This is a genomic window from Burkholderia sp. MSMB1078WGS (genome assembly GCF_001528895.1).
Classification (GTDB): domain Bacteria; phylum Pseudomonadota; class Gammaproteobacteria; order Burkholderiales; family Burkholderiaceae; genus Burkholderia.
Genome location: NZ_LPDI01000100.1, coordinates 112,598 through 166,287, shown reverse-complemented (window position 1 = coordinate 166,287; position 53,690 = coordinate 112,598). Strand labels below are relative to the sequence as shown.

The 53,690-nt window shown below is 68.3% G+C and carries 58 protein-coding genes, 1 tRNA gene, 1 other RNA gene, 1 pseudogene and 1 riboswitch (2 of these 62 running past the window's edge); of the genes and pseudogenes, 29 read left to right on the top strand and 32 right to left on the bottom strand.

The features are described 5' to 3' along the window. Window positions 1-970: the 5' portion of an autotransporter assembly complex family protein gene (locus WT24_RS26430; protein ID WP_060036290.1), read on the bottom strand. The gene continues 845 nt to the left of window position 1, outside the view; 970 of the gene's 1,815 nt are visible here — the first part of the coding sequence; its start codon is at window positions 968-970; the stop codon falls past the left edge of the window. 247 nt (window positions 971-1,217) lie between these two features. Here WT24_RS26430 and WT24_RS26425 point away from each other — a divergent pair, with 247 nt between their 5' ends. From WT24_RS26425 to panD, 4 genes are all read left to right on the top strand, one after another. Further along, window positions 1,218-1,406, top strand: coding sequence for a DUF3460 family protein (locus tag WT24_RS26425; RefSeq protein ID WP_009692996.1), 189 nt, complete (start codon window positions 1,218-1,220; stop codon window positions 1,404-1,406). A gap of 4 nt (window positions 1,407-1,410) precedes the next feature. After that, window positions 1,411-2,283, top strand: coding sequence for a ScpA family protein (locus WT24_RS26420; RefSeq protein ID WP_012329011.1), 873 nt, complete (start codon window positions 1,411-1,413; stop codon window positions 2,281-2,283). Between the two features lie 261 nt (window positions 2,284-2,544). Then, window positions 2,545-3,384: a pantoate--beta-alanine ligase gene (gene panC, locus WT24_RS26415; protein ID WP_060036289.1), complete on the top strand. Its 840-nt coding sequence runs from the start codon at window positions 2,545-2,547 to the stop codon at window positions 3,382-3,384. A 45-nt stretch (window positions 3,385-3,429) separates the two neighbouring features. Further along, on the top strand, window positions 3,430-3,816 hold the full coding sequence (panD, locus tag WT24_RS26410; RefSeq protein WP_059504814.1) for an aspartate 1-decarboxylase: 387 nt from the start codon (window positions 3,430-3,432) through the stop codon (window positions 3,814-3,816). A gap of 191 nt (window positions 3,817-4,007) precedes the next feature. Here panD and WT24_RS26405 read toward each other — a convergent pair whose 3' ends face one another. From WT24_RS26405 to WT24_RS26395, 4 genes are all read right to left on the bottom strand, one after another. Then, a complete protein-coding gene (locus tag WT24_RS26405; protein WP_060036288.1) occupies window positions 4,008-4,667 on the bottom strand; it encodes a ParA family protein in 660 nt (219 codons plus the stop codon). A 147-nt stretch (window positions 4,668-4,814) separates the two neighbouring features. Beyond that, on the bottom strand, window positions 4,815-5,228 hold the full coding sequence (locus WT24_RS26400; RefSeq protein WP_060036287.1) for a DoxX family protein: 414 nt from the start codon (window positions 5,226-5,228) through the stop codon (window positions 4,815-4,817). 149 nt (window positions 5,229-5,377) lie between these two features. Next, window positions 5,378-5,515: a hypothetical protein gene (locus WT24_RS35005; protein ID WP_179949398.1), complete on the bottom strand. Its 138-nt coding sequence runs from the start codon at window positions 5,513-5,515 to the stop codon at window positions 5,378-5,380. Between the two features lie 82 nt (window positions 5,516-5,597). Further along, window positions 5,598-7,100, bottom strand: coding sequence for a cobyric acid synthase (locus tag WT24_RS26395; RefSeq protein WP_060036286.1), 1,503 nt, complete (start codon window positions 7,098-7,100; stop codon window positions 5,598-5,600). A gap of 75 nt (window positions 7,101-7,175) precedes the next feature. Here WT24_RS26395 and cobU point away from each other — a divergent pair, with 75 nt between their 5' ends. Genes cobU through WT24_RS26375 form a run of 4 tightly spaced genes read left to right on the top strand, consistent with a single transcriptional unit; the run spans window position 7,176 to window position 10,603 of the window. After that, window positions 7,176-7,730 (top strand): bifunctional adenosylcobinamide kinase/adenosylcobinamide-phosphate guanylyltransferase, encoded by a 555-nt coding sequence (cobU, locus tag WT24_RS26390; RefSeq protein WP_059504806.1) that lies wholly within the window; start codon window positions 7,176-7,178, stop codon window positions 7,728-7,730. Further along, on the top strand, window positions 7,724-8,668 hold the full coding sequence (gene cbiB, locus WT24_RS26385; RefSeq protein ID WP_060036285.1) for an adenosylcobinamide-phosphate synthase CbiB: 945 nt from the start codon (window positions 7,724-7,726) through the stop codon (window positions 8,666-8,668). The genes cobU and cbiB overlap by 7 nt, the downstream gene beginning before the upstream one ends. After that, window positions 8,661-9,680, top strand: coding sequence for a threonine-phosphate decarboxylase CobD (gene cobD, locus WT24_RS26380; protein ID WP_060036284.1), 1,020 nt, complete (start codon window positions 8,661-8,663; stop codon window positions 9,678-9,680). Before cbiB ends, cobD begins: the two co-directional genes overlap by 8 nt. Next, a complete protein-coding gene (locus WT24_RS26375; protein WP_060036283.1) occupies window positions 9,677-10,603 on the top strand; it encodes a cobalamin-binding protein in 927 nt (308 codons plus the stop codon). The genes cobD and WT24_RS26375 overlap by 4 nt, the downstream gene beginning before the upstream one ends. A gap of 103 nt (window positions 10,604-10,706) precedes the next feature. On the opposite strand, the gene cobC is transcribed toward WT24_RS26375, so the two are convergent. The 5 genes from cobC to WT24_RS26350 form a co-directional block, all read right to left on the bottom strand. Further along, complete coding sequence (cobC, locus tag WT24_RS26370; RefSeq protein WP_060036282.1) at window positions 10,707-11,291, bottom strand: alpha-ribazole phosphatase; 585 nt, start codon at window positions 11,289-11,291, stop codon at window positions 10,707-10,709. Beyond that, window positions 11,276-12,049 (bottom strand): adenosylcobinamide-GDP ribazoletransferase, encoded by a 774-nt coding sequence (locus WT24_RS26365; protein ID WP_060036281.1) that lies wholly within the window; start codon window positions 12,047-12,049, stop codon window positions 11,276-11,278. The genes cobC and WT24_RS26365 overlap by 16 nt, the downstream gene beginning before the upstream one ends. Then, a complete protein-coding gene (gene cobT, locus WT24_RS26360) occupies window positions 12,042-13,097 on the bottom strand; it encodes a nicotinate-nucleotide--dimethylbenzimidazole phosphoribosyltransferase (RefSeq protein ID WP_060036280.1) in 1,056 nt (351 codons plus the stop codon). Before cobT ends, WT24_RS26365 begins: the two co-directional genes overlap by 8 nt. A gap of 61 nt (window positions 13,098-13,158) precedes the next feature. After that, window positions 13,159-13,977 (bottom strand): ABC transporter ATP-binding protein, encoded by an 819-nt coding sequence (locus WT24_RS26355; protein ID WP_060036279.1) that lies wholly within the window; start codon window positions 13,975-13,977, stop codon window positions 13,159-13,161. Beyond that, complete coding sequence (locus tag WT24_RS26350; RefSeq protein WP_060036308.1) at window positions 13,974-14,972, bottom strand: iron ABC transporter permease; 999 nt, start codon at window positions 14,970-14,972, stop codon at window positions 13,974-13,976. The genes WT24_RS26355 and WT24_RS26350 overlap by 4 nt, the downstream gene beginning before the upstream one ends. A 159-nt stretch (window positions 14,973-15,131) precedes the next feature. Beyond that, window positions 15,132-15,381, bottom strand: a riboswitch (cobalamin riboswitch). A 154-nt stretch (window positions 15,382-15,535) separates the two neighbouring features. Here WT24_RS26350 and WT24_RS26345 point away from each other — a divergent pair. The 5 genes from WT24_RS26345 to WT24_RS26325 all read left to right on the top strand — a co-directional run bounded on the left by WT24_RS26345 (window position 15,536) and on the right by WT24_RS26325 (window position 17,912). Then, window positions 15,536-15,886, top strand: coding sequence for a hypothetical protein (locus WT24_RS26345; RefSeq protein ID WP_059504792.1), 351 nt, complete (start codon window positions 15,536-15,538; stop codon window positions 15,884-15,886). Next, entirely contained in the window at window positions 15,883-16,197 is a 315-nt protein-coding gene (locus WT24_RS26340) for a cell division protein ZapA (RefSeq protein ID WP_006478091.1), read from the top strand. Before WT24_RS26345 ends, WT24_RS26340 begins: the two co-directional genes overlap by 4 nt. 81 nt (window positions 16,198-16,278) lie before the next feature. Further along, a non-coding RNA gene (gene ssrS, locus WT24_RS26335) (6S RNA) lies at window positions 16,279-16,460 on the top strand. Window positions 16,461-16,529: 69 nt separating this feature from the next. Continuing rightward, entirely contained in the window at window positions 16,530-16,991 is a 462-nt protein-coding gene (locus WT24_RS26330; RefSeq protein ID WP_060036278.1) for an EVE domain-containing protein, read from the top strand. A gap of 180 nt (window positions 16,992-17,171) precedes the next feature. Continuing rightward, on the top strand, window positions 17,172-17,912 hold the full coding sequence (locus WT24_RS26325; protein WP_059504791.1) for an SIMPL domain-containing protein: 741 nt from the start codon (window positions 17,172-17,174) through the stop codon (window positions 17,910-17,912). 124 nt (window positions 17,913-18,036) lie between these two features. On the opposite strand, the gene lgt is transcribed toward WT24_RS26325, so the two are convergent. Together lgt and WT24_RS26315 are read right to left on the bottom strand one after the other, a co-directional pair. Then, window positions 18,037-18,933 carry a prolipoprotein diacylglyceryl transferase gene (lgt, locus tag WT24_RS26320; RefSeq protein WP_059504789.1) on the bottom strand — a complete coding sequence of 299 codons (897 nt, stop codon included), beginning with the start codon at window positions 18,931-18,933 and terminating at the stop codon, window positions 18,037-18,039. 87 nt (window positions 18,934-19,020) lie between these two features. Then, window positions 19,021-19,935, bottom strand: coding sequence for a LysR substrate-binding domain-containing protein (locus tag WT24_RS26315; protein WP_060036277.1), 915 nt, complete (start codon window positions 19,933-19,935; stop codon window positions 19,021-19,023). Window positions 19,936-20,069: 134 nt separating this feature from the next. On the opposite strand from WT24_RS26315, the pseudogene ilvD reads away from it, so the two are divergent. Together ilvD and WT24_RS26305 are read left to right on the top strand one after the other, a co-directional pair. Next, window positions 20,070-21,744, top strand: a pseudogene (ilvD, locus tag WT24_RS26310) (dihydroxy-acid dehydratase). 128 nt (window positions 21,745-21,872) lie between these two features. Further along, complete coding sequence (locus WT24_RS26305) at window positions 21,873-22,199, top strand: c-type cytochrome (RefSeq protein WP_060036276.1); 327 nt, start codon at window positions 21,873-21,875, stop codon at window positions 22,197-22,199. A gap of 149 nt (window positions 22,200-22,348) precedes the next feature. Here WT24_RS26305 and WT24_RS26300 read toward each other — a convergent pair whose 3' ends face one another. The 3 genes from WT24_RS26300 to WT24_RS26290 are packed head-to-tail and all read right to left on the bottom strand — an operon-like array spanning window position 22,349 to window position 25,095. Next, window positions 22,349-23,107 (bottom strand): DUF2486 family protein, encoded by a 759-nt coding sequence (locus WT24_RS26300; protein WP_060036275.1) that lies wholly within the window; start codon window positions 23,105-23,107, stop codon window positions 22,349-22,351. A 25-nt stretch (window positions 23,108-23,132) separates the two neighbouring features. Then, a complete protein-coding gene (locus WT24_RS26295; RefSeq protein WP_006478083.1) occupies window positions 23,133-23,549 on the bottom strand; it encodes a DNA polymerase III subunit chi in 417 nt (138 codons plus the stop codon). Between the two features lie 34 nt (window positions 23,550-23,583). Beyond that, window positions 23,584-25,095: a leucyl aminopeptidase gene (locus tag WT24_RS26290; protein WP_059504781.1), complete on the bottom strand. Its 1,512-nt coding sequence runs from the start codon at window positions 25,093-25,095 to the stop codon at window positions 23,584-23,586. A gap of 122 nt (window positions 25,096-25,217) precedes the next feature. Here WT24_RS26290 and lptF point away from each other — a divergent pair, with 122 nt between their 5' ends. From lptF to WT24_RS26275, 3 genes are read left to right on the top strand one after another with little or no spacing between them, the layout of a single operon-like run. Next, entirely contained in the window at window positions 25,218-26,312 is a 1,095-nt protein-coding gene (gene lptF, locus WT24_RS26285; RefSeq protein ID WP_059504780.1) for an LPS export ABC transporter permease LptF, read from the top strand. A 3-nt stretch (window positions 26,313-26,315) separates the two neighbouring features. Then, window positions 26,316-27,464: an LPS export ABC transporter permease LptG gene (gene lptG / locus WT24_RS26280; RefSeq protein ID WP_059504778.1), complete on the top strand. Its 1,149-nt coding sequence runs from the start codon at window positions 26,316-26,318 to the stop codon at window positions 27,462-27,464. A 27-nt stretch (window positions 27,465-27,491) separates the two neighbouring features. After that, window positions 27,492-27,875 (top strand): sirohydrochlorin chelatase, encoded by a 384-nt coding sequence (locus WT24_RS26275; RefSeq protein ID WP_060036274.1) that lies wholly within the window; start codon window positions 27,492-27,494, stop codon window positions 27,873-27,875. Window positions 27,876-27,956: 81 nt separating this feature from the next. Here the strand turns inward: WT24_RS26275 and cobA are convergent, their stop codons facing one another. From cobA to WT24_RS26245, 6 genes are all read right to left on the bottom strand, one after another. Continuing rightward, window positions 27,957-28,706: a uroporphyrinogen-III C-methyltransferase gene (cobA, locus tag WT24_RS26270; protein WP_059504776.1), complete on the bottom strand. Its 750-nt coding sequence runs from the start codon at window positions 28,704-28,706 to the stop codon at window positions 27,957-27,959. A 60-nt stretch (window positions 28,707-28,766) separates the two neighbouring features. Then, window positions 28,767-30,083: a sulfate adenylyltransferase subunit 1 gene (locus tag WT24_RS26265; protein WP_059504774.1), complete on the bottom strand. Its 1,317-nt coding sequence runs from the start codon at window positions 30,081-30,083 to the stop codon at window positions 28,767-28,769. A 22-nt stretch (window positions 30,084-30,105) separates the two neighbouring features. Continuing rightward, window positions 30,106-31,068 (bottom strand): sulfate adenylyltransferase subunit CysD, encoded by a 963-nt coding sequence (gene cysD, locus WT24_RS26260; RefSeq protein ID WP_060036273.1) that lies wholly within the window; start codon window positions 31,066-31,068, stop codon window positions 30,106-30,108. Between the two features lie 75 nt (window positions 31,069-31,143). Further along, window positions 31,144-31,902, bottom strand: a complete 759-nt coding sequence (locus WT24_RS26255; protein WP_060036272.1) for a phosphoadenylyl-sulfate reductase — start codon at window positions 31,900-31,902, stop codon at window positions 31,144-31,146. Beyond that, window positions 31,899-32,441, bottom strand: coding sequence for a DUF934 domain-containing protein (locus WT24_RS26250; RefSeq protein ID WP_060036271.1), 543 nt, complete (start codon window positions 32,439-32,441; stop codon window positions 31,899-31,901). Before WT24_RS26250 ends, WT24_RS26255 begins: the two co-directional genes overlap by 4 nt. Before the next feature lie 25 nt (window positions 32,442-32,466). After that, window positions 32,467-34,146 (bottom strand): nitrite/sulfite reductase, encoded by a 1,680-nt coding sequence (locus WT24_RS26245; protein WP_059504769.1) that lies wholly within the window; start codon window positions 34,144-34,146, stop codon window positions 32,467-32,469. A 214-nt stretch (window positions 34,147-34,360) separates the two neighbouring features. On the opposite strand from WT24_RS26245, the gene WT24_RS26240 reads away from it, so the two are divergent. The 3 genes from WT24_RS26240 to WT24_RS26230 all read left to right on the top strand — a co-directional run bounded on the left by WT24_RS26240 (window position 34,361) and on the right by WT24_RS26230 (window position 36,710). Beyond that, window positions 34,361-35,302, top strand: a complete 942-nt coding sequence (locus WT24_RS26240) for a CysB family HTH-type transcriptional regulator (protein WP_027785173.1) — start codon at window positions 34,361-34,363, stop codon at window positions 35,300-35,302. 70 nt (window positions 35,303-35,372) lie between these two features. After that, window positions 35,373-36,530 carry an ABC transporter substrate-binding protein gene (locus WT24_RS26235; protein ID WP_060036270.1) on the top strand — a complete coding sequence of 386 codons (1,158 nt, stop codon included), beginning with the start codon at window positions 35,373-35,375 and terminating at the stop codon, window positions 36,528-36,530. Window positions 36,531-36,625: 95 nt separating this feature from the next. Continuing rightward, window positions 36,626-36,710, top strand: a tRNA-Leu gene (locus WT24_RS26230). Window positions 36,711-37,056: 346 nt separating this feature from the next. Here the strand turns inward: WT24_RS26230 and WT24_RS26225 are convergent. After that, complete coding sequence (locus WT24_RS26225; protein WP_059795784.1) at window positions 37,057-37,959, bottom strand: LysR family transcriptional regulator; 903 nt, start codon at window positions 37,957-37,959, stop codon at window positions 37,057-37,059. Between the two features lie 120 nt (window positions 37,960-38,079). Here WT24_RS26225 and WT24_RS26220 point away from each other — a divergent pair, with 120 nt between their 5' ends. Together WT24_RS26220 and WT24_RS26215 are read left to right on the top strand one after the other, a co-directional pair. Then, window positions 38,080-38,817: an SDR family oxidoreductase gene (locus WT24_RS26220; protein ID WP_060036269.1), complete on the top strand. Its 738-nt coding sequence runs from the start codon at window positions 38,080-38,082 to the stop codon at window positions 38,815-38,817. 44 nt (window positions 38,818-38,861) lie between these two features. Further along, window positions 38,862-39,761, top strand: a complete 900-nt coding sequence (locus tag WT24_RS26215; RefSeq protein WP_060036268.1) for an SDR family oxidoreductase — start codon at window positions 38,862-38,864, stop codon at window positions 39,759-39,761. A gap of 35 nt (window positions 39,762-39,796) precedes the next feature. On the opposite strand, the gene WT24_RS26210 is transcribed toward WT24_RS26215, so the two are convergent. Continuing rightward, complete coding sequence (locus WT24_RS26210) at window positions 39,797-40,687, bottom strand: alpha/beta fold hydrolase (protein WP_060036307.1); 891 nt, start codon at window positions 40,685-40,687, stop codon at window positions 39,797-39,799. A 112-nt stretch (window positions 40,688-40,799) separates the two neighbouring features. On the opposite strand from WT24_RS26210, the gene WT24_RS26205 reads away from it, so the two are divergent. Then, window positions 40,800-41,687, top strand: coding sequence for a LysR family transcriptional regulator (locus WT24_RS26205; protein ID WP_060036267.1), 888 nt, complete (start codon window positions 40,800-40,802; stop codon window positions 41,685-41,687). Window positions 41,688-41,795: 108 nt separating this feature from the next. Here the strand turns inward: WT24_RS26205 and WT24_RS26200 are convergent, their stop codons facing one another. The 4 genes from WT24_RS26200 to copC form a co-directional block, all read right to left on the bottom strand. Further along, complete coding sequence (locus WT24_RS26200; RefSeq protein ID WP_059504756.1) at window positions 41,796-42,725, bottom strand: LysR family transcriptional regulator; 930 nt, start codon at window positions 42,723-42,725, stop codon at window positions 41,796-41,798. A gap of 186 nt (window positions 42,726-42,911) precedes the next feature. Further along, window positions 42,912-43,685 carry an SDR family oxidoreductase gene (locus WT24_RS26195; protein WP_027785181.1) on the bottom strand — a complete coding sequence of 258 codons (774 nt, stop codon included), beginning with the start codon at window positions 43,683-43,685 and terminating at the stop codon, window positions 42,912-42,914. Window positions 43,686-43,864: 179 nt separating this feature from the next. Beyond that, window positions 43,865-44,365, bottom strand: coding sequence for a DinB family protein (locus WT24_RS26190; RefSeq protein ID WP_060036266.1), 501 nt, complete (start codon window positions 44,363-44,365; stop codon window positions 43,865-43,867). 64 nt (window positions 44,366-44,429) lie between these two features. After that, entirely contained in the window at window positions 44,430-44,804 is a 375-nt protein-coding gene (copC, locus tag WT24_RS26185) for a copper homeostasis periplasmic binding protein CopC (RefSeq protein WP_059504752.1), read from the bottom strand. 112 nt (window positions 44,805-44,916) lie between these two features. Between copC and WT24_RS26180 the strand changes: the two genes are divergently transcribed. After that, window positions 44,917-45,633, top strand: coding sequence for a pseudouridine synthase (locus WT24_RS26180; RefSeq protein WP_060036265.1), 717 nt, complete (start codon window positions 44,917-44,919; stop codon window positions 45,631-45,633). A gap of 105 nt (window positions 45,634-45,738) precedes the next feature. Beyond that, window positions 45,739-45,927, top strand: a complete 189-nt coding sequence (locus WT24_RS26175) for a hypothetical protein (protein ID WP_059834969.1) — start codon at window positions 45,739-45,741, stop codon at window positions 45,925-45,927. Here the strand turns inward: WT24_RS26175 and WT24_RS26170 are convergent. Beyond that, window positions 45,910-46,947, bottom strand: a complete 1,038-nt coding sequence (locus tag WT24_RS26170; RefSeq protein WP_059504746.1) for an NAD-dependent epimerase/dehydratase family protein — start codon at window positions 46,945-46,947, stop codon at window positions 45,910-45,912. The genes WT24_RS26175 and WT24_RS26170 overlap by 18 nt on opposite strands. A gap of 107 nt (window positions 46,948-47,054) precedes the next feature. On the opposite strand from WT24_RS26170, the gene WT24_RS26165 reads away from it, so the two are divergent. The 3 genes from WT24_RS26165 (at window position 47,055) to WT24_RS26155 (ending at window position 50,032) form a co-directional block, all read left to right on the top strand. Next, window positions 47,055-48,086, top strand: coding sequence for a CDP-6-deoxy-delta-3,4-glucoseen reductase (locus tag WT24_RS26165; protein WP_059504744.1), 1,032 nt, complete (start codon window positions 47,055-47,057; stop codon window positions 48,084-48,086). A gap of 292 nt (window positions 48,087-48,378) precedes the next feature. Next, complete coding sequence (locus tag WT24_RS26160) at window positions 48,379-49,563, top strand: acetylornithine transaminase (RefSeq protein ID WP_060036264.1); 1,185 nt, start codon at window positions 48,379-48,381, stop codon at window positions 49,561-49,563. A gap of 13 nt (window positions 49,564-49,576) precedes the next feature. Then, entirely contained in the window at window positions 49,577-50,032 is a 456-nt protein-coding gene (locus WT24_RS26155) for a GNAT family acetyltransferase (protein WP_034208170.1), read from the top strand. Between the two features lie 24 nt (window positions 50,033-50,056). Here WT24_RS26155 and WT24_RS26150 read toward each other — a convergent pair whose 3' ends face one another. The 4 genes from WT24_RS26150 to WT24_RS26135 form a co-directional block, all read right to left on the bottom strand. Next, entirely contained in the window at window positions 50,057-50,728 is a 672-nt protein-coding gene (locus tag WT24_RS26150) for a DUF2278 family protein (RefSeq protein WP_059504740.1), read from the bottom strand. 318 nt (window positions 50,729-51,046) lie between these two features. Next, a complete protein-coding gene (locus WT24_RS26145; protein ID WP_006750046.1) occupies window positions 51,047-51,763 on the bottom strand; it encodes an ABC transporter ATP-binding protein in 717 nt (238 codons plus the stop codon). After that, window positions 51,763-52,539 (bottom strand): ABC transporter ATP-binding protein, encoded by a 777-nt coding sequence (locus WT24_RS26140; RefSeq protein ID WP_034178806.1) that lies wholly within the window; start codon window positions 52,537-52,539, stop codon window positions 51,763-51,765. Before WT24_RS26140 ends, WT24_RS26145 begins: the two co-directional genes overlap by 1 nt. A gap of 23 nt (window positions 52,540-52,562) precedes the next feature. Further along, window positions 52,563-53,690 carry the 3' portion of an ABC transporter ATP-binding protein gene (locus tag WT24_RS26135; protein WP_059504738.1) on the bottom strand. It continues 42 nt past the right edge of the window, so 1,128 of the gene's 1,170 nt are visible here — the last part of the coding sequence; its start codon lies beyond the right edge, outside the window; its stop codon occupies window positions 52,563-52,565.

Here is a 53,690-nt window from a genome sequence, read left to right as displayed (position 1 = left end):
AGGTGTCGAGATACGTATAGGAGCCTTGCACGTGCGGCCCCGTATCGGTGGCGAAGCCGACGCCGCCGCGGATGTTGTTGTACGGGAACTCGCTGACCTTCACGTGCACGGGCGTGCGCTCGGGCTTCGACGTATCGTCGCCGACGTCGATCGCGACGCTCGCGTAGTACGGCGTGTTCTGCAACTGCCGCTGCAATTCGTTGATCCGCCGCACGTCGTAGATCTCGCCTTCCGACAGCGGATTGACGTTCGTGACGATCTTTTCCGGATAACGGCGCACGCCGTCGACGTCGACCTTGCCGATCGTGAACGTCGGGCCGCTGTCGAACGTGACCGCGAGCGTCGCGCGCCGCGTGCGCGGATCGATGCGCGCCTCGGACGACGCGATCTTCGCGCCGAGATAGCGGCGCGCCTGCAACTGCCGGAGCGCCGCACTCTTCGCGTCGTCCCAGTCGGACTGCGTGAACGGGTCGCCCGGCTTCATCGAGAACGCGAAACGGGTGGCCGTCTCCTGCGCCGGATCCTCCGTTTCGACGGGCCCCTTGAACGCCAGGTCGACCGTCGACACGACGGTCTGCTTCCCCGGGTCGACCGCGATGCGCACGTCGCGCTTGCCGTCGCGGGTGCGCACGTCGGTACGCACGACCGGCGAGAAATAGCCGGCCGTCGCGGCCAGGTCGCGCACCTGCTGCGGCGTGGCGGTCACGAGGAAGTCGAACTGGTCGTCGCTGATGTCGTCGCGCTTGGCGAAGCGGGCGATATCGAGATGGGTCTTGAGGAGCTTGCGGATCGAGCGCGGCGCGTCGATGTCGACGTCGTACTTCGCGTGGGCCGGCAGCGCGAAGCACGCGGCCAGGCAACCCGCGAGGGCCGCCCGCGCGACGCGGGCCGCGGCGCCGGCGCGATCGCGTGCCGCGCGCGGGCCCGCGTCATGCGCCGTGTGTGCTTGCTGGTTCGACTGCCCCGCCAAATATGACCTCGCCGTCCTGGATCGTTACGGTTTCGTGGAAAACCCTGTATTTGACCACAGGGCGCGGGCGTCGCAGCCAAACGATTGTGAAAGAATGCCAGCGCCCGACAGGGCCGCCGCCCAATGCCCGCCGGCACCGCCCGCGGTTTCGACGCGCGATTGGCGCCGGCTGTTCCCCGCGATGCGGTAAAATCCCGCCATCGCGAATCCGGCGCATCGTGCGCCGCCCGAAACGGAAGATCCAGCCATGCCGTACCAGTCCGACGTCACGCAGTTCCTGAACCAGCTCAAGCAGCAGAAGCCGACGCTCGAGGAAGAGCAACGCAAGGGCCGTTCCCTGTTGTGGGACAAGCAGCCGATCGATCTCGACGAGCGCGCCGAGCAGCAGGAATCGCGCGTGAAGCAAACGCCGTACGTCTACTACCAGAACTTCTGACGACGTGAGCGCCGCCGACGAGGCCAGCGCCGCCCGGCAGGACGACGCGATCGCCGCGCCCGCGGGCGCCGATTCGACGCCCGACACGGTCGACGGTGTCGCGGCCTTCGCTCGCCTGTACGGCGAGCCGCTCTTCAAGCTGCCGCAGGATCTCTACATCCCGCCCGACGCGCTCGAAGTGTTCCTCGAGACGTTCGAAGGCCCGCTCGACCTGCTGCTGTACCTGATCCGCAAGCAGAACTTCAACGTGCTCGACATCCCGATGGCGCAGGTCACCGCGCAGTATCTGGGCTACGTCGACCAGATCCGCACGTCGAATCTCGAGCTGGCGGCCGAATACCTGCTGATGGCCGCGATGCTGATCGAAATCAAGTCGCGGATGCTGCTGCCGGTCAAGAAGGCCGACACCGGCGAGGAAGCCGAGGATCCGCGCGCCGAACTCGTGCGCCGGCTGCTTGAGTACGAGCAGATGAAGCTCGCCGCGCAGCGGCTCGACCAGTTGCCGCAACTCGGCCGCGATTTCCTGCGCGCCGAGGTATATATCGAGCAAAGCGTCACGCCGCGCTTTCCCGACGTGAATTCGGACGATCTGCGCGCCGCGTGGGCGGACGTGCTCAAGCGCGCGAAGCTCGTCCAGCATCACAAGATCTCCCGCGAGGAGTTGTCGGTGCGCGAACACATGAGCCTGATCCTGCGCCGGCTGCAGAACGCGCGCTTCATGGAGTTTGCCGACCTGTTCGACACGTCGCGCGGCGTGCCGGTCGTCGTCGTGAACTTCATCGCGATGCTCGAACTCGCGCGCGAATCGCTGCTCGAGATCACGCAGGCCGAGCCGTTCGCGCCGATCTACGTGCGCCTCGCGTACCTGCCTGCGTAAGGGCCGCCCCCCCGCCGCTTCCCGTTCCCGGTTCGTTCCGACGCTCGCCGCTGCGCCGCGGCGGACGACCATCCGGCGGATGGTCGGCACGCCCCGATAAAAAGTGAACGATCGTTCTTTTATCGGTGCGTGCCGCGGCCAAATCCTCTACAATCCGCCGACGCCCGATGCGCCGCCCGCGCGCCGGCGTTCTCCGCTTCGACCCCGACGCCGCTGCCGCGGCGTCAACGCGCGCCTGCGCGAGGAACCCGTTACCCGATCATGAAAGTCATCAGCTCGATCCAGGAACTGCGCGACCAGCTGCGCGGACAGAACCGCACGGCGTTCGTGCCGACGATGGGCAACCTGCACGAAGGGCACCTGTCGCTGATGCGTCTCGCGCGCCAGCACGGCGACCCGGTCGTGGCGAGCATCTTCGTCAACCGGCTGCAATTCGGCCCGAACGAGGATTTCGACAAGTATCCGCGCACGCTCCAGGACGATATCGAGAAGCTGCAGCAGGAAAACGTGTACGTGCTGTTCGCGCCGACCGAGCGCGACATGTACCCCGAGCCGCAGGAATACCGCGTGTTGCCGCCGGACGATCTCGGCGGGATTCTCGAAGGCGAATTCCGTCCGGGCTTCTTCGCCGGCGTGTGCACGGTGGTCACGAAGCTGATGTCCTGCGTGCAGCCGCGCGTCGCCGTGTTCGGCAAGAAGGACTACCAGCAGTTGATGATCGTGCGCCGGATGTGCCAGCAGCTCGCGCTGCCGGTCGACATCATTGCGGCCGAAACCGTGCGCGACGAGGACGGCCTTGCGCTGTCGTCGCGCAACCGCTACCTGACGACCGACGAGCGCAAGGAAGCGCCCGAACTGGCGAAAACGCTGCAGCGCGTGCGCGACAGCGTGCTCGGCGGCGAACGCGATCTCGGCAAGCTCGAGCGGCACGCGCACACGCACCTGGCCGAACGCGGCTGGCTGCCCGACTACATCGCGATCCGCCGCCGCGCGAACCTGATCGCACCGAGCGCCGCCGAACTCGAAGCCGGCGAGCCGCTCGTCGTGCTCGCGGCCGCGAAGCTCGGCGCGACGCGCCTCATCGACAACCTGGAAATCTGACGGGCGGCCCGCCCGCGCCTCTCACGACGCCTCACCGGAGACACCATGCAGCGCCACATGCTCAAATCGAAGATCCACCGTGCGGCGGTCACGCACTGCGAACTGCATTACGAAGGTTCGTGCGCGATCGACGAAGACCTGCTCGAAGCGGCGGGCCTGATCGAAAACGAACGGATCGACATCTGGAACATCAACAACGGCGAACGCTTCTCGACGTACGCGATCAAGGGCGAGCGCGGCAGCGGGATGATCTCGCTGAACGGCTCGGCCGCGCGCCGCGCGCAACTCGGCGACCTCGTGATCATCGCGGCGTTCGCGATGGTCGACGAAGCCGAACTGCAGGCCGGCTGGAAGCCGAAGCTCGTGTTCATCGACGACGGCAACCGGATCAAGGGCCATCGGGACCACGTGCCGACGCAGAGCTGGAGCTGATCCGCGCGGCCGCCGGCGTGTCGTGACACGCCGGGTGTCGCCGCGATGCGGCGGGCGCCCGGCGGCCAACACCGAGCCGCCACATACGTACGGAGGGCCTGATTCGGCGCGATGCCGGATCAGGCCCTTTGTCCGTTTGACGGAATCCGCCGCGCGCTCGCCGTCTGCGGCGCGGCCCGCGCGCGAGCGGGTCAGGACGCTTTCGCGGCCTTCTCGGCCTTCGGCATGCGGCGCTCGGCCCATTCGACGATCGGCCGCCACTGTTCGAGATCCTTCTCGACGCGGCTTTTCGCGACATCCCACAGCGTCAGGCCGTGCGCGGCGATCTGCACGTAGTTCTGCGTGTCGCGCACGTAGCCGAGCACCGGCAGGCCGAGCCCTTCGACGAACCGGTGCAGTTGATCGGACGAGCGCGTGCGGGCGTCGACCCGCATCCCGACGATCCCGACCTCGACGCCGCCCTTGCGCACGGCCTTCTCGCCCGCGAGGCGCTCCAGAAACTGCTGGGTCGCGAGAATATCGAACATCGACGGCTGCAGCGGCACGATCACCTTGTCGGCCAGTTGCAGCGCGACGTTGAGCCGCGTGCCGTGCAGGCCGGCCGGCGTATCGATCACCGCATACTCGAGGCCGCGCGGCGGCTTCGACGGCGCGTCCGGATCGAGATTCCACGCCTCGATCGTCGGCAAGCCGGCCGGCCGCAGGTCGAGCCACGCATGCGCGGACTGCTGCCGGTCCAGGTCGGCCAGCGCGACCCACGCGCCCTGTGCCGCGAAATAGCCGGCTAGATTGGTGGACAGCGTGCTCTTCCCCACGCCGCCCTTCGGATTCGCCACCACGATGACCGTCATGAATTCCCCCGAAAAAGCCGCGCGGCGCCGGCCGCATGGCAGGCGCCGCTCGATTGCGGATACAGGGAGCGATGATATCGGCAAACGGGGTGTCACCGGAACCGGTCGCAGCGAACCGCGAACCGCTTTCGTGCGCGTTCGTTCACATTACGCGGGCTGGTCCGCGGCCTCCGCTGCGCCGATCGCGAACGCGCCGCCGCCCAGCAGGGCCTGCACGGCCAGCGTGACGGCCCAGAACGCCGGATATTCCCAGCCGCCGTGCGGCGACGAGAAGCTCCAGCCGTTCGGCAGATGCGCGGCGAGCGCGCCGAGCATGAACGGCAGCAGCACCAGCGCGGCGATGCGCACGCGGAACCCCGCGAGCAGCGCCAGCCCGCCCGCCAGTTCGACGAACGTGGTCAGGTACGCGAGCCAGCCCGGCAGGCCGATCGACGCGAAGAACTGCGCGGTGCCGGGCAGCGTGAAGACGAATACTTTCTGCGCGACGTGCGCGAGGTACAGCACGCCGAGGGCGACGCGCAGCAGCGTCGCGGCGAAATCGTTCAGGCGGTTGGCGTTCATGACGGCTTCCTTCGGGAGTGGATGGGAATGGATCGCACTCTATTCGAATCGATTCGGCCGATAAACACGCCATGTCGCTTAAATTGATTCCATTTCGGAACGAATTGAAGCGAAAAAAAGGGCATGACCGATCATGCCCTCCGTCCTGCTCAGTAACCGCTCTTGCCTTGCGTTGCATCGCCGCCGGACTGGCCGCCGCCCGGCGCATACGAATCGCACGCATGCGCCGCCGACGACGCGCCCAGCAGCGCCGCAAGCAGCACGCTCCACCACCACCGAACCTTCATCGTCGCCCTCCTTCGGGCGGACCTCCGCCCTCCTCCGTTGTACGCGATCGGACGGAAAAAGCGAGGGCGAACCGGCTCGCCGTCACCGAAACTCGGCGTACAGCGCGTCGAGGTCGAGATGCGCGGCGAACGTGTCGGCCAGCCGCTCGAGGGAAGCCTCGCGCAGCGCCGGGTAGTCGATGCGCGCCGCCCCGTCGAGCCCCGCCCAGGCGAGCAGCGCCGTGCAGGCGTCGGGCGCGTCGAACAGCCCGTGCACATAGGTCGCGAGGATCTGGCCGTCGGCCGACATCGCGCCGTCGGGACGCACGCCATCCTGCGCGGCATCGGCGGCCAGCGTCAGCGCGGGCGTCGCGAGCGCCGGCCCGCGCGTGTCGCCCATGTGGATCTCGTAACCGCGCACGGCCGCCTCGCCCGGCAGCGCGAGTTGCCCGGTCACGTTCTTCAGCGTCTTGTCGGGTTGCAGCGTCGTGTCGAAATCGAGCAGCCCGAACCCCGGCACGCTGCCGGGCGCGCCCTCCAGGCCGAGCGGATCGTCGAGCGTGCGGCCGAGCATCTGCATGCCGCCGCAGATGCCGATCACCTTGCCGCCGTAGCGCAGATGACGCCGGATCAGCGCTTCCCAGCCCGCGTCGCGCAGCCACGCGAGGTCGCGCTGCACGCTCTTCGAACCCGGCAGGATCAGCAGGTCGGCGTCGGGCACGGGGCCGCTCTTCCAGTACGTGAACTCGACCTGCGGATGCGCGCGCAGCGGGTCGAAATCGGTGTGGTTGCTGATGCGCGGCAGCGCGGGCACGACGACGCGCAACACGCCGGCATCGCCGCGTGCGGCGGCGCTGCGCGCCTGCGCGGGCAGCATGTCCTCCGCGTCGAGCAGCAGCCCGTGCAGGTACGGCAGCACGCCGAACACCGGCTTGCCCGTCCGGGCGCGCAGCCAGTCGAGCCCAGGTTCGAGCAGCTTGAGGTCGCCGCGGAAGCGGTTGATCACGAAGCCGCGCACGCGCGCGCGCTCGCTGTCCGACAGGCAGGCGAGCGTGCCGACCAGATGCGCGAACACGCCGCCGCGATCGATGTCGGCCACGAGCACGACCGGGCAGTCGACGCGCTCGGCAAACCCCATGTTCGCGATGTCGCCGTCGCGCAGGTTGATCTCGGCCGGGCTGCCGGCGCCTTCGACGATCACCGTGTCGTACCCCGCCCGCAGGCGCGCATACGATTCGAGTACCGCATCGAACGCGACCGGCTTGTAGTCGTGATACGCCCGCGCGTCGAGGTTCATGCGCGCCTTGCCGTGAATGATCACCTGCGCGCCGCGGTCGCTCGTCGGCTTCAGCAGCACCGGATTGAAATCCGTATGCGGCGCGACGCCGGCGGCCAGCGCCTGCAACGCCTGCGCGCGGCCGATCTCGCCGCCGTCGACCGTCACCGCGCTGTTGAGCGCCATGTTCTGCGGCTTGAACGGCGCCACGCGTGCGCCGCCGCGGCGCGCGAGGCGGCACAGGCCCGCAACGAGCGTGCTCTTGCCCGCGTCGGACGTCGTGCCCTGGATCATCAGCGTGCCGCGCGGCCGCGGCTCGGGTGCATTCATCGTGTCAAAGGTCGTCGCGAAGCAAAGGCGGCATTATCGCCCGCGGCGGGTCGCGCGCGCCGTTACAATCACGCGATGATTCCGCACGACCTCACCTTCGTCCTCGGCGGCGCGCGCTCGGGCAAGAGCGCGCATGCCGAGCGGCTCGCCGCCGACAGCGGCCGCCCCGTCACCTACATCGCGACCGCGACCGCCGCCGATGCCGAATTCGCGCAGCGCATCGCGCATCATCGCGCGCGCCGGCCGGCCGCCTGGGGGTTCGCCGACGCACCCGTCGATCTCGCCGGCACGCTCGCGCGGCTCGACGATCCGCACGCGTGCCTGCTCGTCGACTGCCTGACGCTGTGGCTCACGAACCTGCTGTGTCCCGCCGAAGGCGAACCGCTCGACGACGCGCAGTACGCGGCGCACGTCGAACGGCTCGAGCACGCGTTGCGCGGCGCACGCGCGAAGGTGATCGTCGTCAGCAACGAGATCGGGCTCGGCGTCGTGCCGCTCGGGTCGGTCACGCGCCGCTACGTCGACGAGCTCGGGCGCCTGAACCAGCGCGTCGCCGCGCTCGCGACGCGCGTCACGCTGCTGGTTGCGGGGCTGCCGCTCGACCTCAAGACGGGCGCGCAGCCATGCTGATGTTGTCGCTGCCCGTCGTCGCGATGCTCGCGGTCGCGGCCGCGATCGTCGACCGCGCAATCGGCGAGCCGGCCGGCTGGCATCCGCTCGTCGCGTTCGGCCGCGTCGCCGCGCGCATCGAAGCCGCGCTGAACACGGGCCGGCGCGGCCGCCTAGTCGGCGTCGCCGCATGGCTCGCGGCGGTCGTGCCGCCGGTGGCCGTCGCGGCATGGCTCGTCTGCTTGCTGCCGTGGCCGCTCGCGGCTGCGCTGCACGTCGCGCTGCTGTGGTTCGCGCTCGGCGCGAAGAGCCTCGCCGACCACGTCGCACCGATCGCCGCCGCGCTGCTGCGGCGCGACCTCGACGCGGCGCGCACGCTGACCGCACGCATCGTGTCGCGCGACACCGGCAGCGCGGACGAAGGCGCGCTGTCGCGCGCGGCCGTCGAATCGGCGCTCGAGAACGGCAACGACGCGATCTTCGGCGCGCTCTTCTGGTTCGTCGTCGCGGGCGGTCCCGGCGCGTTGCTGTTCCGGCTCGCGAACACGCTCGACGCGATGTGGGGCTATCGCACGCCGCGCTTCCTGACCTTCGGCTGGGCCGCCGCACGCATCGACGACGCGCTGAACTGGATGCCCGCACGCCTCACCGCCGCAAGCTACGCGCTGCTCGGCGACACCGCCGCCGCGTGGCGCTGCTGGCGCACGCAGGCGCGCCACTGGGACAGCCCGAACGCAGGCCCCGTCATGGCCGCGGGCGCCGGCAGCCTGAACGTGCAGCTCGGCGGCCCGGCCGTCTATCACGGCGAGCTCGAGAATCGCCCGATGCTCGGCACCGGCGCCACGGCGACTGCCGTCCACATCGTCGCCGCGCTGTCGCTCGTCACGCGCACGCTCGCCCTGTGGCTCGCGCTGCTGGTCGCGAGCGGCGCACTCGTCATGGCCACCCATCATGTCTGATTCATCCATCGCGCACGGCGGCAACCTGCACGAAGCCGCCCGCCGTCACGGCATTCCGTACGACGCGTGGCTCGACCTGTCGACCGGCATCAATCCGGCGGGCTTCCCGGTGCCGCCCGTCCCGGCCGACGCGTGGCGCCGGCTGCCCGACGACGGCGACGGCCTCGCGGCCTGCGCCGCGCAGTACTACCACGCGCCCGATGCCGCGCACGTGCTGCCGGTCGCCGGCAGCCAGGCCGCGATCCGCGCGTTGCCCGGGTTGCTGCCGGCCGGCGACGCCGGCGTCGCGGCGCTCGCGTACGGCGAATATGCGCCCGCGTTCGCGCGCCACGGCCATCGTGTCGTCGCGCTGGACATCCGCGCCGATACGCTGCCCGCGACGCTGCGCCACGTTATCGTCGGGAATCCGAACAATCCGACCGCCGAGTTCGTGCCGACCGCGCGCCTGCTCGGCTGGCATGCGCAACTGGCGACACGCGGCGGAACGCTGATCGTCGACGAAGCGTTCGCCGATACTGGCGCCACGCCATCGCTCGCGCCACAGGTCGATCGTCCGGGCCTCGTCGTGCTGCGCTCGGTCGGCAAGTTCTTCGGGCTCGCCGGAATTCGCGCGGGCTTCGTGCTCGCATGCCCCGACCACGTCGTCGCGTTGCGCGACAGGCTCGGCGCGTGGACGGTCAGCGGTCCCGCACGCCACGCGGTCGCCGCGGCGTTCGCCGATCGCGCATGGCAAGCTGCCGCCCGCGAGCGGCTCGCGGCCGACGGCGAACGACTGTCTGCGCTGCTGCGCGCACACGGCTTCGCGGTTCGCGCAACGCCGCTCTTCAGCTGGACCGACGATCCGCGGGCCGCGGCGCTGCATGCGGCGCTCGCGGCGCGCGGGATCTGGACACGGCACTTCCCGAACCCGTCGAGCGTGCGCGTCGGCCTGCCGGGCAGCGAAGCCGAATGGCGGCGCCTCGGCGACGCGCTCGCGCATTGCGTGCCGCTGCTGCAGCAGGCCTCGGCATGAGGCCACGCCTGTTCCGCCCGTTCCGCCGGCTCGCACCGGCCGCACTGCTGGCGGCGCTCGCTCACGCGCCGCTCGTCCACGCCGATGTCGCGACGCGCGACGACGCCGGCAATACGGTCACGCTGCCCGCGCCCGCGCAGCGCGTGATCAGCCTCGCGCCGCACGCGACCGAGCTCGTCTACGCGGCCGGCGGCGGCGCGAAGCTCGTCGGCACCGTCACGTACAGCGACTATCCGGCCGCCGCGCAAGCGGTGCCGCGCGTCGGCGACAACAAGGCGCTCGATCTCGAACGAATCGCCGCGTTGAAGCCCGACCTGATCGTCGTCTGGCGGCACGGCAACGCCGAGCGGCAGACCGATGCACTGCGCGCGCTGCACATCCCGCTGTTCTTCAGCGAACCGAAGCATCTCGACGACGTGCCGTCGTCGCTGCGCCGGCTCGGCACGCTGCTCGGCACGCAACCGACCGCCGATGCCGCCGCGGCGACCTTTGTGCGCGACCTCGCGGCACTACGCGCACGCTACGCGGCACGCCCGCCCGTCACGCTGTTCTTCCAGGTGTGGGACCGCCCGCTGACGACGCTCAACGGCACGCACCTGATCGACGAAGTATTCGAACTATGCGGCGGCCGCAACGTATTCGCATCGCTCAAGCCGCTCGTGCCGACCGTCACCGACGAGGCCGTGCTCGCGGCGAATCCGGAAGCGATCGTGACGACGAGCGCCGGGGCGACCCGTTCGACCGAACCGCTGCCGAGCCTCGCGCGGTGGCGTGCGTGGCCCGCGCTGACGGCCGTGGCGCGCCACAACCTGTTCGCGATCGACGGCGATCTGCTGACGCGGCCGTCGCCGCGGATCGTGCAGGGCGCAGCCGCGCTGTGCGAGGATCTGGATGCCGCGCGTGCGCGGCGGCCGGCGCGCTGATTGCCAGCGGCTGGCGCATTCGTCGCGCACCGATGCCGGATGCGTGCGGCGCCCGAGACGGATCGAACGTGCGCGGCGTCGTTCACTGCGAACGCACGTGCGCCTATGCGTCCCAGTGCACGACTTCCCATGCTTGCGCGTCGTCGTTCGTGCGCAGCCAGACGGCCCCGCCCGTCGGCACGGGCCGCGACAGCAGCGTGTCGAGCGGCACGCGCAAGACATGCGACGCGAACGCGCGGATCACGCCCGCATGCGTGACGACCCAATGCGCGCCGCCGAGCGCCGCAATCGTATCGGCCTGCCGCGCGACCCGTTCGACGAATCGCGCCACGCTTTCTCCGCCGTGCGCGCAGGCATGCATCAGGTCGGCCGCCCACGCATCGAGTGCCGCGCGGTCGATATCGTCCCAGCGCTGCATTTCCCATGCGCCGAAATCCATTTCCTGCCAGTCTGCATCGCGCCGCAGCGGCACGTCGAATGCCCGCGCGAGCCGTTCGGCAATCGACGCGCAACGCGCGAGCGGGCTCGTCCAGACCCGTTCGGGTAACGGCGCGCCGAGTGTCGACAGATGCGCACGCACGGCCTGCGCGCCGCCGTCGGCCGATGCGGCGAGCGGCACGTCGCTGCGCCCGTAGCAGATGCCCGGCTCGATGCCGACGGCCGGATGACGGATCAGGACGACGTCCATCCGAGCACCATGAGATAGATCGCCAGTTCGCCCAGTTGCTGCGCGAAACCGAGACAGTCGCCCGTATAACCGCCGATCCGCTTCACGAAATAGCGGGCCAGCCATGCGCGCACCAATACGAGCGCCACGCATGCGGCGACGCCCATGCGCCAGTCCGGCCAGAACAGCCACGGCATCCCGAACGCCGCCGCGATGCATGCCGCGCGGGCGCGCATGCGTTGCGCCACCGGCTTCGCCTTGCCTTCGGCTCGCACGTAGTCGAGCGACATCAGCAGGCTCACGGCCATCGCGCGGCTCGCCGCATGCGCGGCGATCATCGTCCATGCTGCGCGCAACGGCAGCATCGACGTCAACGCCTGCCATTTCAGCCCGAGCGCGATCACGAGCGCGACCGCGCCGAACGTGCCGATCCGCGAATCGTGCATGATGCGCAGCACGTCGTCGCGCGTGTAGCCGCCGCCGAACGCATCGCAACTGTCGGCAAGGCCGTCTTCGTGGAATGCGCCGGTCGCAAGCAGCGTCGCGGCCATCGACAGCCCGACCGCGATCGACGCGGGCAGCGCGCGCAGTGCGACGAGATAGACCAGCGCGCCCCATGCGCCCACGCACGCGCCGACGAGCGGGAAATAACGCGCGGCCTGGTCGAGGTCGCCGGCCGCGTAGCCGATCGAGCGCGGCACGGGCACGCGCGTGAAATAGCCGAGCGCGACGAAGAAGTAGCGCAGTTCGGCCCGCATGCCGCGCGCGCGCTCAGGCATCACGATCGTCGACGCCGGCGGACTCGAAACTCGCCATCTCGCCGAGGAACGCGGCCGCCGCGCGCACGAGCGGCAGCGCGAGCGCGGCGCCCGTGCCTTCGCCGAGCCGCAGGTCGAGCGCGAGCAGCGGCTTCGCGCCGAAATGCTCAAGCATGCGCCGGTGGCCGGCCTCGTGCGACGTATGCGAGAACACGCAGTAGTCGCGCACGCCGGTCGCGATGCGCTCGGCGACGAGCAGCGCGGCGGTCGCGATGAAGCCGTCGACGAGGATCGTCATCCGCTCGCTCGCGGCCGCGAGGTACGCGCCCGCCATCATCGCGATCTCGAAGCCGCCGAACGTCGCGAGCACGTCGAGCGGCGCGATCGCATGCGCGTGCTTGACGAGTGCGCGGCCGAGCACCGCGCGCTTGTGTGCGAGACCCTGATCGTCGAGCCCCGTGCCGCGACCGACGCATGCATCGATCGGCACGTCGAGCAGGCGGCTCATCAGGCAGGCGGCCGACGACGTGTTCGCGATCCCCATCTCGCCGAAGCCGATCGTGTTCGTGCCCAGCGACGCGTGCAGGCGGACGCGGGCCGCGCCGGCGGCCAGCGCCGTCATCGCTTCTTCGCGCGTCATCGCCGGTTCCGTCGCGAAGTTGCGCGTACCGCGCGCGACCGGCAGCGACACCAGCCGGTCCGACGGCGGCAGCGGCGACGCGACGCCCGCATCGACGATCTCGAGCGTGCTCTGCGCGACGCCCGAGAACGCGTTGATCGCCGCACCGCCGGCCAGGAAGTTCGCGACCATCTGCGCGGTCACCGTTTGCGGATAAGGACTGACGCCTTCGGCCGCGATTCCGTGGTCGCCCGCGAACACGATCGTCACGGGACGCTGCACGACCGGCCGCTCGGTACGCTGGATCAGCCCGATCTGCAGCGCGAGCGCCTCGAGCTGGCCGAGGCTGCCGGGCGGCTTGGTCTTGTGGTCGATCACATGTTGCAGGCGCGTGCGCAGCGCGTCGTCGAGCGGCGCGATCGCGGGCGGGAAATGGGTCGGAGTCGTCATCGAGGAGCCGTGTCGTGGGCGCGGCATGCGCCGCGCATCGGAAAAATCGGAACAGGAACGGTCATTGTCGCGCAGGCCATGCCGGCAGCAGCGCATCGCGGCCGTTCTCGCGGATCAGCACGAGCGGATAGCCGAACGCGTCGCTCGCGCGCTCGGGCGTCAGCACGTCGTGCACGGGGCCGGCCCACGCATGGCCGCGGCCGTCGAGCAACAGCGCATGCGTCGCGAAACGCCGCGCGAGGTTCAGGTCGTGACACGAAAACATCACCGTGCGCGGGCCTGCCGCGAGCCAGGCGGCCAGCGCGGTCAGGCAGTCGATCTGGTGATGCAGGTCGAGATGCGCGAGCGGTTCGTCGAGCAGCATCAGCGGCGCATCCTGGCACAGCGTCGCGGCCAGCGCGACGCGCTGCCGCTCGCCGCCCGACAGCGACATCACGTCGCGCGACGCGAGCGCGCTCAGGCCGAACGTCGCGAGCGCATCGCGCACGGCCGTGCGATCGCCGTCGCGCTCCCAGCCCCAGCCGCCGAGATACGGAAAGCGGTTCAGCAGCACCGTGTCGAACACGGTCGCGCTGAACGCATCGTGCAATTGCTGCGGCATCAGCGCGCGGCGCCGCGCGAGTTGCTCGGGACGCCACGCGGCAAACGGCCGGCCGTCGATCTCGACGTGTCCGCCGGCCGGCAGCTGCAATCCCGCGAGCGTGGCGAGCAGCGTCGTCTTGCCCGCGCCGTTCGGTCCGGCCACGCACCAGATCTCGCCGGGGCGGAACGCCTGCGTGAAGCGCTCGAGCAGCGTGCGCGCGCCGGCCTTCAGCGTCAGATCGACGGCCATGTAGCGCATGTCGCGGGCAGCGGCATGCGGTGCGGCGGTGCCCGTCATCGCATCGGCCTCCTCAGCAACATCCACAGGAACATCGGCACGCCGATCAACGCGGTCATCGCGCCCACCGGCAATTGCGCGGGCGCGATCGCGGTGCGCGCCAGCAGGTCGGCCGCCATCACGCCGCCGCCGCCCGCAAGCATCGCGGCCGGCAGCAGCATCCGCTGGTCGTTGCCGAACGCGAGCCGCAACGCATGCGGCACGACGAGCCCGACGAAGCCGATCGTGCCGGCCGTCGTCACGGCGGCCGCGGCGGCCAGCGACGCGACGAGATAGATCCGCACGCGCAGGCGCGCGACCGGCACGCCGAGCGCGAGCGCGGTCGCGTCGCCGCGCAGCAGCACGTTCAGTTGCGGCGCGGCGGGCAGCGCGACGCATGCGCTGAACAACAGCGCGCCCCACGCGAACCACGGCGCCGTCGCGCCGTTCAGGTCGCCCGTCAGCCAGAAGATGATGCCGCGCAGCCGCGCGTCGGGCGCGAGCGACAGCAACAGCGTGACGAGCGCGCCCCACCCCGCCGCGATCACGACGCCCGTGAGCAGCAGCCGCGGCGATGCGTCGCGCGATTCGCCGCGCCACAGCTCGCGCCTCGCGAGACCGAGCACGAGGGCGACCGATACGAGCGAACCGATGAACGCCGACGCGTCGACGAGCCACCATGCGCCGCCCGCGATCATCGCGACGAGCGCGAAGCCGGCCGCGCCGCCGGACACGCCCAGCACGTACGGCTCCGCAAGCGGATTGCGCAGCAGCACCTGCAACAGCGCGCCGGCCAGCGCGAGCAGCGCGCCGCACGCGAAACCCGCGAGCGCGCGCGGCAGGCGCAGCGTCCGGACGATATCGGCAAACAGGGTGTCGCCGCCGTGCGGCACGAGCGACGCGAGTGCCTGCCACGGCGACATCGGCACGCTGCCGATCGACAGCGACGCGACGAACAGCAGTGCGACCACGACGGCCAGCGCGGCCCAGATCGCGGCGGCGCGCGCGGCGCTCATGCCGCGCACGGCCGCACGCACGACGCGCGGCACATCCGCTTGCGGGAGCCGGCCGGGCGCGACAGGGGCGCGTGGCGGACGATTGGGGTCGGCATCGAAGAAACGTTCCGTGAAGCATTACGCGCCCCGCTTCCCCGCAGGTCGCGCGTCATGGAACCCGTGCGGGCTCCCCGTCTCGGCCGGTATCCGGGCTGGCGGCGGTCCGGCTCGCCTTCCCGCGCGATGACGCGCAGTGGCCCGCGCCCGCATGCGACCTGCACGCGGAACGCGCCCGAGCCGGCCTGCGTCACACGACGCGGCCGCTTACCGTTGCGGGGGCAGCGCAGGTCGGCGCGCTCGTGGAGCCCGCATCCTGCTTCCCGTTTAACCGCGCGTCCTGCGCGCGAGCACCGAGGCGGCGCCAGTTTAGGAGCCGGTCGCGCGAGCGTCAAGGAAGCGTCCGGACCCGCGCGGGACGCGCCTATTCGCGGCAAGAAGCAGGGGTGTTACGACTGGAAACGTTACAGATGTCGGATTGCGCGTTATTCCGCGCTAAAATGCTGGGTCTTTAGAGGACGCAGCAAATGCTCAACGAACTCGAAACCCTATCTCAAAATATTGGCCGTCTGATTTCGCTGAACAAGCGCTATCACTCGGAACGGCTCGCGCTCGAGGAGCAGGTCGCGCAATTGCGCGCAGAAGCGGACACGGTCCGCGCGGAACTCGCGCAGCTGCGCGACGAACGCAATGCGCTCGCGGCCGAGCGCGACACGTTGTCGGCGAAGATCGACGACGCCCAGGTGAAACTGAACGCGATCCTCGAAAAGCTGCCGCGCTCGAAGGGCGCGGAGCAAGCCGACAACCAGCTCGACCTGCTGGATGCGCAGGCGCGCACGGATGGCGATGACGCGGCCAGCCACGGAGAACATGCATGAGCACCAAGCAGATCGAAGTCTCGATTCTCGGTCAGCCCTATCGGCTCGCCTGTTCGGCCGAGACCGAAGCGGCGCTGCTCGAAGCGGTCGCGCGCGTCGACGCCGAAATGTCGAAAATCCGCTCGAACAGCTCGGTGCGCGGCACCGATCGCATCGCGGTGATGGCAGCGCTGTCGCTTGCATCGGAATTGCTGCGGCTGCAAACGAGCGTGCGGCATGGTGAAGCATTTCCGGCGGAGGAAATCCGTCGTACAATGCACCAGATGAACGAACAGCTCGGCGCGGTGCTCGCACAGCACGAGACGCAGTAACGTTTCAAACGATGCGTCGATTCCCCTTGATCTCGACGGTCAACGGTGGTCAAATTGGCGCATCGAATCACAGTTCAGTCAGCTTCCCTGCCTGGTTCGCCAAGGTCATATATTCCTTGAACCAATGCCATGTGCACGGTTGCGGAAATTTGTAGCACGGGCGCGCGCGTCACTCTGTCTGATGTACCCGAAGTGCTGCTAACTGCGACCAATTCTGAACCTCAGGTTCAGGATGCCGGCCTAGCGGCCAAGGTGGGGGCCTATCCAACGGCATCGGGCAAGTCCCGGTGCCGTTTTCTTTTGTAGCAGCCTTTTCTGCGTCGACCACGACCATGCAATACTGGCTGATGAAGTCCGAACCGGACGAAGCAAGCATCGACGATCTCGCCGACGCACCGCAGCGCTCGCTGCCGTGGACCGGCGTGCGCAACTATCAGGCGCGCAATTTCATGCGCGACACGATGAAGATCGGCGACGGCGTGCTGTTCTATCACTCGAGCTGCCCCGAGCCGGGCATCGCCGGGCTCGCCGAAGTCTCGTCGACGCCCTACCCCGATCCCACGCAGTTCGATCCAAAAAGCCCCTATTACGACCCGAAATCGACGCAGGAAGCGCCACGCTGGCTGCTCGTCGACGTGCGCTTCGTGAAGAAGTCGCCGCTCGTGCCGCTCGCCGCGCTGCGCGAGCACGACGAGCTCGCCGACATGCGCGTGCTCGCGCGCGGCAACCGGCTGTCGATCACGCCCGTCACGCGTGCGGAATGGCGATTCATCACCGAAAAGCTGATGAAGTAGGCGCGCGCCAAAGGTCAAATCCGGTCAGTACGCGCGACCGTAACGGAACTCGCGGCACTTTCGCGCAGCCTAAGCAACCGCAGTCGGCCGAACGGGCCGGCCGTCGTTTTTTCGTCGCGCGGTACGCCCGCGTCGCGCGCGCGTGACCCGCGTGCGCGCCCTCGTACAAGGAATCCAACAATGACCAAGAAATCCGCACTCGCGCTGTCGCTCGCCCTCGCCGCCGCCGTTCCCGTCGCGCTGGCGCTCGCGTCGCCCGCCGCGCACGCCCAGGCGGCGAACCCGCACTTTCCGGAGCCGGCCGGCGTGCTGTCGCTTTCGTCGCAGGCCAGTGCCGACGTGCCGCAGGACATCATCCACATCACGCTGTTCTACGAGCAGCAGGCCAAGGATCCGGGCAGCCTCACCGCGCAGCTGAACCAGCGCGCGGACGCTGCCCTGTCGCAGGCGAAGGGCGTGTCGGGCGTCACCGCGCACACGGGCGCGTTCTCCGTGTATCCGAGCACCGATCGCGACGGGAAGATCTCCGCATGGCGCGGCCGCACCGAGGTCGCGCTCGAATCGCGCGATTTCGCCGCGGCGTCGAAGCTGGCGGGCCAGTTGTCGAACCTGATGCAGGTCGCGAACGTCGAGTTCTCGCTGTCGCCGGAAGCGCAGCGCACGGCCGAGCAGAAGCTCACGACCGAAGCGATCAAGTCGTTCCGCGCCCGCGCGGACGAAGCCGCGAAGGCGTTCGGCTACAGCAGCTACACGATTCGCGACGTGAACGTCGGCAGCGGCCGCAACGTGCAGCCGTACACGCGCATGATGGCGATGGCCGCGGCGCCGATGGACAGCGCGAAGATGAGCGCGCCGATCGCGGTCGAAGGCGGCAAGGCCACCGTGTCGGTCACCGTCAACGGTTCGGTGCAGATGAAGTAACGCGCATCGCGCAGTTGTCGGAAACGAAAAACGCCGGCCCGAGGGCCGGCGTTTTTCATGCATGTCCGGGTAGCCGATGCACGCGCCGATCACGCGTACATCGTTACCGCGTCATGCAGCCACGTCACGCAGCCGCATTCGCGTTCGCCGCGCGGCGGCGATACGCCCAGGCCATCAGCGCGATACCCGCGAGAATCATCGGCAGCGACAGCCACTGCCCCATCGACAGGCCGAGCGCGAGCAGCCCGAGGAAGTCGTCCGGCTCGCGCGCGAACTCGACCGTGAAACGTGCGAGGCCATAACCGATCAGGAACAGCGCGGATATCGCGCCCATCGGCCGCGGCTTGCGCGCGAACAAGAACAGCACGAAGAACAGCGCGATCCCTTCGAGCGCGATTTCATAGAGCTGCGAAGGATGGCGCGGCAGCATCTGGTATTGCATGAACACGTCGGCGAGATGCCACTTCTCGACGAGTTCCGGATGTTTCGGCAACCATGCCGCGTCGTCGCGCATCGCACCCGGGAACAGCATCGCCCAAGGCGCCGTCGGATCGGTCACGCGGCCCCACAGTTCGCCGTTGATGAAATTGCCGAGGCGCCCGGCTGCCAGCCCCGTCGGCACCATCGGCGCGACGAAATCGGTGACCTGGAGCCAGTGCCGCTTGCGCTGCCACGCGAACAGCATCATCGCGAGCGTCACGCCGAGGAAGCCGCCGTGAAACGACATGCCGCCTTCCCACACCTTGAACACGTCGAGCGGATGAGAGAAGTAGAAACCGGCCTTGTAGAACAGCACATAGCCGAGCCGGCCGCCGAGCACGGTGCCGAGCACGCCGTAGAACATCATGTCGTCGATGTCCTTCGCGGTCCAGCCCTGCGCCGCGACATGCGGCAGCTTCAGGCGGACCCGGCCGACGACGATCGCCGCGATGAAGCCGACGAGATACATGAGGCCGTACCAGCGCACGGCCAGCGGCCCGAGATGGATCGCAACGGGGTCGAAATTCGGGTGAATGATCATGGGTTAGCGAAGAAGTTTTCGAATACGGTACGGCCGTCGCACGCGCAGCACCGCGCGTTGGACGGCGCCCGCACGCCATCGTTCACGTCACGCGGCAAGCCCCTGCGCGCACACGACGTCGATGAACCCGGCAAGCACGGGGCTCACGTCGTCGGTACGCCACACGAGGCCCGTCTCGACGAGCGGCGCGTGGCCGGCGAGCGGCCGGTAGACCACGCCGGTGCGCCGCAGGTTACGCAGCGATTGCGGCACCAGTGCGACGCCCATGCCGGCCGACACGAGGCTGACGATGGTCTGCATCTGGATTGCCTCCTGACCGATGCGCGGGGTTTCCCCCGCCGCGCCGTAGCAGCCCGTAATGATGTCATAAAAGCCGGGCGCCAAACGACGCGGAAAGATCACGAGCGGCAACGCGGCGACGTCGGCAAGCTGCACCGGCTCGTCCTCGGGCGCGTCGGATGCCGTACTCGGCATCGCGACCACCAGCGGCTCGCGCACGACGGGCAAGTACGACAACCCGGCCGCGTGACGCGGCGGCACGGGCGGGATGACGAGCCCGGCGTCGATGCGCCCGGCGACGAGTTCGTCGATCTGCACGTCGCTCGTCGCTTCCGCGAGCTGCAGCCGCACCTGCGGATAGCGCGCGCCGAACGCACGCAGCAACGACGGCAACAGCCCGTAATCAGCGGTCGACACGAACGCGAGCGACAGCGAACCGGCCTCGCCGCGCGCGAGCCGCCGCGCCAGCGGCGGCAGCGCATCGGCCGACGCCAGCAGCCGGCGCACGTCGGGCAGCAGCGCAGCGCCGACCGCCGTCAGCGCCACCGAGCGCTTGGTGCGCACGAACAGCGCCACCCCCAGCGCGTCCTCCAGCGCGCGAATCGCCTGCGACAGCGGTGGCTGCGTCATCGACAGGCGCTCGGCCGCGCGGCCGAAATGGCGCTCGTCGGCGACGGTCGCGAAATAGCGCCACTGGCGCAGGTCGGGGATCGGATCGGCCATGTTCGACTCATTCGCAAAACGACTTAATAGTCGACAAATAATATATTGGACATCCCAATCGGGAAACTCCATGCTTGTTCGATCCGAACCGGCGCGCCCTCGCGAGCGACGCCCACACAACGATGGAGTCCCCCATGTCGTACAACCGTCGCTCGAAGCACATCACGCAAGGCGTGGCCCGTTCGCCGAACCGCTCGATGTATTACGCCCTCGGCTACCAGAAGGACGATTTCGACAAGCCGATGATCGGCATCGCGAACGGCCATTCGACGATCACGCCGTGCAATTCCGGTTTGCAGCGCCTGTCGGACGCGGCCGTCGACGCCGTCAAGGCCGCCGGCGCGAACCCGCAGATCTTCGGCACGCCGACGATTTCGGACGGCATGTCGATGGGCACCGAAGGGATGAAGTACTCGCTCGTGTCGCGCGAAGTGATCGCCGACTGCATCGAGACCTGCGTGCAGGGCCAGTGGATGGACGGCGTCGTGGTGGTCGGCGGCTGCGACAAGAACATGCCCGGCGGCATGATCGCGCTCGCGCGCCTGAACGTGCCGGGCATCTACGTCTACGGCGGCACGATCCGCCCGGGCAACTGGAAGGGCCGCGACCTGACGATCGTGTCGTCGTTCGAAGCCGTCGGCGAATTCACCGCGGGCCGGATGTCGCAGGAGGATTTCGAAGGCGTCGAGAAAAACGCGTGCCCGACGTCCGGTTCGTGCGGCGGCATGTACACCGCGAACACGATGAGTTCGTCGTTCGAGGCGCTCGGCATGTCGCTGCTGTATTCGTCGACGATGGCGAACCCCGATCAGGAGAAGGTCGATTCGGCCGCCGAATCGGCGCGTGTGCTGGTCGAGGCCGTGAAGCGCGACCTGAAACCGCGCGACATCATCACGAAGGCGTCGATCGAGAACGCAGTATCGGTGATCATGGCCACCGGCGGCTCGACCAATGCGGTGCTGCACTATCTCGCGATCGCGCACGCGGCCGAAGTGGACTGGACGATCGACGACTTCGAGCGCATCCGCAAGCGCGTACCGGTGATCTGCGACCTGAAGCCGTCGGGGGCAGTACGTCGCGACCGACCTGCACCGGGCCGGCGGGATTCCGCAGGTGCTGAAGATCCTGCTCGACGCGGGGCTGCTGCACGGCGACTGTCTGACGATCACGGGCCGCACGCTCGCCGACGAGTTGAAGGACGTGCCGAGCGTGCCGCGCGCGGACCAGGACGTGATCTTCCCGATCGACCGCGCACTGTACCAGGAAGGCCATCTCGCGATCCTGAAGGGTAATCTCGCGCAGGACGGCGCGGTCGCGAAGATCACCGGCCTGAAGAACCCGGTGATCACGGGCCCGGCACGCGTGTTCGACGACGAGCAGAGCGCGATGGATGCGATCCTCGGCGACCGGATCCGCGCGGGCGACATCCTCGTGCTGCGCTACCTCGGCCCGCAGGGCGGCCCCGGCATGCCGGAAATGCTCGCACCGACGTCCGCGATCATCGGCAAGGGGCTCGGCGAATCGGTCGGTTTCATCACGGACGGCCGCTTCTCGGGCGGCACCTGGGGCATGGTGGTCGGCCACGTCGCGCCGGAGGCGTTCGTCGGCGGCACGATCGCGCTGGTGCAGGAAGGCGACTCGATCACGATCGACGCGCACCGGCTACTGCTGCAACTGAACGTCGACGACGCGGAACTCGCGCGCCGCCGCGCTGCGTGGCGACAGCCGGCGCCCCGCTATACGCGTGGCGTGCTCGCCAAATTCGCGGCGCTCGCCCGGCCGGCGAACCAGGGGGCGGTCACGGGTTGATGCAAAGGCGCCGGCGCATGCGACCCCGATAAAAGGGGCCCGCCCGGGGAACGCGCAAAACGTGCTTTCCCTTTGCTTCTATAATGCGCGGACCATGAAGCCGGCCGTCCCCGCCGGCGGAGAACCGCATGAAACAGACGATATTGCGCGTGCTGCTCGCCATGCTGCTGACCGGCAGCGCGGCGGCGGCGCGTGCCGACCAGGCCGACGGGCTCGCGCTGGCGCAGCGCAAGAACTGCATGGCCTGCCATGCGATCGACAAGCCGCTGATGGGTCCGTCGTTCCGCGACATCGCCGGCAAGTACGCGGCGCGCGGCGACGGCGTCGATTACCTGGCGCAATCGATCGTGAAAGGCAGCGTCGGCGTATGGGGCAGCGTGCCGATGCCCGCCAATACGCAATTGACGAGCACCGAGGCCCACACGCTCGCCCAGTGGGTGCTGTCGGTACGCTGAAAGCGAATACGCCGCTCGGCGTACCCACGTCGTACGCAGGGCGTCGCCGAGGAAGGCCAAGTACTGCCGACCTGCGCGTCGCCGGCGGCTTCGCAGGCGCCTACCAAACCTGCATTCTCTTTTTTTCGCCGTCGCGAGCGATTGCTCGTTCAGCCGGAATGACCGGCGCGACGACGGGCGATCTCTTCATCGACCGCTTCGCGCACCCAGTCCATCACCTCGGTTTCCAGCGCGAATGCGACTTCGCGCGTGACCTGGCCGACCAGCCAGGCCGAATGCTCGTGCAGCGCATCGCGACAACGCGCTTCGATGGCCTCGCGCCCCGCCCCGGTCAGATAGTTCGTCAGGCGATTGCGAAGCCGTTCGGCGACGTGCTGCCCATCTTCCGGCATCAGTGCGACTGCGGCCTGCGCATCGCGCTGCGGCGCCGCGCTCGGCAGGGCCACCTCCGGCATCGCCGGGTTGGGCGCCTGCGCGGCCGCGTTGCGCGCCATCGCCGCGAACGTGTGTTGCGGCAGGTCGTCATCGATCAGCGACGAGCGCAGCGGCGCCGTCATCGCCGCCGCATCCTCCGCGACCACGTGCTCGGCGGCGCCGGGCTCGGCCGGCGCATCGGTCTCGCCCACGGCGGCGGCCGTCGCCGCGTCGCCCGGCAGCTCGACCGCCGGCACATGCGGCGTCGGCACGGGTTCGACCACGACGAAATCGGGGTCGGCTTCGGTTTTATTCGATCCGGCCGGCGCAGCCACGCCTGCGGCGGCCGGCACGATCACGTCGGTGAGCACCGGAATCGCCGCGTCGTCGTGCGGGCGGGGCGCGGCGGACGCGGGCGAGCGCGCCGGCGCCGGCTTGCCCGGCACCAGCACGTCGGTCAGTGTCGGAATCGAGGATGAATCGGCTTCGGTCACGGGAACACTCCGTCGACGGTTGCGGCTAGCCGCCCTGCTTGTAGTTGTTCAGCGCATAGCCGCGGTCGCGGTAGAACCGGTAGCGGTCGCGGCCTGCGGCCAGCTCCTCCGGCGCGTTGCCGACCACTTCGAGCAGGCGCTCGAAGCGGGCGAACTGCGCGGGCACGGTCGCGCCGAGGTTCAGCAGCACGTGATGATGCGGCGCGCGGTCGAGATCGGCGGCCAGCACGATCGGCGTGCCGGCCGCGTGCTCGCTGTCGACACCGCAATGCGGGATGAAATCGAGCGGCGAGAACGTCCAGAGGCGCTCGTCGAGCGCACGCAGGCGCGCGGGCTCCGCGAGCACGACGACCGGCTGCCCGGCCTGATAGGCCTTGCGCAGCAGCCGGCACGCGTACGCGAGCGAATCGCCGACGTTCGAGTGGAAATCGATCCGCGTCATTGCCCGCGCACCCGCAGCGTCGTCGGCCCCGCCATCACTGGCCGGCGCGGTCGATCAGGAACTGCGCGAGCAACGGCACCGGACGGCCCGTCGCGCCCTTCGCCGCACCGCCCTTCCATGCGGTGCCCGCGATGTCGAGGTGAGCCCACGGATAGCTCTCGGTGAAGCGCGACAGGAAGCACGCGGCCGTCACGGCGCCGGCCGGACGCCCGCCGATGTTCGCGAGATCCGCGAAATTCGACTTCAGCTGTTCCTGGTACTCGTCATCGAGCGGCATGCGCCATGCCGGGTCGTTCGCCTCGCGCGACGCGTCGAGCAGCTCGCCCGCGAGCGCGTCGTTCGTCGAGAACAGCCCGCTGTTGTGGCCGCCCAGCGCGATCACGCACGCGCCCGTCAACGTCGCGACGTCGATCACCGCGGCCGGCTTGAAGCGCTCGGCATACGTGAGCGCGTCGCACAGGATCAGGCGGCCTTCGGCGTCGGTGTTCAGCACCTCGATCGTCAGCCCCTTCATGCTGGTGACGATGTCGCCCGGCTTCGTCGCGTTGCCGCCCGGCATGTTCTCGCAGGTCGGCACGATCGCGACGACGTTGATCTTCAGGCCCATCTCGGCGACCGCGCGGATCGTGCCGAGCACCGAGCCCGCGCCGCACATGTCGTACTTCATCTCGTCCATGCCTTCGCCCGGCTTCAGCGAGATGCCGCCCGTATCGAACGTGATGCCCTTGCCGACCAGCACGACCGGCGCGGCCTTCGCGGCGGCGCCCTGATAGTGCAGCACGATGAACTGCGGCGGCTCGACCGACGCGCGCGCGACCGACAGGAACGACCCCATCTTCAGCGCCTGGATCTGCTTGAGCCCGAGGACCTCGGCCTTCAGGCCCCAATCCTTCGCGATCTTCTTCGCGGTGTTGCCGAGATAGGTCGGCGTGCAGACGTTGCCCGGCAGGTTGCCGAGGTCGCGGGTCAGATCCATCCCGTTCGCGAGCGCGACGGCCTGCTTGACCGCGACCTTCGCGGCCTTTTCGTCCGCCGGATCGACGCTGAACACGACGCGCTTGAGCGTGTGCGACGCCGGTTCCGGCTTGCTCTTCATCTGCGTGAAGCGGTAGGTCTCGTTGCGCAGCGCGAGGATCGCGGCGCGCACGCCCCAGTCGGAGCTGCGCTCGTCGACCGGCAGTTGCGCGAGCGAGAACGTGACCTGGACGACCTTGGTCGCCAGCAGCGCGCGCCAGGCGGCGGTCACCGCGTCGTTATAGGCTTTCTGATTGAAAGCATCCTGCTTGCCGAGCCCGACGAGCAGCACGCGCGACGCGCCGATGCCCGACACTTCGTGCAGGAACAGCGTCTTGCCGCGCTTGCCGTCCATGTCGCCGGCCTTCACCACGCGCGAGATCAGCCCCTTGGTGGCCGTGTCGATGTCGAGCGCCGCGCCCGACAGGGTCTGCGCCTCGAAGATGCCGAGCACGATGCAGTCGGACTTCCCGGTCAGGAACCCCTTGGCCTCGCCTTTGCTCCAATCACAGCCTTTTATGCTAAAGTCCATCGCGCTTGTCCTCGGATAAAATCTGGGCTAAGGATGAAAGCCGCAATTATCCGCTATTTTTCCCGTGGCGGCGCGAGCGCTCCACCACGCGTGCGCAGCCTCCCGCCCTCTTCTCATCAAGAATGATCTTCGAACGCTCCCTCCAGCGCGAGCTTGCGTATACGGCTGGCGCCGTGTTCATGGTGCTGCTCACGATCATGCTCACGACGATGATGATTCGCATCGTCGGCTACGCCGCGTCCGGCGAAATCGATCCGCGGGACGTGCTCGTGCTGATCGGCCTGACCGTGATCGGCTACCTCGCCGTGATGCTCGTCGTCACACTGTTCGTGTCGATCCTGTTCGTGCTGACCCGGTGGTACCGGGACTCCGAAATGGTGGTGTGGCTCGCATCGGGCGTGAGCCTCACGCGCCTCATCAAGCCGATCGGCGTGTTCGCCACGCCGATCGTCCTGCTGATCGCCTTCTTCGCGTTCGTCGGCTGGCCGTGGTCGAACCAGCAGAGCAAGATGATCAAGGCGCGCTTCCAGCAGCGCGACGAAATCTCGCTGCTCGCGCCCGGCCAGTTCCGCGAATCGGCCGCGAACCATCGCGTGTTCTTCATCGAGAAGATGTCGCCCGACCAGAGCAAGGTCCAGAACGTATTCGTCACGTCGACGGAAAACGGCAAGCTCAACGTGGTCGTGTCGCAGACGGGCCACACGGAAACCTCGAAGGACGGCGATCGTTTCGTCGTCCTCGAAGACGGCCGCCGCTACGACGGCACGCCCGGCCAGCCGAACTTCAAGATCATGGAGTTCGAGCGCTACGGCGTGAAGATCACCAGCAAGCCGGTCGTCAACGTTCAGACCACCAACAGCACGCCCACGCCCGACCTGCTGCGCAACCCGACGCGCGACAATCTCGCGGAATTCGCGTGGCGCGCGGGGCTGCCGCTGATCGCGCTGAACCTGATGGTGCTCGGCATCCCGCTCGCGTACCAGAACCCGCGCCGCAGCCGCACGATCAACCTCGTGATGGCCGTGCTGATCTACCTCACGTATTCGAACCTGCTGAACGTCGTGCAGGCGCAGATCGAGCAGGGCAAGATGTCGTTCGGCGTCGGTCTCGTCGGGCTGCACGTGCTCGTCGCGGCGATCGTCGCGTTCATTTTCTGGTTGCGCGTGCGCAATCGTCCGTTGTTGTCACGCGCGCTGTTCGGCCGCTCGGGAGCATGATCGATGCGGCTCTATGAAAAATACTTCGCGCGGCAGATCTACATCACGTTCATCTTCATCCTGTTCGCGTTCTCCGGTCTGTTCTTCTTCTTCGACCTGATCAGCGAGCTGAACTCGGTCGGGCACGGCAATTACAAGTTCGGCTACGCGGTGCTGCGCGTCGCGCTGCAGACGCCGTCGCGCTTCTACGAGATCATCCCGGTCGCAGCGCTGATCAGCGCGATCTACGTATTCGCGCAGATGGCCGCGAACTCGGAATTCACGATCTTCCGCGTGTCGGGCCTCGCGACCAACCAGGCGCTGCGTTCGCTGCTGAAGATCGGCGTGCCGCTCGTGATCGTCACCTACCTGATCGGCGAATTCGTCGGCCCGTACGCCGACCAGTTGTCCGAACGCGTGCGGCTGCAGGCGCTCGGTGCATCGGTGTCGTCGAACTTCCAGTCGGGCGTGTGGGTGAAGGACACGCTCGCGGCCCGCGAGAACGGCGAGCAGGTCACGCGCTTCGTCAACGTCGGCAGCCTGTCGCCCGACTCGACGATCAGCAACGTGCGCATCTACGAGTTCGACTCGAAATTCCAGCTGCAAAACGTGCGGATCGCGCAAACCGGCCGCTACGAGCCGCCCGGCCACTGGCTGCTGAAGGGCGTCACCGAAACGGAGCTGACGCCGATCAAGCCGGTCAGCGGCCAGCCGGCCGATGCGCTGAACCCCGTGTACCGGTCGCAGCAGGTGTCGCTGCCCGAATACCGGCTGCGGTCCGACCTGACGCCGCAGATCCTGTCGGTGCTGCTCGTGTCGCCGGAGCGCATGTCGCTCATCAACCTGTTCCGCTACATCCAGCACTTGCGCGAGAACCAGCAGGACACGCAGCGCTACGACATCGCGCTGTGGCGCAAGCTGCTGTATCCGTTCGCGGTATTCGTGATGCTCGTGCTGTCGCTGCCGTTCGCCTACCTGCACACGCGGGCGGGCGTGGTCGGCGTGAAGGTGTTCGGCGGCATCATGCTCGGCATGAGCTTCCAGCTGCTCAACACGCTGTTCTCGCACATCGGCACGCTGAACACGTGGCCCGCGCCGCTCACCGCCGCGACGCCGGGTCTCATCTATCTCGCGCTCGGCCTGTTCGCGCTCAAGTGGGTCGACCGGCACTGAGCGCCGCGTCGCGACGGAGGCTTCGACATGCATTCGCACGGTATCGTCCTGTTCGGCCACGGCGCCCGCGACCCGCGCTGGGCCGAGCCGTTCGAGCGGCTCGCCGCGCGGCTGCGCGGCGCCGGCTCCCCTGCCGCGCAGGTGTCGCTCGCGTTCCTCGAACTGATGACGCCGTCGCTCGCTGAGGCCGTGGCCGCGCAAGTCGCGGCCGGCTGCGCGCGCATCACCGTGGTGCCCGTGTTCTTCGGCCAGGGCGGCCATGTCCGCCGCGACCTGCCGCAGCTCGTCGACGCATGCCGCGCCGCGCATCCGGGCGTCGAGATCCGCTGCGCGACGGCCGTCGGCGAAGACGACGGCGTGCTCGACGCGGTCGCGCGCTATTGCGTCGACCAGTTCGGCGACGACGCGTAGGCCACGTCTTCGCCACGCCCAAAGAAAAAGCGCCGGCATCTGCCGGCGCTTTTTGCGTTTGGAATCGCGCGCGAGCCGAGCTCAGGCGGCATTGCGCACCGGGTCGCCCGCCTGCGCCTGCCGTGTGCGTTCGGCGAATGCATCGCCGATCATCAGCAGGCTCGGTTCCGCGGGATCGAGCCACGCCTGCGCATCGCCGGCCGCCATCCGGGCGAGCGTCAGCGTCAGCGTGCGTTCGCGCGCGGTGCTGCATGCCTCGACGATCGCCACCGGCGTCGCCGGCGCACGGCCGGCGTCGATCAATTCCTGCGCGATGCCGGGCGCGCTGTCGCGGCCCATGTAGTAGACGATCGAATCGGCGCGTGCGGCTTCGCGAATCTCGTCGCTGCCCGGTGCGCGGCTGTGCGTCGCGAACGCGACGCTGCGCGATACGCCGCGCAACGTGAGCGAACGCTTCAGCGTCGCCGCGCCGGCCAGCGCCGCGGTGATGCCCGGCACGACCTCGTAGTCGATGCCGGCCGCGTCGAGCGCGCGCATTTCCTCTTCGGCGCGACCGAACAGCATCGGATCGCCGCCCTTCAACCGCACGACGCACGCATGCTCGCGCGCGGCGTCGACGATCTGCTTGTTGATGAAATGCTGCGCGGTCGAGCGCTGCCCGCAGCGCTTGCCGACCGCGATCTTCCGCGCGTTCGGCGCATAGTCGAGCATCGCGGGCTCGACGAGCGCGTCGTGCAGCACGACGTCGGCCTGCTCGAGCAGCCGCATGCCGCGCACCGTGATGAGGTCCGCGGCGCCCGGCCCTGCTCCGATCAGATATACCTTGCCCATGTTTGTCGCTTCGCTAGGGTCCTGCCGCGGCGGCCGGTTCGCCGCCGCGCAGATTGACGATTACGCCGAGAACGCGCGGATCATCCCTGCGGCGACCGTGTGGTGCGTCGCCTCGTCGATCAGCACGAACGCGCCCGTACCGGGGTGCGCATCGTACGTGTCGCACACGATCGGCTTTTGCAGCGTCAGCGCCACGCGGCCGATGTCGTTCATCTTCAGGTCCTGGCGATCGGTCGCGTGCGACAGCGTATGCACGTCGAGCACCTGCTTGACGCCGCCGATCTTCGCGAACACCGTGCTGGTGGTCTGCTTCAGCAGGTACTTGCGCTGCGGCGACAGCGGCGTCTCGTCGAACCAGCACAGGTCCGCCTCGAGCTTCTTCGCCGGCTCGACCGGCTCGGCGGCCGTGACGAACATGTCGCCGCGCGACACGTCGACATCCTCTTCGAGACGGATCGTCACCGTCTGGCCCGCGAACGCGTGCGCGACCGATGCGGTGCCGCCCGGCACCGGCGCGACGATCTCGGCGACCGTCGCGGTGCGGTTCGACGGCAGCACGACGATCGCGTCGCCGACCTTCACTTCGCCCGACTCGATCCGGCCCATGTAGCCGCGGAAATCGTCGGCCGAGCTGCCGTCCTGGCGCGCGACCCACTGCACCGGGAAGCGCAGCGCGTCGTGCGCCTGCGTCTCGACCGGCAGCGACTCGAGCACGTCGAGCAGCGGCTCGCCCGCGTACCACGGCATGCGCTCGCTCGCGCCGACGATGTTGTCGCCCTTCAGCGCCGACACCGGCACGAAGCGCACGTCGGTCAGGCCGAGCTGCTTCGCGAGCGCGACGTACGCGTCGCGGATCTCGTTGAAGCGCGCCTCGCTGTAGTCGACGAGGTCCATCTTGTTGATCGCGACGATCACGTGCTGCAGCCCGAGCAGCTTGACGATCGCGCTGTGGCGCTTGGTCTGCGGCAGGAGTTGCACGACGCCGTTCTCGACCGTGATGCGCGTCGCGTCGATCAGGATGATCGACGCGTGCGCGGTCGACGCGCCCGTCACCATGTTGCGCGTGTACTGCTCGTGGCCCGGCGTGTCGGCGATGATGAACTTGCGCTTCGCGGTCGCGAAATAGCGGTACGCGACGTCGATCGTGATGCCCTGCTCGCGCTCGGCCTCCAGCCCGTCCGTCAGCAGCGCGAGATCGAGCTCGTCGCCGACCGTGCGCTTGTTCTTCGCGCGCGACAGCGCGGACAGCTGGTCGGACAGCACGGCCTTGCTGTCGTACAGCAGGCGGCCGATCAGCGTGCTCTTGCCGTCGTCGACGCTGCCCGCGGTGATGAAGCGCAACACGCCGAGGTCTTCGGTGTTCTCGATGATGCTCATGATGTGAATGTCCTCGTGTGCTTCAGAAATAACCTTGCTTCTTGCGCTGTTCCATCGCGGCTTCGGACGCCTGGTCGTCCATCCGGGTCGCACCGCGCTCGGTGATCTCGGTCACCGCCGTCTCGGCGATGATCTTCTCGACGTCGTCCGCGTCGCTTTCGACCGGGCACGTGCAGCTGATGTCGCCGACCGTGCGGAAGCGCACCTGCGCCAGCTCGCTCGTCTCGCCGTCACGCATCGGCGTGAGCGGCGTGACCGGCACGAGCAGCCCGTTGCGGCGCACGATCTCGCGCTGATGCGCGTAGTAGATCGACGGCAGTTCGAGGTTCTCGCGCGCGATGTACTGCCACACGTCGAGCTCGGTCCAGTTCGAGATCGGGAACACGCGCAGATGCTCGCCCTTGTGCAGGCGGGCGTTGTACACGCTCCACAGTTCCGGGCGCTGCGCCTTCGGGTCCCACTGGCCGAATTCGTCGCGGAACGAGAAGATGCGCTCCTTCGCACGCGCCTTCTCTTCGTCGCGGCGCGCGCCGCCGATCAGCGCCGTATAGCCGTGCTGTTCGATCGTCTCGAGCAGCGTGACGGCCTGCGCGGCGTTACGCGAATCGGTTTCGCGGCGCAGTACGACCGTGCCGCGCTTGATCGAGTCCTCGACGTGGCCGACCACCAGCTCGGCGCCGAGCTCCTGCGCACGGCGGTCGCGGAAGTCGATCACTTCCTCGTAGTTGTGGCCCGTGTCGATATGCACGAGCGGGAACGGCAGCGTCGTCTTGCGGTTCGCGCCGAGGCCGAACGCCTTCAGCGCCAGATGCAGCACGACGACCGAATCCTTGCCGCCCGAGAACAACAGCGCCGGCTTGCTGCATTCGGCGACGAGTTCGCGCAGGATGTGGATCGACTCGGCTTCGAGCCAGTCGAGATGGCCCATGCGGCTGTCGGCGCCGGTGGGCGGGGCAAAGGCGGATTGCTCGAGCGTCGTGCTCATGATTTCAGTCCTTCTCTTCCGGGTTCGTGCCGCCCGCTGTCGCAGGCGGCGCAATATTCAGTGTCTTGTCGGCTTTCAGTGCGCGGCGCCGGCATCGGCATCGGCATTCGCGGGAATCGGCGTGATCGTGGTGATGTGCAGCCCGCATTCCTTCGTGTCGCGCGACTCCCACCACCAGCGGCCCGCGCGGCTGTCCTCGCCGGGACGGATCGCGCGCGTGCACGGCTCGCAGCCGATGCTCGGATAGCCGCGCGCATGCAGCGGGTTGACCGGCACGTCGAACGCGTTAAGGTACGCCCACACGTCGGCTTCCGTCCAGTCGGCGAGCGGGTTGTACTTCGCGATCCCGCGCGCTTCGTCCCGTTCTTCCTCGTGCAGCTCCGCGCGCGTGACCGACTGCTCGCGGCGCTGGCCCGTGACCCACGCGCCGACGTCGGCCAGCGCGCGGTTCAGCGGCTCGACCTTGCGGATATGGCAGCACGACTTGCGCAGCTCGACGCTCTCGTAGAACGCGTTCAGGCCATGCTCGGCGACGTACTGGTCCACCGCGTCCTGCTGCGGGTGGAACTGCTCGATCTCGTAGCCGTAGCGCTCGCGCACGCGGTCGATCATGCCGAGCGTTTCGGCGTGCAGGCGGCCCGTGTTCAGCGAGAAGATGCCGATCGGCACGCCCTTCGACAGGATCGCGTGCGTGAGCAGCATGTCTTCCGCGGCGAGGCTGCTCGCGAATTTCACCTTGTCGTGACGGGCGCCGATCCGCGCGAGCAGCGCGTCGAGGCGCTCGACCTTCGCGGCGAGTTCCGGCGTCAGTTCGGTGGCGGTCGCGGTGCTCATGCGCTCACCTTGGTGTCGGCCGCAGCCTCGCGGCGGCGGAACAGCGGCGCCGGCTCGTCGAATGCGCCCTGGTAACGCTGCGTGAATTCCGTGAACGCATTCAGCGCGTCGTGGATGTCCTTGTCGGCGCGCACCGCGAACGCGTCGAAGCCGCAACGCGACATGTACAGCAGTTGGTCGCGCAGCACGTCGCCGATCGCGCGCAGCTCGCCCGTCCAGCCATGACGTTCGCGCAGCAGGCGCGCGATGCTGTAGCCGCGGCCGTCCGCGAAGCGCGGGAAATCGATGGCGACCAGCGAGATCGCGCCGAAGTCGGCCACGAGATCGGCCGGTTCGCTGTCCGGCGCGAGCCACACACCGAGTTCGTCCTTCGTCTTCGCGGCGACGAGCGCCGCACGCTCGGCCTGCCACAACGCGAACGGCACCAGCACCTTGCCGGCCGGCAACGCGTCGACCGCGGGCAGCGCGCCGTCTTCCGCCGCGCGCACGACCTGCCATGCGTCGTCGATCACTGCGCGGTTCTTGATAATCGAAGCCATCTGCAAATTCCTTCTACCCGGTTGGTTACGCGTTCACTGCCTGGCGCGCCGCATACACGCGCTCCTTGAACGGCGCGATGCCGATGCGGTCGTACGTGTCGATGAAGCGCTCGCCGTCGATGCGCGCTTCGACGAACGTGTCGATCAGCTTCGCGATCACGTCCGGCACTTCTTGCGCGGAGAACGACGGCCCGATCACGCGGCCGAGGCGCGCGCCGTTGCGGCCCGTGCCCTGCTCGCCGCCGAGCGACACCTGGTACCACTCGGCGCCATCCTTGTCGACGCCGAGGATGCCGATGTTGCCGACGTGGTGATGGCCGCACGAGTTCATGCAACCGGAAATGTTCAGCGACAGATCGCCGAGGTCGTACACGTAATCCAGATCGTCGAAACGCTGCTGGATCGCGAGTGCGATCGGGATCGACTTCGCGTTCGCGAGCGAGCAGAAGTCGCCGCCCGGGCACGCGATGATGTCGGTCAGCAGGCCGATGTTCGGCGTCGCGAAACCGGCCGCCTTCGCCTTTTCCCACAACGCGAACAGGTCGCGCTTCTTCACGTTCGCCAGAATCAGGTTCTGCTCGTGCGACACGCGCAGTTCGCCGAGCGAGTATGCGTCGGCCCAGTCGGCGACCAGATCCATCTGCGCGTCGGTGGCGTCGCCCGGGGCCACGCGGTGATCCTTCAGCGACAGCGTGACGGCCGCATAGCCCGGCACCTTGTGCGGTGCGACGTTACGCTCGACCCAGCGCGCGAATGCCTTGTTCTCGAGCAGGTGCTGTTCGAACGATGCGTCGGTGTCGGCGAGCTTCTCGTAGACCGGCGGCTGGAAGTACTGCGACACGCGGTCGATTTCGGCCTGCGTGAGCGTCGACGGGCCGTCCTTCAGGTGCTGCCATTCTTCCTCGACCTGCTGCGCGAACTTCGCCGGCGACAGCGCCTTCACGAGGATCTTGATCCGCGCCTTGTACAGGTTGTCGCGGCGGCCGTAGCGGTTGTACACGCGCAGCACGGCCTCGCAGTACGTGAGCAGATGCTGCCACGGCAGGTCTTCCTTGATCACCGCGCCGACGATCGGCGTACGGCCGAGGCCGCCGCCCGCGAGGATGCTCGCGACCACCTCGCCCTGCGCGTTCTTCTTCAGGTACACGCCGAGGTCGTGGATCTGCACGGCCGCGCGGTCGTGCTTCGAGCCCGACACCGCGATCTTGAACTTGCGCGGCAGCCACGCGAATTCCGGGTGAAACGTCGACCACTGGCGCAGGATCTCGGCCCACGGGCGCGGATCGATCTCTTCGTCCTGCGCGACGCCGGCGAACTGGTCGGCCGTGATGTTGCGGATGCAGTTGCCCGACGTCTGGATGCCATGCATCTGCACCGACGCGAGCTTCGCGAGGATCTCGGGCGTCTCTTCCAGTTCGATCCAGTTGAACTGGATGTTCGAGCGCGTCGAGAAGTGGCCGTAGCCGCGGTCGTGCTCGCGGGCGATGCGGGCCAGCATCCGGAGCTGGTCGCTGCGCAGGTTGCCGTACGGAATCGCGATGCGGTGCATGTACGCGTGGCGCTGCATGTACAGGCCGTTCTGCAGACGCAGCGGACGGAATTCGTCTTCGCTCAACTCGCCCGACAGCCGGCGGCGCACCTGGTCGCGATACTGCGCGACTCGCTCGTCGACGATCGTCTGGTCGTATTGGTCGTACTGATACATTCGGGGACCCCAGGGTTTTCGTGTTGACCGCGCGACGTCCTAGCCACGTCGCGCCCGAATCTCCGTTCCGTCGTCACCGCCGCCATCCGCTGCCGGCTGGATTGCTAATGACGAAAACAGATATCCATATTTGAAAAACTCGGGTGAATCGTAATAAACTCGCCTTATATTTCAAACGACTAAAAAATTCTGTTGATATGCGGAAGGGTTATAAATGAACCTGCACCAATTTCGCTTCGTGCGCGAGGCCGTCCGGCAGAATTTCAACCTCACCGAGGCCGCCAAGGCGCTCTACACGTCGCAACCGGGAGTATCGAAGGCAATCATCGAGCTCGAGGACGAGCTGGGTGTCGAGATCTTCACGCGGCATGGCAAACGCGTGCGCTCGCTCACCGAGCCGGGCCGGATCATCCTCGCATCGGTCGAGCGGATTCTTCAGGAAGTTGAAAGCTTAAAGAGGGTCGGGAAAGATTATGCGGCGCAGGATCAGGGCAACCTGACCATCGCGGCCACCCACACGCAGGCCCGCTACTCGCTGCCGGCCGCGATCGCCGAGTTCAAGAAGCGCTTCCCGAAGGTCCACCTGTCGATCCTGCAGGGTAGCCCGACGCAGGTGGCCGAGATGGTGATCCACGATCAGGCCGATCTCGCGATCGCGACCGAGGCGATCTCCGACTACAAGGAGCTCGTGTCGCTGCCCTGCTTCCAGTGGCATCACGCGGCCGTCGTGCCGGCCGACCATCCGCTGCTCGAACGCAAGCCGGTCACGCTGGACGATCTCGCGCAATATCCGCTGATTACGTACGACGACGCGTTCGCGGGCCGCAAGAAGATCAATCATGCGTTCGCGCTGCGCGGGCTGTCGCCGGACATCGTGCTCGAGGCGATCGACGCCGACGTGATCAAGACCTATGTCGAACTCGGCCTCGGCGTCGGCATCATGGCCGACATCGCGTTCAATCCCGAGCGCGATCGCGGCCTGCGGCTGATCCCGGTCGGCCATCTGTTCGGCAGCAACGTGACGCGCGTCGCGCTCAAGCAGGGCGCCTACCTGCGCAGCTATGTGTATACGCTGGTCGAACTGCTGTCGCCGACACTGAACCGCAAGCTGATCGAGCAGGCGCTCAAAGGCGAATCCGAATCGTACGAGCTTTGACGGACAGGTATGAACACAGGGGCGCGCATTGCGCCCCTTTTCGTTGCCCGACGGAAATGGAGATTCCCGCATGACGCTTCCCGCCCTGTTGCGCCGCGCCGCCGGCGCCGCCCTCCTGCTCGCCTGCGCGGTCGCGCATGCCGACCTGAAGGTCGGCGTCGACCTGTCGTCGACCGGCCCGGCCGCCGCGATCGGCATCACGAGCAAGAACGCGATCCTGATGTGGCCGAAGACGATCGCCGGGCAACCCGTGCAGGTCACGGTGCTCGACGACGCCTCCGACCCGGGCACCGCGGTGCGCAACATCCGCAAGCTGGTGGACGAGGATCACGTCGACGTCGTGGTCGGGCCGAACATCACGCCGGCCGCGCTCGCGGCGCTCGACGCGGTGGCGGCCGCACAGACGCCGATGATCACGCTGGTCGGCTCGGGTGCGATCGTCGAGCCGCAGGAAGGCGCGCGGACCTGGGCGTTCAAGATGGCGCAGAGCGACCGCGCGATGGCCGACGTAATGACGCGCTACATGGCCAACCACGGCGTGAAGACGGTCGGCTTCATCGGCTTCGCGGACAGCTACGGCGACAGCTGGCTCAACGAATTCACGCGCTTCGCGGACCTGCGCAAGATCCGCGTGGTCGCGACCGAGCGCTTCAATCGCACCGACGCGAGCGTCACGGGCCAGGCGCTGAAGCTGATCGCGGCGAAACCCGATGCGATCCTGATCGCGGGCTCCGGCACGCCGGCCGTGCTGCCGCAGCGCACGCTGATCGAGCGCGGCTACAAGGGTGCGGTCTACCAGACCCACGGGATCGCGACGCCGGAATTCATCAAGCTCGGCGGCAAGGACGTCGACGGCACGCTGTTCCCGACCCAGCCGGTGGTCGTCGCGCGCACGCTGCCGGCCGACCACCCGGCCCGCCGGGCCGCGCTCGCGTTCGTCGATGCGTACGACGCGAAATACGGCGCCGGCACCGTCACGCAGTTCGCGGGCGATGCGGCGGGCGTCTATCCGCGCCTCGCCGACGCGGTCGGCCGCGCGCTGAAGGCCGCGCAGCCCGGCACGCCCGCGTTCCGCGCGGCGCTGCGGCGCGAACTCGAACGCGCGCACGAGCTCGTCGTGCCGAACGGCGTCGTCAATACGAGCGACAAGGATCACGTGGGGCTCGACCAGCGCGCGAGCGTGATGGGGATCGTGAAACAGGGCCGCTTCGTCTATCTGAGCCAGTGACTTGTACGCCGGATGCCGGGTAGCTTGCCCGGCGCCCGGATTTCCGCCATAATCCGCGTTTCGCCGCGCACCACCGCATGCGCGGCCACGATCAAGCCCAGGTGGTGAAATTGGTAGACGCAGGGGACTCAAAATCCCCCGCCGCAAGGCGTGCCGGTTCGATTCCGGCCCTGGGCACCAGTATTTCGCAGCGTCCGCGCTGCAACCGTCGAAACCCGCGCAAGCTCGCCGCTTCGCGGGTTTTTTTGTTTTTGGCCGCATCGCCGCGACAGGCGTCCCGCCCGGCAGTCCAAGCATCAGGAAGATGCCGATCACGGAGGCCGCGTCCACGCGCAAGATTTCACGCCGAATCTGCCGCACCGTGCTCGCCACCGGGCTGGCGCTCATGCTCGGCGGTTTGCGACATACCGAGCGCGCCGCCCGTACCCGACTGGCCCGGGCCGCATGCGCCCTATCCGTTCCCGGACAACCTTCCCCATCGCACCGAATGACCTGACGGCAGCCCTTCGTCGTGCAGCCACCTCACTCAGGCCATCAGCTCGCGGACGAAGTCGAGAAACACCCTCACCTTCGCCGAAACGAGATTCGACGCGTGGTGATACGCGTAAAGCGGGAAAGTCTCGTCCGCCCACTCGGGCAACAACTGCACCAACCGCCCGTCGGCCAGGACGTCCCGCGCATAGAGTTCCAGCAGTTGCGCGATGCCGACGCCGCCCAGGCACGCGCCGAGCAGCCCGCCCGTATCGTTGACCGTCAGCCTGCCGGCGGCGTCGACCGGCACGACTTCCTTGCCGCGATGAAATTCCCATTCGTACGGCCGCCCCGTCACCGGATTGCGGATCAGCACGCACTGGTGACCGTCCGCGAGATCCCGCGGGTGCCGCGGTTCGCCATGACGCGCGACATAGGCCGCCGACGCGCAGGTCAGCACGCGCGTCTCGACCAGCAGGCGCGCCCGATATGACGACGGCTCCGGGATGCCGAAGCGCACGGCCACGTCGAAGCCGTCGGCGACGAGGTCGCCCATCCGGTCGCGCACGCTGATCTCGACCGACAGGTCCGGAAAGCGGTCGAGAAATTCCGTCATCCGCGGCGCCAGCACGTAGTGACCGAACGTGCCGTCCACGTTGACCCGCAATCGGCCCCTCACGCGTGCCTTCGACCGGCCGGCGTCGAGCGCCGCCTCCTCGATGCCGGCCAGCAGCGGCGCGACCGCCTCGTAAAAGCGTCGTCCTTCGTCGGTCAACGTGATCGCGCGCGCCGTCCGATTGAAGATCCGGATGCCGACGCGCTGTTCCAGCCGGGCGACGGCGCGGCTCACCGCCGGTTGAGTCAGTCCCATCGCCTCGCCCGCGCGCGCGAAGGTGCCGGCCTCGATCACCGCGGAGAGCACCCCGATACCGCTGAGCAGCCTGCTGTCGAATCCCATGAGACGTACTTTAAGTCATTCATCGACTGATCATTATTCATTATTTTTATTTGTCGAGGAAGCCTACAGTTGTCCTGTCGCCGGATCGAACGGCATTCATCCATTCACCAGGAGCAGGACATGAGCACATCGGAACAGGTAGCCCTCGTCACGGGTTCGTCGCGCGGCATCGGCGCGGAAATCGCGCGCCAGCTCGCCCGGGACGGTTTCAGGGTCGTCGTCAACTATGCCGGCAGCGCCGGCCCGGCCCGCGACGTGGTCGATGCGATCGTCGCCGACGGCGGCCGTGCCGTCGCGGTGCAGGCGAACGTCGCCGACCCGGCGGCCGTGGCTGCGCTGTTCGACGCCGCCCGCGATGCATTCGGCGGCATCGACGTGGTGGTCAATTCAGCGGGCGTGATGAAGCTGACGGCGATCGCCGACTGCGACGACGCGCTGTTCGACGAAACGATCGCCATCAACGTGAAAGGCACGTTCAACGTATGCCGCGAAGCGGCAAACCGGGTGCGCGACGGGGGACGCATCATCAACCTGTCGACCAGCGTGATCGGCATGCGCATGCCGACTTACGGCGTGTACGTCGCGAGCAAGGCGGCGGTCGAAAGCCTCACGCAGGTGCTCGCGCAGGAAATGCGCGGGCGCGGCGTCCGCGTGAACGCCGTCGCGCCGGGGCCGGTCGCGACCGAGTTGTTCCTGCAGGGCAAGAGCGCCGAACTCGTCGAGCGGCTCGCGAAGCTGAACCCGCTCGAGCGGCTCGGCCAGCCCGACGACATCGCGCGCGTCGTCGCGTTCCTCGCCGGCCCGGACGGCGCGTGGATCAACGGCCAGATCCTGCGCGCCAACGGCGGCATGTGCTGACGGACCGCCCGCCGCCCCCTCGTCTTTCCGCCAGGAGATCGCTCATGAAGGAAGTCATCCTCGTCACCGGCGCGTCCAGCGGCTTCGGCCTGCTGACGGCCCAGGCGCTCGCCCGCGCCGGTCACACGGTCTACGCATCGATGCGCGAGAGCGCCGGGCGCAACGCGTCGCGCGTCGCCGCCGTCGCCGCCTATGCGCAAGAACACGGCGTCGACCTGCGCAGCCTCGAGCTCGACGTCGGCGACGATGCCTCGGTCGACGCCGCAATCGATCGCGTGATCGCCGACCACGGCCGTCTGGACGTCGTCGTCCACAACGCCGGCCACATGGTGTTCGGGCCAGCCGAAGCGTTCACGCCCGAACAGCTCGCGCAGCTCTACGACGTCAACGTCGTGTCGACCCAGCGCGTGAACCGCGCGGCGCTGCCGCACCTGCGCCGCCAGGGCCGCGGCCTGCTTGTCTGGGTGTCGTCCTCGTCGGCGCGCGGCGGTACTCCGCCGTTCCTCGCGCCCTACTTCGCCGCGAAAGCCGCGATGGACTCGCTCGCGGTGTCCTACGCAGCCGAACTCGCGCGCTGGGGCATCGAAACGTCGATCGTCGTGCCGGGCGCGTTCACCCGGGGTACGAATCACTTCCTCCACGCGGGCAAGCCGGCCGATACCGTCGTGCAGGCCGCCTACGACGGCGGGCCGTACGCGGGCGTCGCCGATCAGGCATTGAAGGGCCTCGCCGCACTCGAGCCGGCGGACGCCGATGCGGGCGCCGTCGCCACGGCGATTGCCACGCTCGTCGCGGCGCCGGCCGGCAAGCGCCCCTACCGCGTGTTCGTCGACCCGTCGCAGGACGGCGCGGAGGAAGTGTTCCGCGTCGGCGATCGCATCCGCCGCGAGATGTTCAGAAACATCGGCCTCGCCGACCTGCTCGCGCCGCGCGTGCACGACTGATCCTTCCCGCGCCAGGTCGGGCCGGCCGGCGCGCGTCACCCCCGCTCGCAGAACCCGAGAATCGCGTCCGCGACCGCCGCCGCGGATTCGCGCTGCGGGAAGTGCCCGACGCCGTCGAGCACCTGCCGCTCGTACCGTCCGGCGAAGAACCGCTCGCGCCCGGCCGAGCTGTCCGGATGATTGCAGGCGTCCGCGCCGCCGTGCAGCACGAGCGTCGGCACCGCCAGCACGGGCGCCGGGTTCAGCCGCGCGTCGTCGTCCGCATAGGCTGGCGTGCCCGGCGCGAAGCCCCAGCGCTGCCTGTACGAATGCAGCACGACGTCGATCCAGTCGGGTCCGTCGAACGCAGCGGCCGCCGCGTCGAAATCGCCGTCGCGATACCAGCCCGGCGGCGACCACGTATCCCACATCAGGCGCGCGAACGCACGGCGGTCGTCGCGCAGCGCCTGCTCGCCGCGCGGCGTCGCCATGAACCAGTGATACCAGTAGTTGCGCGCCTGCTGCAGCGACAGCGGCTGAGCGGGATCGTTGGTGCCGTACCCGACCGACAGCATCACGAGATGCGATGCGGCCCCTCCGCGCAGCCCGCAGGCGTTCGCGGCTGCTCGGGCGCCCCAGTCGTGCCCGACCAGCACGGGCTGCTCGATACCGAGCGCGTCGACGAATTCGAGCAGGTCGCGCCCGAGCGCCGCGAGCTGGCCGCTGCGCGGCACGGACGCGTCGCGAAAGCGCGTGGGCGCAAAACCGCGCAATGCGGGCGCGAGCACGCGGTAGCCGCGCGGGACGAGTGCCGCCGCCACCGCCTCCCAGCCGACCGGACTGTCCGGCCAGCCGTGCAGCAGCACGGCGACGCGTTCGCCGCGCGGGTTCCATTCGAGATAGGCAATGTCGAGCGACGCGGTCGTCGCATGCGCATAGGTCGTCATCGGGTCCTCCATCAGGTCAAGGTCGGCATGAACGTACGATGGTAGGCCGGCTTTTCATCACGATTCGCGGAGTATCATGATTTACTCTTCAAATATTGCGTTGAATCGATCCATGGAACCGCCGACCGACCCCGCATCGACCGCGCTCGACATCGCGCTGCTGCGCACCTTTCTCGAAGTGGTCGACAGCCGCGGATTCGCCCCGGCCGCCGAGCGCCTCGCGCTGACGCCGTCCGCCGTCAGCGGCCACATCAAGCGGCTGGAACAGGCGGCCGGCACCGTGCTGCTCGCGCGCACGACACGCCGTATCGCGCTGACGCCAGCCGGGGACACGCTGTATGCGTACGCGCGCAACATCGTCGACATGGAGCGCGAAGTGCGCGCGCGGCTGCGCGGCGCGCCGGCGCACGGGCCGCTGCGGGTCGGCGCGTCGGAGGATTTCGCGGGCACGTGGCTGCCGCAGGTGCTGCGCACGTTCCGCGACAGCCATCCGCGCACCTCGATCGAACTGAAGGTCGGCATCACCGCGTCGCTGTTGCAACAGCAATCGCTGGGCCGGCTCGACGTCGTGTTCGGCAAGCAGTGCCGACAGGTCGACACGCCCGGCGAACTGCTGTGGGAGGAGCCGCTCGTGTGGGCATTCGCGGCCGATACGGCGCTCGACGCCGAAGAAGGCGTGCCGCTCGCGCTGTTTCCGGAGCCGTGCGTGTATCGGCAAGCCGCGGTTTCCGCGCTCGCCGCGGCGCTGCGGCCGTTTCGCGTGCTGTTCGAAAGCGGGAGCATGGCCGGCTGCATGTCGGCCGCGCTCGCCGGTTTCGCGGTCACGGCGCTCGCGCGCAGCCAGTTGCGCGACGGCCTGCGCGAATGCGGGCCGCACGACGGCCTGCCGGCGCTGCCGGCCGCACGCTTTTACGCATTCGCGTCGAAACCCGCGGGCGTCGGCGCCGCACTGGTCGACGCGGTACGGGCCACCGGGCGCACCCGACAGTTCGCCGCTTGAGCATGCGCGGCGCAGTCGCCGCACGGCCGCAGCGCGCCGGTGCCGATCGGCCGCATCCCGAGCCGGCGAACGGCGGGACGGCCCGCGGATACCGGCACGATGCCGCCTTCAGTCGCCGCTGCCGCTCGCGCCTGCGTCGTTCAACGCATCGGCCATCAACTCGCCGAACCACTCGATGAACGCGTTGAGCCGCCTCGAGCGATGCCGGCGGTGCGGATACACGGCCGCCACGTCCATCGGCTCGGCGCGGTGGCCGGGCATCACGTCGACGAGTGCGCCGCTTGCCAGCAGATGCTCGACGTCGAAGCGCGGAATCTGGATCAGCCCCATTCCCGCGATGCAGCTGGCGATATAGGTTTCGGCGTTGTTGACGATCACGCGGCTCGGCAGCGTCAGCTCGTGCCGCTGTCCGTCCGCGCAGTATTCCCAGCCGAGCTCGCGCCCCGTCGTCGGCGACGCATAGCCGATCGCCCAGTGCCCGTGCGCGAGCGCATCCGGATGCTCGGGCACGCCGCATTCGCGCAGGTAGTCGGGGCTCGCGCAGTTGATCAGCGCGAACTGCCCGAGCGGGCGCACGACGAGGCTGCTGTCCGCGAGCCGCCCGACGCGGATCGCGCAATCGACACCCTCCTGCACGAGGTCGATCGTGCGATCCGTCGAACCGAGCGACAGTTGCAGCTTCGGGTGGCGGCGAAACAGCGACGGCAGCGCGGGCGCCACGACGCGGCGCGCGATCCGGCTCGGCACGTCGACGTTCAGCCGCCCGACCACGTCGCGGTCGCGACGCCGAAACAGGCGGTCGAGTTCGTCGGCTTCCGCGAGCAGGCGCCGGCCGCGTTCGAGCAGCAGCGCGCCGTCGGCGGTCAGCTGCACCTGGCGCGTCGTGCGGTGCAACAGGCGCGTGCCGAGCGCCGTCTCGAGCTGCTGGACGGCCGCCGACACGGTCGCGCGCGGAACGTCGAGCGCATGCGCGGCCTTGATGAAGCTGCCCATCTCGGCAACCTGCAGGAAGATCCTGACCTGATCCAGCTTGTCCATCGGCGGGAAACCCGGGTTCGAACGGTCGCCGCCGGCGGCTGCCGCGCATCGCGGCCGGCTTCGGCGACACAGGGAAAAACGGGCGCGCGGCCTCGTGCCGCGCGCCCGTCCATTGTCCATGCAAACGCGCCATTGCGGGGCGCCGGTGCCGCTACGGCCGCCGGCACGGCCCGTGAGCGGCCCCGGTTACTTGGTCGTATAGCCGCCGTTGATCAGGATCGTCTGGCCCGTGATCCACCAGCCATCGGTCACGAGATGGCGGATGAACGGCACGACGTCCTCGATGTCGGTCAGCCCCGTCTTGCTGAACGGCGACAGCGCGGCGGCCGTCTTGTGGTACGCGACCGCATCGGCGCCTTCGGCCGGATAGAAGAACGGCGTGTCCATCGGGCCCGGCCCGACGGCCGTCACCGAGATGCCGCGCGCGCCGTATTCCTTCGACGCCGCGCGCGTGAAGTGCTCGACCGGCGCCTTCGACCCTTCGTACGCCGCGTAGAACGGCGTGAACGCGCCGAGCAGCGACGTCACGAGCGTGACGAGCTTGCCGTGATCCTCGAGGTGCCGCCCGGCTTCCTTGATGAAGAAGAACGCCGACTTGCTGTTGACCGCGAACATCTCGTCGTACTCGGCCTCGCTGATCTCGGTGAACGGCTTCTTCAACACCTTGCCGACCGTGTTGATCGCGATGTCGATCTTGCCGAAGCGCTGCTTTGCGTCGTCGAACAGCTTCTCGACCGCGGCAGCCGTCGTCAGGTCCGCCTGGAACGTCGCGGCTTGCGCGCCGGCCGCGCGCACCGCGGCGGCCGTCTCCTCGGCCTGCGCCTGCGATGCCGCGCTGTTGTAGTGAATCGCCACCGCCTTCGCGCCGTGGCCTGCCAGATCCCGGGCGATCAGGCCGCCGAGATTCTTTGCGCCGCCTGCGATCAGGACGACCTTGTCTGCGAGCGTATGAGTTGCCACGGTTGACTCCTTTTTTCGTTGGACGAAGCTAGGAGTGTAGGCATGCACGAGCCGCCGGTCAGCCGGCCGCGGCTGGATGGATTATCCAGAAATACTATCCAATCGAAGCCATGCAAGGTGGCCGGCCGCACCGACGGCGGCACCGGATTCTGCGATCGACTGCGCGGCCGCCGGCCGGCTCAGCGCGCGTGCAGCGCTGCGTCGATCTTGCCGAGCAGCCACTGCATGCCGGCCAGATGCTGCTGATCGTGGCTGCACAGGTAATGGACAAGCCCGCGCACGGTCAGCGCACCGTAGCCCTCGAACTCGCCGGTACGCTCGAACTGTTCGGGCGTGAGGCGCGACAGCAGTTCCAGCGTCTCGCGCCGCGCGTCGCGAATCGCCGCGAGCACGTCGGACGCATACGCGTCGTCGTAGCGCCGCTCGATCGCGAGCGCGTCGCCGTCGATCGAGACGAGCCGCGGCCGGTCTTCGTCGAGCATGCGGCGCAGCCGCACGTGATAGCCGTCGATCTCGATGTCGCGCACATGGCAGAGCTGCCCGAGCGGCGAGAAATGCTCGCTCGGCATGCCGGCCCAGTCGTCCGGGGTCCAGCGCGCATAGCCGTCGGGGACGGCCGCGAAATGCGCTTCGAGCTGGCGGGGGAAATCGGCGAGTGCGTCGAGCGTCGTCGGATTCATGCCGGAGACTCCTGTCGGATAAAGGCGGCGGCAATCCTGGCACGGGCTTGCCGCCGCCGTTGCGTCACTTCACGCCGAAGCCGTACGCGCCCTGCGTGCGATGCCCGTCGGTCGCGACGGCCGCCCACTTCACCGTATACGCGCCCGGGCCGAGCGCCGCGAGCGGCACCGTCATCCGCTTGCGGTTCGACGCGTCGATGCGCGCGCGGCCGCTCGACACCGTCTTGCCGTCGCCGTCGACGACGACGATCGAGCTGAATGCCGGCTCCAGCGGCTCGGTGAAGTCGATCGTGACGGCCGCCGGTGCGGCTGCCAGCGCGGCGCCCGCCGGCGGGTCGCTTTTCGCGAGATGCGCGTGCGCGAACGCGGTCGACGAAACGGTCGCGGCGACGATGACGGCGGCAGCACGGCGGCCGAACGGGAATGAATCGAAAGGCATGAGCGTTCCGTGAAGAATGAACGGGCGCCGCGCGCCGCGCAGCGTTCCGGCAGCTTACCAGCATGCGCGTCCATGCCGGCCCTGCGCCGGTGCTTGATAGAATGCGCGCGCTATGGATCTCGAAAGCATTCTCTACACCCAGGGCTTCGGCTCGCGCCGCCAGTGCCGCGGCCTGATCGAAGCAGGCCGCGTCGCCGTCGCGGGCGCGACCTCGACCGACCCGGACGCCATCTTCGATACCGACGGCCTCGTGTTCTCGGTCGACGATACGGCATGGCCGTTCCATGCGCGCGCATATCTCGCGCTCAACAAGCCGGCCGGCTACGAGTGTTCGCGCGATCCGCAGCACCATGCGAGCGTGTTCAGCCTGTTGCCCGCGCCGCTCGTCGCACGCGGCGTGCAGTGCGTCGGCCGGCTCGACCAGGACACGACCGGCCTGCTGCTGCTGTCCGACGACGGCCAGTTCGTGCACGCGTACACGTCGCCGAAGCGCAAGGTGCCGAAGACTTACGTCGCGACCGTACGCCACCCGCTCGACGACACGCAACTGCAGGCGCTGCGCACCGGCGTGCAATTGCATGGCGAGCCGAAGCCGATCGTGGCCGTCGCCGCCGCCGCCCGCGACACGCACGCGCTCGCGCTGACCGTGCTCGAAGGCAAGTACCACCAGGTCAAGCGGATGGTCGCGGCGGCGAGCAACCGCGTCGAGTCGCTGCATCGCGAAAGCATCGGCGGCTTCGCGCTGCCGGGCGACCTCGCACCCGGCGCATGGCGGTGGCTCGACGAAGCCGACCTTGCCGCGCTGCGCAATCCCGTCCAAACCCTGTAAGGGAAAATCCGCACGACCGTTCGGCATCCGGCCGCCCCTGCGCCGCAGGTTCCCCCGCTATACTGAAATCACAAGCTGCAAGAGCAGCGATGCAGGGGGGACGTCATGAACATCAACCATTCTTTCGAACTGTCGTCGGTGATGATCGCGTTCGCGGTCATCGGCGTCATCGCGATCGGCGGCCTGCTGGTCACGATGCATCTGAAGCACAAATATCATCCGAACCTGATCGGCGCGCTGATCGGTGCGCTGCTGTGCTTCCTGTTGATCGAGGCGTTACCGGCGCTCACCTGACGCGCTGCCCGGCGCGAGCGTTTGAAGGAAATCGTCTACGGTCGGATAGCGCAACGTCACGCACAATTCGGCTTTGAGCCGTGCGTTGGACAGGCGCCGCGACTCGCGCATGAACGACAGCAGCGTCGGCTCGAGCAGGCGCTCCGCGTCCGCGCGGCTGACGCGCGGCGGCCTCGGCAGGCCGAGCGCCTGCGCGACCCGGTCGAAATACTCCCCCATCCGCAGTTCGGTGTCGTCCGACGCGTGCACGACGCGCGCCGGCTTGCCGCGCTCGGCCGCGCGGCGCAGGATCGCCGCGAGATCGTCCGCGTGGATGTGGTTCGTGTACACGTCGTCGGCCGGCTCGAGCGCCGGCGTGCCGCGCTCGAGCCGCGCGAGCGGCAAGCGGTTCGCCGCATAGATGCCGGGAATGCGCACGATGCGCGCGGACAACGCGCCGCGCACCGTCGCCGCGCGCAGTTGCCGCTCGGCCGACACGCGCCGGAACGCACGCGGGTTCGCAGGGCGTAGCGGGTGCGTTTCGTCGATACGCGCGCCGCCGCAATCGCCGTAGACGCCCGTCGTACTGGCGTAGACGAGCCTCGGCGCGCGAAGACCGTCGGGTACAATACGCGCTGCCCGAACGGGCGCGCCGGCCTGTCGCGCCGCGCTGCGCAGCGTTCGGAGCCGGCCGGCCGCCGGTGCCGGCGGCGCCGCCGGCCGACGCGCGGGCATGGACGTTGCGGCGATCAGCGCACGCGTGCGCCGGTCGTCGCGGCCGTCGGATTGCGGCGGCGCGAGATGCAGGATCGTGCGGGCGAGGCCCGCGAGGCGGCCGAGCGTCGCCGGGCGATCGAGATCGCCGACGATCGGCGTCGCGCCCACGGCGCGCAGTTCGTCGCGGCGGGCCGGGTGGCTCGTCAGCGCGAAGATGCGCAGATTGCGGCGCGCGTCACGCCATTGCGCGACGCAGCGCATGCCGACGTCGCCGCAGCCGACGATCAGTACGCGCGGCCGGCGCAGGATTCGTGTCGCGATCATGTTGGTTGCGAAATCAGTAGCCGCCGTTGCGCGACGCGCAACGGTTTTGCATTGTAGCTGCCGTGCGCGACACGCACGGTCCTCCCATTTTGTTCTAGTTTGGTTCTATGGCATTCAACGTCACTCTCAAGCAAAGCGGCCGGCAATTCCAGGTCGAGTCGGACGAAACCGTGCTGGCGGCCGCGCTGCGCCAGAACGTCCATCTGCCGTACGGCTGCAAGAACGGCGCGTGCGGCTCCTGCAAGGGCCAGATCGTGTCGGGCCAGATCGAACAAGGCCCGCACGCCGCGTCGGCGCTGTCCAACGACGAACGCACGCGCGGCCTCGCGCTGCTGTGCTGCTCGAAGGCGCAATGCGATCTCGAGATCGACGTGCGCGAGATCGCCGGCGTCGACGGCGTGCAGGTCAAGAAGCTGCCGTGCCGGATCGCCGCGCTCGAACGCAAGGCGGACGACGTGATGGTCGTGAAGCTGCAGTTGCCGGCCAACGAACGCCTGCAGTACCTCGCGGGCCAGTACGTCGAATTCATCCTGAAGGACGGCTCGCGCCGCAGCTACTCGATGGCGAACGCGCCGCACGAGGAAGGCCCGATCGAGCTGCACATCCGCCACATGCCGGGCGGCAAGTTCACCGACCACGTGTTCGGCGCGATGAAGGAGCGCGACATCCTGCGCTTCGAAGGCCCGCTCGGCACGTTCTTCCTGCGCGAGGACTCCGACAAGCCGATCGTGCTGCTCGCGTCGGGCACCGGCTTCGCGCCGATCAAGGCGATCATCGAGCACGTGAAGCACTCGGGCATCACGCGCCCGATGACGCTCTACTGGGGCGCGCGCCGCAAGAAGGACATCTACCTCGCCGAACTCGCCGAGCAGTGGGCGCGCGACATCCCGAACTTCAAGTACGTGCCGGTGCTCTCCGAGCCGGACGACGCCGACCAGTGGACGGGCCGCACGGGCTTCGTCCATCGCGCGGTGATCGAGGACCTGCCCGATCTGTCGGGCCATCAGGTGTACGCGTGCGGCGCGCCGGTGATGGTCGAATCCGCGCAGCGCGACTTCACGCAGCACCACGCGCTGCCGGCCGACGAGTTCTACGCGGACTCGTTTACGAGCGCCGCCGATCTCGCGCATCCGGTCTGAGCGCCGGGCGCGCCCGCGCCCTGCTGCGCGCCGCCCGTGTCACATTCGTGGCATCGCGGCGGTTTACAGTGGGGCGCGGGATGCCTTATGCTTGCGCACATGAACCGCTTCCTGTCCGCTCTCCGACGTCGCCGCTCGCCGCTCCGCCCGGATGCCGCCGGCTCGTCACGGACTCGCGCGTAACCCTCCTCCGCTTCACCGGTTACGCACAAGCTGTTCGACCCACCAGCCACGGCCTTCCGTGGCTTTTTTATTGCCCGTTTCCTTTCAACGCCCGCTGGAGTCTGCCGCCATGCCCCTGAACGATTATCCGATCGACTCGCTGATGTACATCACGAACCGCCCCGACATCGTGTTTACGCACGGCAAGGGTTCGTGGCTCTACGATCACACGGGCAAGCGCTATCTGGACTTCATCCAGGGCTGGGCCGTCAACAGCCTCGGTCACTGCAACGACGGTGTCGTCGAAGCACTGAAAACGCAGGCCGACAAGCTGCTGAACCCGTCGCCGGCGTTCTACAACGAGCCGATGGCGAAGCTCGCGGCGCTGCTCACGCAGCACAGCGTGTTCGACAAGGTGTTCTTCACGAACAGCGGCGCCGAGGCGAACGAAGGCGCGATCAAGCTCGCGCGCAAGTGGGGCCGCAAGTTCAGGAACGGCGCGTACGAGATCATCACGTTCGATCACAGCTTCCACGGCCGCACGCTCGCGACGATGTCGGCCAGCGGCAAGCCGGGCTGGGACACGATCTACGCGCCGCAGGTGCCGGGCTTCCCGAAGGCCGAACTGAACAACATCAACTCGGTCGAGAAGCTGATCACCGACAAGACCGTCGCGGTGATGCTCGAACCGATCCAGGGCGAAGGCGGCGTGATTCCGGCCACGCGCGAATTCATGCGCGAGTTGCGCGCACTGACGAAACAGCACAACCTGCTGCTGATCGTCGACGAAGTACAGAGCGGCTGCGGTCGCGCGGGCACGCTGTTCGCGTACGAACTCGCCGATATCGAGCCGGACGTCATGACGCTCGGCAAGGGCATCGGCAGCGGCGTGCCGCTCGCGGCGCTGCTGTCGAAGGCCGATGTCGCGGTGTTCGAGGCCGGCGACCAGGGCGGCACGTACAACGGCAACCCGCTGATGACGGCGGTCGGTTATTCGGTCATCTCGCAGCTCGTCGCGCCCGGCTTCCTCGAAGGCGTGCGCGAGCGCGGCGAATACCTGAAGCGCAAGCTGCTCGAGCTTGCGGAGGAGCGCGGCTTCGAGGGCGAACGCGGCGAAGGCCTGCTGCGCGCGCTGCTGCTCGGCAAGGACATCGGCCCGCAGATCGTCGAGAAGGCGCGCGACATGCAGCCCGACGGCCTGCTGCTGAATGCCGCGCGGCCGAACCTGCTGCGCTTCATGCCCGCGCTGAACGTGACGACCGAAGAAATCGACCGGATGATGGCGATGCTGCGGTCGATCCTCGACACGCTGTAAGGGAGCCGCCGCGATGGATGCCGCCGCCGATGCTGTCGTGATCCGCCCGTTCGAACGCGCCGACACCGATGCCGTCCTCGCGGTATGGCGCGACGCGTTCCCGCAGTACGACGAAGCCGGTGCGCCGCCGCACCGCGATCCGCTACGATCGATCGAGCTGAAGCTCGCGACGCAGCCGGAGCTGTTCTTCGTCGCGACCAGCGGGGCGCGCGTCGTCGGCACGCTGATGGCCGGTTTCGACGGACATCGCGGCTGGCTCTATTCGTTCGGCGTCGCGAACGACGTACGCCGGCTCGGCGTCGGCCGCGCGCTGATCGCACATGCGGAGCGCGCGCTCGCCGCGCGCGGCTGCCTGAAGATCAACCTGCAGGTGCTGCCCGGCAACGACGACGCATGCCGCTTCTATGCGGCGCTCGGCTATCGCGTCGAGGAACGCATCTCGTTCGGCAAGACGCTGCCCGCCGCGTAACACGGCCGCCGGCAGCGGCACGGCTCAGCGCGTGATCGGCCCCGCGCCCGGCAGCGGATTGCCGAGCGCGTCGGTCGGCACGGCCTGCTGCTCGAACGCCGCGAAATACGCGGCCCACTGCGTGTCGCTCACGCGCACGATCAGCGCGCCGTCCTGCCACACGTCGTTGTGGTCGTTGCGGTCGTTGCCCGCGCGGTGCAGGTAGTTCGAGCCTGTCGAGCCCTGGTTCATGTGCGTGTCGTGGATGCCGTTGCCTTGCGCATACGTGCGGCCGAAAACGACCACATCGAGCCCTTGCGACTGGGCGGCATTGACGAGCCGCAGCAGCGACGGAATCGGCTCCGCGTGCTCGGTGCCGTCCATCACGGCGCTCGCGCGCCACGCCCCCGTCTCGTTCAGGATATCGCTGCGCAAATAGTCGAGCGCAGGTAGCGCGGCGTGCCCGGTGAGGTCCGTATAGCCTTCGGCTGCGGCCGCCAGCGTCGCCGTGATCGGATGATGGAAATCGTAGACGAGCTTGTAGTTCAGCAGGTCATCCGCATCGTTGGTGCCAACATTGACCGCGACATCCCAGTCGCCGCTCGGCAACGCGAGTGTCAGATGGATGTGATACTGGATCTCGCTGCCGTGCGGTGAGCCCTTCAGCTGCGCCACCGACGTCACCTTCGCCTTCACGAAACCGTAGTCCAGACTCATGCGTGCTCTCCGTATCGCGATGGATCGGCCATGCTACGCCTCCCGCGTGTCGGTTTGCGGAGGGCCGGTGGCAAAGGGCCAGTGGCGGACGGCCGGTGGCGGAGGGCCGGTGGCGGCCGGCTGCCGGCAAACCGACACGCCGCCGTGTCCCGCACCGCGTGGCCGGCCTCGCTACCCGATGAATGGCGTCGCATCCGCGAGCACAGTTCGCCGCCGGACACGCCGGACGAAAAAAAAGCTGTCACGGCATCCCGCGACAGCTTTTCGAAAGCCCTTGCGCGACGCGCCGGCAACCGCCGCCGCGCCGGGCCCGCTCATTCATTCACCGAGATACGCAGCCCGCACCTTCGGATCGTCGAGCATCTGCTTCGCATCGCCTTCCATCGTGACCGTGCCCGAATCCATCACGTAGCCGCGGTCGGCCGCCTGCAGCGCGAGGCGTGCGTTCTGCTCGACCAGCAGCACCGTGATGCCTTCCTTCGAAATCTCGCGCACCACTTCGAAGATCTTCTCGACCATGATCGGCGACAGACCCATCGATGGCTCGTCGAGCAGCAGCAACTTCGGCTTGCTCAGAATCGCGCGCGACATCGCCAGCATCTGCTGCTCGCCGCCCGACAGCGTGCCCGCGAGCTGCGTCGCCCGTTCCTTCAGGCGCGGGAAAAAGCCGAACATCCGGTCGACGTCCTTCTTGATCTGCTCGTTGTCGTTGCGCAGGTACGCGCCCATCTGCATGTTCTCGATGATCGACATCCGCGCGAAGATCCCGCGGCCTTCCGGCACCATCGCGAGCCCGCGCTTGAGCAGTTCGTGCGACGGCACGCCCTTGATCGACTTGCCGTCGTACTCGATGTCGCCTGCCGAGTACGGCTTCAGGCCGGTGATCGCCTTCATCGTCGTGGTCTTGCCGGCGCCGTTCGCGCCGATCAGCGTCACGAGCTCGCCCTGACGGACTTCCATGTCAACGCCCTTGACGGCCTGGATGCCGCCGTAGTTGACCTGCAAGCCCTTGATTTTCAACATTGCCGCTGCCATCAGTGCACCCCTGCGCCGAGATATGCCTCAATCACCTTCGGATTCTTCTGCACGTCCTGCGGCAGACCCTCGGCGATCACCTTGCCGTAATCGAGCACCGTCATCCGGTTGCACAGCCCCATCACGAGCTTCACGTCGTGCTCGATCAGCAGGATCGTGCGGCCGTCCGAGCGGATCTTGTCGAGCAGGCGCGTGAGTTCGACCTTCTCGGTCGCGTTCATCCCGGCGGCCGGCTCGTCGAGCGCGAGCAGCTTCGGATCGGTCGCAAGGGCCCGTGCGATTTCCAGACGACGCTGGTGACCGTACGACAGGTTGCGCGACGTGTAGTCGGCGTACTGCAGCACGCCGACGTATTCGAGCAGCTCGATCGCGCGTTCCTTGATCTCGCGCTCTTCCTGGCGTTCGGCCGGCGTCTGGAACACCGCGCCGAGCAGCCCGTGCTTGGTGCGCACGTGGCGGCCCACCATCACGTTCTCGAGCGCCGTCATCCCCCCGAACAGGCGGATGTTCTGGAACGTGCGCGCGATGCCGGCCTTGGCCACCTGGTGCACGGCCGTCGGCGTGTAGTTCTGGCCGTCCAGCTTGAAGTCGCCGGAGTCCGGCGTGTAGAGGCCCGTGATCACGTTGAAGAACGTCGTCTTGCCGGCGCCGTTCGGGCCGATCAGGCCGTAGATCTCGCCTTCCTTGATCTGGAGGCCGACGTCGGACAGCGCCTGCAGGCCGCCGAAACGCTTGTTCACGCCCTGCACGGACAGTCGGATTTGCTTGTCGCTCATGTGTGTATCCCCTTGTCCGTTGGTTAAGCGCGCACCGGCTTCTTGCTGTTGCGCTTCGCCAGTTTCGCGATCTTGTCCTCATGCTTCGGCGCGGGCCACAGGCCTTCCGAGCGGTACAGCATGATGATCACCATCGCGAGGCCGTACAGCGCCTGACGGATCACTTCGGTATCGACGACGTCATGACCGAACAGCGCATGCTGCAGCGGGCTCATCGTCGAGCGCAGGAATTCCGGGAAGATCGCGAGCAGCACCGCGCCCAGGATCACGCCCGGGATATGGCCCATGCCGCCGAGCACCACGCAGGCGAGCACGACGATCGATTCCCAGAACGTGAACGACTCGGGCGACACGAAGCCCTGGAACGCGCCGAACATCGAGCCCGACAGGCCGCCGAACGATGCGCCCATCGCGAACGCCAGCAGCTTCACGTTACGGGTGTTGATGCCCATCGCCTTCGCCGCGATCTCGTCTTCGCGGATCGCTGCCCATGCACGGCCGATACGCGAGTGCTGCAGACGCGTACACACCCAGATCACCAGCAGCGAGCAGAGCACGAACAGGTAGTAGTACATGTAGACCGACGGCAGCTGGAAGCCGAACAGCGTATGCGTCTGCGACAGGTTGAAGCCGCCGACGTGCACCGGATCGATGCCCGTGATCCCCTTCGGGCCGTTGGTGATGTTCACCGGACGGTCGAGGTTGTTCATGAAGATCCGGACGATTTCACCGAAGCCGAGCGTCACGATCGCCAGATAGTCGCCGCGCAGGCGCAGCGTCGGTGCCCCGAGCAGGATCCCGAAGGTCGCCGCCAGCGCCATCGCGATCGGCACGATGATCAGGAACGGCACGTGCAGGCCGTTCGGCGCGAGCGCCGCGATCCACTCGAATTGCGAGGTCAGGTGCGGCGAGCTCAGCAGTGCCGCCGTGTACGCGCCCACCGCGTAGAACGCGATGTAGCCGAGGTCGAGCAGGCCGGCGAAGCCGACCACCACGTTCAGGCCCAGCGCGAGCATCACGTACAGCATCGCGAAGTCGAGCACGCGCACCCAGTAGTTGCCGCCGGCCGAGCCGATCACGATCGGCGCGGCGATCACGAGGACCGCGGTGAGGAGGCCGATGACGACGGTCTTGGCGGTGTTGCGCTCTTC

What these genes read in the sequence shown, in the direction of transcription:
- WT24_RS26235 (WP_060036270.1), top strand. Translation starts at nt 35,373, where the DNA reads ATGACGCTTCCCGCCCTGTTGCGCCGCGCCGCCGGCGCCGCCCTCCTG.
- WT24_RS26325 (WP_059504791.1), top strand. Translation starts at nt 17,172, where the DNA reads ATGACCAAGAAATCCGCACTCGCGCTGTCGCTCGCCCTCGCCGCCGCC.
- panD (WP_059504814.1), top strand. Translation starts at nt 3,430, where the DNA reads ATGCAGCGCCACATGCTCAAATCGAAGATCCACCGTGCGGCGGTCACG.
- lgt (WP_059504789.1), bottom strand. Translation starts at nt 18,933, where the DNA reads ATGATCATTCACCCGAATTTCGACCCCGTTGCGATCCATCTCGGGCCG.
- WT24_RS26365 (WP_060036281.1), bottom strand. Translation starts at nt 12,049, where the DNA reads ATGCCTGAGCGCGCGCGCGGCATGCGGGCCGAACTGCGCTACTTCTTC.
- WT24_RS26210 (WP_060036307.1), bottom strand. Translation starts at nt 40,687, where the DNA reads ATGACGACCTATGCGCATGCGACGACCGCGTCGCTCGACATTGCCTAT.
- WT24_RS26175 (WP_059834969.1), top strand. Translation starts at nt 45,739, where the DNA reads ATGAACATCAACCATTCTTTCGAACTGTCGTCGGTGATGATCGCGTTC.
- WT24_RS26165 (WP_059504744.1), top strand. Translation starts at nt 47,055, where the DNA reads ATGGCATTCAACGTCACTCTCAAGCAAAGCGGCCGGCAATTCCAGGTC.
- WT24_RS26150 (WP_059504740.1), bottom strand. Translation starts at nt 50,728, where the DNA reads ATGAGTCTGGACTACGGTTTCGTGAAGGCGAAGGTGACGTCGGTGGCG.
- cobT (WP_060036280.1), bottom strand. Translation starts at nt 13,097, where the DNA reads ATGACGACTCCGACCCATTTCCCGCCCGCGATCGCGCCGCTCGACGAC.
- WT24_RS26395 (WP_060036286.1), bottom strand. Translation starts at nt 7,100, where the DNA reads ATGAATGCACCCGAGCCGCGGCCGCGCGGCACGCTGATGATCCAGGGC.
- WT24_RS26145 (WP_006750046.1), bottom strand. Translation starts at nt 51,763, where the DNA reads ATGGCAGCGGCAATGTTGAAAATCAAGGGCTTGCAGGTCAACTACGGC.
- cobC (WP_060036282.1), bottom strand. Translation starts at nt 11,291, where the DNA reads ATGGACGTCGTCCTGATCCGTCATCCGGCCGTCGGCATCGAGCCGGGC.
- WT24_RS26355 (WP_060036279.1), bottom strand. Translation starts at nt 13,977, where the DNA reads ATGACGGGCACCGCCGCACCGCATGCCGCTGCCCGCGACATGCGCTAC.
- cobA (WP_059504776.1), bottom strand. Translation starts at nt 28,706, where the DNA reads ATGGGCAAGGTATATCTGATCGGAGCAGGGCCGGGCGCCGCGGACCTC.
- WT24_RS26245 (WP_059504769.1), bottom strand. Translation starts at nt 34,146, where the DNA reads ATGTATCAGTACGACCAATACGACCAGACGATCGTCGACGAGCGAGTC.
- WT24_RS26170 (WP_059504746.1), bottom strand. Translation starts at nt 46,947, where the DNA reads ATGATCGCGACACGAATCCTGCGCCGGCCGCGCGTACTGATCGTCGGC.
- WT24_RS26205 (WP_060036267.1), top strand. Translation starts at nt 40,800, where the DNA reads ATGGAACCGCCGACCGACCCCGCATCGACCGCGCTCGACATCGCGCTG.
- WT24_RS26375 (WP_060036283.1), top strand. Translation starts at nt 9,677, where the DNA reads ATGAGGCCACGCCTGTTCCGCCCGTTCCGCCGGCTCGCACCGGCCGCA.
- lptG (WP_059504778.1), top strand. Translation starts at nt 26,316, where the DNA reads ATGCGGCTCTATGAAAAATACTTCGCGCGGCAGATCTACATCACGTTC.
- panC (WP_060036289.1), top strand. Translation starts at nt 2,545, where the DNA reads ATGAAAGTCATCAGCTCGATCCAGGAACTGCGCGACCAGCTGCGCGGA.
- WT24_RS26190 (WP_060036266.1), bottom strand. Translation starts at nt 44,365, where the DNA reads ATGAATCCGACGACGCTCGACGCACTCGCCGATTTCCCCCGCCAGCTC.
- WT24_RS26345 (WP_059504792.1), top strand. Translation starts at nt 15,536, where the DNA reads ATGCTCAACGAACTCGAAACCCTATCTCAAAATATTGGCCGTCTGATT.
- WT24_RS26265 (WP_059504774.1), bottom strand. Translation starts at nt 30,083, where the DNA reads ATGAGCATCATCGAGAACACCGAAGACCTCGGCGTGTTGCGCTTCATC.
- WT24_RS26405 (WP_060036288.1), bottom strand. Translation starts at nt 4,667, where the DNA reads ATGACGGTCATCGTGGTGGCGAATCCGAAGGGCGGCGTGGGGAAGAGC.
- cysD (WP_060036273.1), bottom strand. Translation starts at nt 31,068, where the DNA reads ATGAGCACGACGCTCGAGCAATCCGCCTTTGCCCCGCCCACCGGCGCC.
- WT24_RS26290 (WP_059504781.1), bottom strand. Translation starts at nt 25,095, where the DNA reads ATGGACTTTAGCATAAAAGGCTGTGATTGGAGCAAAGGCGAGGCCAAG.
- WT24_RS26250 (WP_060036271.1), bottom strand. Translation starts at nt 32,441, where the DNA reads ATGGCTTCGATTATCAAGAACCGCGCAGTGATCGACGACGCATGGCAG.
- WT24_RS26305 (WP_060036276.1), top strand. Translation starts at nt 21,873, where the DNA reads ATGAAACAGACGATATTGCGCGTGCTGCTCGCCATGCTGCTGACCGGC.
- WT24_RS35005 (WP_179949398.1), bottom strand. Translation starts at nt 5,515, where the DNA reads ATGAAGGTTCGGTGGTGGTGGAGCGTGCTGCTTGCGGCGCTGCTGGGC.
- WT24_RS26275 (WP_060036274.1), top strand. Translation starts at nt 27,492, where the DNA reads ATGCATTCGCACGGTATCGTCCTGTTCGGCCACGGCGCCCGCGACCCG.
- WT24_RS26225 (WP_059795784.1), bottom strand. Translation starts at nt 37,959, where the DNA reads ATGGGATTCGACAGCAGGCTGCTCAGCGGTATCGGGGTGCTCTCCGCG.
- WT24_RS26160 (WP_060036264.1), top strand. Translation starts at nt 48,379, where the DNA reads ATGCCCCTGAACGATTATCCGATCGACTCGCTGATGTACATCACGAAC.
- WT24_RS26155 (WP_034208170.1), top strand. Translation starts at nt 49,577, where the DNA reads ATGGATGCCGCCGCCGATGCTGTCGTGATCCGCCCGTTCGAACGCGCC.
- WT24_RS26400 (WP_060036287.1), bottom strand. Translation starts at nt 5,228, where the DNA reads ATGAACGCCAACCGCCTGAACGATTTCGCCGCGACGCTGCTGCGCGTC.
- WT24_RS26200 (WP_059504756.1), bottom strand. Translation starts at nt 42,725, where the DNA reads ATGGACAAGCTGGATCAGGTCAGGATCTTCCTGCAGGTTGCCGAGATG.
- WT24_RS26215 (WP_060036268.1), top strand. Translation starts at nt 38,862, where the DNA reads ATGAAGGAAGTCATCCTCGTCACCGGCGCGTCCAGCGGCTTCGGCCTG.
- cbiB (WP_060036285.1), top strand. Translation starts at nt 7,724, where the DNA reads ATGCTGATGTTGTCGCTGCCCGTCGTCGCGATGCTCGCGGTCGCGGCC.
- copC (WP_059504752.1), bottom strand. Translation starts at nt 44,804, where the DNA reads ATGCCTTTCGATTCATTCCCGTTCGGCCGCCGTGCTGCCGCCGTCATC.
- WT24_RS26240 (WP_027785173.1), top strand. Translation starts at nt 34,361, where the DNA reads ATGAACCTGCACCAATTTCGCTTCGTGCGCGAGGCCGTCCGGCAGAAT.
- WT24_RS26330 (WP_060036278.1), top strand. Translation starts at nt 16,530, where the DNA reads ATGCAATACTGGCTGATGAAGTCCGAACCGGACGAAGCAAGCATCGAC.
- WT24_RS26295 (WP_006478083.1), bottom strand. Translation starts at nt 23,549, where the DNA reads ATGACGCGGATCGATTTCCACTCGAACGTCGGCGATTCGCTCGCGTAC.
- WT24_RS26140 (WP_034178806.1), bottom strand. Translation starts at nt 52,539, where the DNA reads ATGAGCGACAAGCAAATCCGACTGTCCGTGCAGGGCGTGAACAAGCGT.
- WT24_RS26220 (WP_060036269.1), top strand. Translation starts at nt 38,080, where the DNA reads ATGAGCACATCGGAACAGGTAGCCCTCGTCACGGGTTCGTCGCGCGGC.
- cobU (WP_059504806.1), top strand. Translation starts at nt 7,176, where the DNA reads ATGATTCCGCACGACCTCACCTTCGTCCTCGGCGGCGCGCGCTCGGGC.
- WT24_RS26340 (WP_006478091.1), top strand. Translation starts at nt 15,883, where the DNA reads ATGAGCACCAAGCAGATCGAAGTCTCGATTCTCGGTCAGCCCTATCGG.
- lptF (WP_059504780.1), top strand. Translation starts at nt 25,218, where the DNA reads ATGATCTTCGAACGCTCCCTCCAGCGCGAGCTTGCGTATACGGCTGGC.
- WT24_RS26255 (WP_060036272.1), bottom strand. Translation starts at nt 31,902, where the DNA reads ATGAGCACCGCGACCGCCACCGAACTGACGCCGGAACTCGCCGCGAAG.
- WT24_RS26180 (WP_060036265.1), top strand. Translation starts at nt 44,917, where the DNA reads ATGGATCTCGAAAGCATTCTCTACACCCAGGGCTTCGGCTCGCGCCGC.
- WT24_RS26315 (WP_060036277.1), bottom strand. Translation starts at nt 19,935, where the DNA reads ATGGCCGATCCGATCCCCGACCTGCGCCAGTGGCGCTATTTCGCGACC.
- cobD (WP_060036284.1), top strand. Translation starts at nt 8,661, where the DNA reads ATGTCTGATTCATCCATCGCGCACGGCGGCAACCTGCACGAAGCCGCC.
- WT24_RS26425 (WP_009692996.1), top strand. Translation starts at nt 1,218, where the DNA reads ATGCCGTACCAGTCCGACGTCACGCAGTTCCTGAACCAGCTCAAGCAG.
- WT24_RS26350 (WP_060036308.1), bottom strand. Translation starts at nt 14,972, where the DNA reads ATGAGCGCCGCGCGCGCCGCCGCGATCTGGGCCGCGCTGGCCGTCGTG.